45 protein-coding genes (2 of these 45 running past the window's edge) are annotated in these 57,671 nt (G+C 66.2%); 28 read left to right on the forward strand and 17 right to left on the reverse strand.

The features are described 5' to 3' along the window. Nucleotides 1–170, forward strand: partial view of an EamA family transporter gene (locus tag J2X58_RS17800; protein ID WP_310050009.1) — the 3' end only. 709 nt of this gene lie to the left of the window's left edge; only the last 170 of its 879 coding nucleotides appear in the window; its start codon lies off the left edge, out of view; it ends in the stop codon at nt 168–170. A 31-nt stretch (nt 171–201) separates the two neighbouring features. Here the strand turns inward: J2X58_RS17800 and J2X58_RS17805 are convergent, their stop codons facing one another. Then, nucleotides 202–3,132, reverse strand: a complete 2,931-nt coding sequence (locus J2X58_RS17805; protein WP_310050011.1) for an autotransporter outer membrane beta-barrel domain-containing protein — start codon at nt 3,130–3,132, stop codon at nt 202–204. 320 nt (nt 3,133–3,452) lie between these two features. Between J2X58_RS17805 and J2X58_RS17810 the strand changes: the two genes are divergently transcribed. The 4 genes from J2X58_RS17810 to ligD all read left to right on the forward strand — a co-directional run bounded on the left by J2X58_RS17810 (nt 3,453) and on the right by ligD (nt 7,703). After that, nucleotides 3,453–3,704, forward strand: a complete 252-nt coding sequence (locus J2X58_RS17810; RefSeq protein WP_310050015.1) for a hypothetical protein — start codon at nt 3,453–3,455, stop codon at nt 3,702–3,704. A 177-nt stretch (nt 3,705–3,881) separates the two neighbouring features. Next, nucleotides 3,882–5,786, forward strand: coding sequence for a CocE/NonD family hydrolase (locus J2X58_RS17815; RefSeq protein ID WP_310050016.1), 1,905 nt, complete (start codon nt 3,882–3,884; stop codon nt 5,784–5,786). A gap of 106 nt (nt 5,787–5,892) precedes the next feature. Beyond that, nucleotides 5,893–6,828, forward strand: a complete 936-nt coding sequence (locus J2X58_RS17820) for a Ku protein (protein WP_310050018.1) — start codon at nt 5,893–5,895, stop codon at nt 6,826–6,828. A 2-nt stretch (nt 6,829–6,830) separates the two neighbouring features. Then, the gene (ligD, locus tag J2X58_RS17825) at nt 6,831–7,703 is read left to right on the forward strand and encodes a non-homologous end-joining DNA ligase (protein WP_310050020.1); all 873 of its coding nucleotides are present in this window, start codon (nt 6,831–6,833) and stop codon (nt 7,701–7,703) included. A 232-nt stretch (nt 7,704–7,935) separates the two neighbouring features. Here the strand turns inward: ligD and J2X58_RS17830 are convergent, their stop codons facing one another. The 4 genes from J2X58_RS17830 to J2X58_RS17845 all read right to left on the reverse strand — a co-directional run bounded on the left by J2X58_RS17830 (nt 7,936) and on the right by J2X58_RS17845 (nt 12,598). Then, nucleotides 7,936–9,156: an AGE family epimerase/isomerase gene (locus J2X58_RS17830; protein ID WP_310050022.1), complete on the reverse strand. Its 1,221-nt coding sequence runs from the start codon at nt 9,154–9,156 to the stop codon at nt 7,936–7,938. Beyond that, nucleotides 9,153–10,133 (reverse strand): carbohydrate kinase, encoded by a 981-nt coding sequence (locus J2X58_RS17835; RefSeq protein ID WP_310050024.1) that lies wholly within the window; start codon nt 10,131–10,133, stop codon nt 9,153–9,155. The genes J2X58_RS17830 and J2X58_RS17835 overlap by 4 nt, the downstream gene beginning before the upstream one ends. 78 nt (nt 10,134–10,211) lie before the next feature. After that, nucleotides 10,212–11,438, reverse strand: a complete 1,227-nt coding sequence (gene fucP, locus J2X58_RS17840) for an L-fucose:H+ symporter permease (protein WP_310050109.1) — start codon at nt 11,436–11,438, stop codon at nt 10,212–10,214. A 110-nt stretch (nt 11,439–11,548) separates the two neighbouring features. Further along, nucleotides 11,549–12,598 carry a LacI family DNA-binding transcriptional regulator gene (locus J2X58_RS17845; protein ID WP_090055256.1) on the reverse strand — a complete coding sequence of 350 codons (1,050 nt, stop codon included), beginning with the start codon at nt 12,596–12,598 and terminating at the stop codon, nt 11,549–11,551. 169 nt (nt 12,599–12,767) lie between these two features. Between J2X58_RS17845 and J2X58_RS17850 the strand changes: the two genes are divergently transcribed. The 5 genes from J2X58_RS17850 to J2X58_RS17870 all read left to right on the forward strand — a co-directional run bounded on the left by J2X58_RS17850 (nt 12,768) and on the right by J2X58_RS17870 (nt 19,644). Further along, on the forward strand, nt 12,768–15,113 hold the full coding sequence (locus J2X58_RS17850) for a GH92 family glycosyl hydrolase (protein ID WP_310050026.1): 2,346 nt from the start codon (nt 12,768–12,770) through the stop codon (nt 15,111–15,113). A 219-nt stretch (nt 15,114–15,332) separates the two neighbouring features. Further along, on the forward strand, nt 15,333–17,129 hold the full coding sequence (locus J2X58_RS17855; protein ID WP_310050031.1) for an ATP-binding protein: 1,797 nt from the start codon (nt 15,333–15,335) through the stop codon (nt 17,127–17,129). After that, the gene (locus J2X58_RS17860; protein ID WP_090055250.1) at nt 17,126–17,572 is read left to right on the forward strand and encodes a response regulator; all 447 of its coding nucleotides are present in this window, start codon (nt 17,126–17,128) and stop codon (nt 17,570–17,572) included. The genes J2X58_RS17855 and J2X58_RS17860 overlap by 4 nt, the downstream gene beginning before the upstream one ends. A gap of 19 nt (nt 17,573–17,591) precedes the next feature. Then, nucleotides 17,592–19,157, forward strand: coding sequence for a response regulator (locus tag J2X58_RS17865; RefSeq protein WP_310050033.1), 1,566 nt, complete (start codon nt 17,592–17,594; stop codon nt 19,155–19,157). 115 nt (nt 19,158–19,272) lie between these two features. After that, nucleotides 19,273–19,644, forward strand: coding sequence for a hypothetical protein (locus J2X58_RS17870; protein ID WP_310050036.1), 372 nt, complete (start codon nt 19,273–19,275; stop codon nt 19,642–19,644). On the opposite strand, the gene J2X58_RS17875 is transcribed toward J2X58_RS17870, so the two are convergent. After that, nucleotides 19,607–20,101, reverse strand: coding sequence for a hypothetical protein (locus J2X58_RS17875; protein WP_310050038.1), 495 nt, complete (start codon nt 20,099–20,101; stop codon nt 19,607–19,609). The two genes, J2X58_RS17870 and J2X58_RS17875, sit on opposite strands and share 38 nt — an antisense overlap. Before the next feature lie 319 nt (nt 20,102–20,420). Here J2X58_RS17875 and J2X58_RS17880 point away from each other — a divergent pair, with 319 nt between their 5' ends. The 7 genes from J2X58_RS17880 to J2X58_RS17910 all read left to right on the forward strand — a co-directional run bounded on the left by J2X58_RS17880 (nt 20,421) and on the right by J2X58_RS17910 (nt 26,048). Then, entirely contained in the window at nt 20,421–20,924 is a 504-nt protein-coding gene (locus tag J2X58_RS17880; protein ID WP_310050040.1) for a hypothetical protein, read from the forward strand. 178 nt (nt 20,925–21,102) lie between these two features. Further along, nucleotides 21,103–21,735, forward strand: a complete 633-nt coding sequence (locus J2X58_RS17885; protein WP_310050043.1) for a hypothetical protein — start codon at nt 21,103–21,105, stop codon at nt 21,733–21,735. A gap of 412 nt (nt 21,736–22,147) precedes the next feature. Then, complete coding sequence (locus tag J2X58_RS17890) at nt 22,148–22,507, forward strand: hypothetical protein (protein ID WP_310050045.1); 360 nt, start codon at nt 22,148–22,150, stop codon at nt 22,505–22,507. 819 nt (nt 22,508–23,326) lie between these two features. Beyond that, nucleotides 23,327–23,575 (forward strand): hypothetical protein, encoded by a 249-nt coding sequence (locus tag J2X58_RS17895; protein ID WP_310050047.1) that lies wholly within the window; start codon nt 23,327–23,329, stop codon nt 23,573–23,575. A 9-nt stretch (nt 23,576–23,584) separates the two neighbouring features. Then, on the forward strand, nt 23,585–23,959 hold the full coding sequence (locus J2X58_RS17900) for a hypothetical protein (RefSeq protein WP_310050049.1): 375 nt from the start codon (nt 23,585–23,587) through the stop codon (nt 23,957–23,959). A gap of 89 nt (nt 23,960–24,048) precedes the next feature. Then, a complete protein-coding gene (locus J2X58_RS17905) occupies nt 24,049–24,384 on the forward strand; it encodes a hypothetical protein (protein ID WP_310050050.1) in 336 nt (111 codons plus the stop codon). Between the two features lie 323 nt (nt 24,385–24,707). Next, nucleotides 24,708–26,048 carry a hypothetical protein gene (locus J2X58_RS17910; protein ID WP_310050052.1) on the forward strand — a complete coding sequence of 447 codons (1,341 nt, stop codon included), beginning with the start codon at nt 24,708–24,710 and terminating at the stop codon, nt 26,046–26,048. Between the two features lie 164 nt (nt 26,049–26,212). Here the strand turns inward: J2X58_RS17910 and J2X58_RS17915 are convergent, their stop codons facing one another. Together J2X58_RS17915 and J2X58_RS17920 are read right to left on the reverse strand one after the other, a co-directional pair. Continuing rightward, complete coding sequence (locus J2X58_RS17915; RefSeq protein WP_310050055.1) at nt 26,213–27,613, reverse strand: sigma-54 dependent transcriptional regulator; 1,401 nt, start codon at nt 27,611–27,613, stop codon at nt 26,213–26,215. Nucleotides 27,614–27,680: 67 nt separating this feature from the next. Further along, nucleotides 27,681–29,303, reverse strand: coding sequence for a HAMP domain-containing sensor histidine kinase (locus tag J2X58_RS17920; RefSeq protein ID WP_310050115.1), 1,623 nt, complete (start codon nt 29,301–29,303; stop codon nt 27,681–27,683). A 290-nt stretch (nt 29,304–29,593) separates the two neighbouring features. Between J2X58_RS17920 and sucC the strand changes: the two genes are divergently transcribed. The 5 genes from sucC (at nt 29,594) to J2X58_RS17945 (ending at nt 37,155) form a co-directional block, all read left to right on the forward strand. Then, nucleotides 29,594–30,754, forward strand: a complete 1,161-nt coding sequence (sucC, locus tag J2X58_RS17925) for an ADP-forming succinate--CoA ligase subunit beta (RefSeq protein ID WP_090055239.1) — start codon at nt 29,594–29,596, stop codon at nt 30,752–30,754. Nucleotides 30,755–30,767: 13 nt separating this feature from the next. Next, nucleotides 30,768–31,640 (forward strand): succinate--CoA ligase subunit alpha, encoded by an 873-nt coding sequence (gene sucD / locus J2X58_RS17930; RefSeq protein ID WP_090055237.1) that lies wholly within the window; start codon nt 30,768–30,770, stop codon nt 31,638–31,640. Between the two features lie 147 nt (nt 31,641–31,787). Beyond that, the gene (locus tag J2X58_RS17935) at nt 31,788–32,231 is read left to right on the forward strand and encodes an SRPBCC family protein (RefSeq protein WP_310050058.1); all 444 of its coding nucleotides are present in this window, start codon (nt 31,788–31,790) and stop codon (nt 32,229–32,231) included. Between the two features lie 199 nt (nt 32,232–32,430). Beyond that, on the forward strand, nt 32,431–33,609 hold the full coding sequence (locus tag J2X58_RS17940; protein WP_310050060.1) for a M35 family metallo-endopeptidase: 1,179 nt from the start codon (nt 32,431–32,433) through the stop codon (nt 33,607–33,609). A gap of 537 nt (nt 33,610–34,146) precedes the next feature. Then, nucleotides 34,147–37,155, forward strand: coding sequence for a TonB-dependent receptor (locus J2X58_RS17945; RefSeq protein ID WP_310050063.1), 3,009 nt, complete (start codon nt 34,147–34,149; stop codon nt 37,153–37,155). A gap of 149 nt (nt 37,156–37,304) precedes the next feature. Here the strand turns inward: J2X58_RS17945 and J2X58_RS17950 are convergent, their stop codons facing one another. From J2X58_RS17950 to J2X58_RS17975, 6 genes are all read right to left on the reverse strand, one after another. After that, complete coding sequence (locus J2X58_RS17950; RefSeq protein WP_310050064.1) at nt 37,305–38,429, reverse strand: FAD-dependent oxidoreductase; 1,125 nt, start codon at nt 38,427–38,429, stop codon at nt 37,305–37,307. A gap of 28 nt (nt 38,430–38,457) precedes the next feature. Continuing rightward, complete coding sequence (locus J2X58_RS17955) at nt 38,458–39,111, reverse strand: L,D-transpeptidase family protein (RefSeq protein ID WP_310050118.1); 654 nt, start codon at nt 39,109–39,111, stop codon at nt 38,458–38,460. Nucleotides 39,112–39,224: 113 nt separating this feature from the next. Beyond that, nucleotides 39,225–40,067, reverse strand: a complete 843-nt coding sequence (locus J2X58_RS17960; RefSeq protein ID WP_310050066.1) for a MurR/RpiR family transcriptional regulator — start codon at nt 40,065–40,067, stop codon at nt 39,225–39,227. Nucleotides 40,068–40,079: 12 nt separating this feature from the next. Next, nucleotides 40,080–41,171, reverse strand: a complete 1,092-nt coding sequence (locus J2X58_RS17965) for a dipeptide epimerase (protein WP_090055224.1) — start codon at nt 41,169–41,171, stop codon at nt 40,080–40,082. A gap of 18 nt (nt 41,172–41,189) precedes the next feature. Further along, a complete protein-coding gene (locus J2X58_RS17970; protein WP_310050069.1) occupies nt 41,190–42,581 on the reverse strand; it encodes an SH3 domain-containing protein in 1,392 nt (463 codons plus the stop codon). A gap of 12 nt (nt 42,582–42,593) precedes the next feature. Continuing rightward, complete coding sequence (locus tag J2X58_RS17975; RefSeq protein ID WP_310050072.1) at nt 42,594–43,742, reverse strand: DUF819 family protein; 1,149 nt, start codon at nt 43,740–43,742, stop codon at nt 42,594–42,596. A gap of 277 nt (nt 43,743–44,019) precedes the next feature. Here J2X58_RS17975 and J2X58_RS17980 point away from each other — a divergent pair, with 277 nt between their 5' ends. From J2X58_RS17980 to J2X58_RS17995, 4 genes are all read left to right on the forward strand, one after another. Further along, the gene (locus tag J2X58_RS17980; RefSeq protein WP_310050075.1) at nt 44,020–45,438 is read left to right on the forward strand and encodes a transglutaminase domain-containing protein; all 1,419 of its coding nucleotides are present in this window, start codon (nt 44,020–44,022) and stop codon (nt 45,436–45,438) included. A gap of 48 nt (nt 45,439–45,486) precedes the next feature. Then, entirely contained in the window at nt 45,487–48,480 is a 2,994-nt protein-coding gene (locus tag J2X58_RS17985; RefSeq protein WP_310050078.1) for a TonB-dependent receptor, read from the forward strand. Nucleotides 48,481–48,514: 34 nt separating this feature from the next. Beyond that, nucleotides 48,515–50,326 carry a membrane dipeptidase gene (locus J2X58_RS17990; RefSeq protein WP_310050081.1) on the forward strand — a complete coding sequence of 604 codons (1,812 nt, stop codon included), beginning with the start codon at nt 48,515–48,517 and terminating at the stop codon, nt 50,324–50,326. 96 nt (nt 50,327–50,422) lie between these two features. Then, nucleotides 50,423–52,039, forward strand: a complete 1,617-nt coding sequence (locus J2X58_RS17995) for an NAD+ synthase (protein WP_310050083.1) — start codon at nt 50,423–50,425, stop codon at nt 52,037–52,039. A 449-nt stretch (nt 52,040–52,488) separates the two neighbouring features. Here the strand turns inward: J2X58_RS17995 and J2X58_RS18000 are convergent, their stop codons facing one another. Then, nucleotides 52,489–53,316, reverse strand: coding sequence for an outer membrane protein assembly factor BamD (locus J2X58_RS18000; RefSeq protein ID WP_090180725.1), 828 nt, complete (start codon nt 53,314–53,316; stop codon nt 52,489–52,491). Nucleotides 53,317–53,385: 69 nt separating this feature from the next. Here J2X58_RS18000 and rluD point away from each other — a divergent pair, with 69 nt between their 5' ends. Further along, nucleotides 53,386–54,360: a 23S rRNA pseudouridine(1911/1915/1917) synthase RluD gene (rluD, locus tag J2X58_RS18005; RefSeq protein WP_310050085.1), complete on the forward strand. Its 975-nt coding sequence runs from the start codon at nt 53,386–53,388 to the stop codon at nt 54,358–54,360. A 1-nt stretch (nt 54,361) separates the two neighbouring features. Further along, a complete protein-coding gene (pgeF, locus tag J2X58_RS18010; protein ID WP_310050087.1) occupies nt 54,362–55,102 on the forward strand; it encodes a peptidoglycan editing factor PgeF in 741 nt (246 codons plus the stop codon). Between the two features lie 529 nt (nt 55,103–55,631). Here the strand turns inward: pgeF and otsA are convergent. Then, nucleotides 55,632–57,047 (reverse strand): alpha,alpha-trehalose-phosphate synthase (UDP-forming), encoded by a 1,416-nt coding sequence (gene otsA / locus J2X58_RS18015; RefSeq protein WP_090055210.1) that lies wholly within the window; start codon nt 57,045–57,047, stop codon nt 55,632–55,634. Then, nucleotides 57,044–57,671, reverse strand: partial view of a trehalose-phosphatase gene (otsB, locus tag J2X58_RS18020; RefSeq protein WP_310050090.1) — the 3' portion only. 158 nt of this gene lie beyond the right edge of the window; 628 of the gene's 786 nt are visible here — the last part of the coding sequence; its start codon lies beyond the right edge, outside the window — the gene reads right to left on this strand; it ends in the stop codon at nt 57,044–57,046. Before otsB ends, otsA begins: the two co-directional genes overlap by 4 nt.

Below are 57,671 nucleotides of genomic sequence, written 5' to 3' on the forward strand. Positions count from 1 at the left end.
TCATGGTCAGCCTGGAACCGGCCGTGGCCTCGTTCCTCGCCATGCTGCTCCTGGGCGAGCGCCTCACCGCTTACCAGTGGCTGGCCATCGGTTTCATCGTTCTGGCATCGATCGGCAGCACGGTGACGGCGCGGAGGTCGTCCGCGCCGTCGGTGGAACTCGCCGGTTGAAACGCGGCTCGCATGTAGCGAGCCGGTACGGTTACCAGGTGCGACGGATACCGAAGGTGCCGGCGACACGGCGGTAGTTCCGCGCGCCGAAACGTGTTTCGACATCGCCCCAGAAGCGCCAGCCGCTGTGGCGGAGGAACGTGACGCCGAGCTTCAGCGCGTACGCGTTGCGCGGGACGCCGCCGGTGAACGCTTCGCCACCAAGCTGCGTCGCATCGAGGCGGCCCAGTCGACGCAGCCAGTTCGCTGTGAGGTACGGCGAGGCCACATGTCCGCCGGGCGTTTGCCAGCGAGCGGCGCTGCGCAATCCGATGCGGCCGGTGACGCCGCTGGCGTGTCTCGGACTCACGCGCGCCCCATTGGCTTCGGTATGGACTCCGCCGTTGAGGCGTGTCGCGACGATCTGCGCCTGCGGCTCGATGTACGCGTCGGTGTCCTTCGTCAGCGTCGCGCGCCACCGGTGACCGCCTTCGATGCTGCCACTCACGGTGTTGCTGTCGTAGTTCTCAACCGGAAGCCCGCTGCCTTCGACCCGTTCGTTGAAGCGCGCGAACCGGGTCCAGCCGCGAATGTAGCTGCCGGCCTCGGTACGCAGGCCACCGTAGAAGCCGCCGGCGGCGCCGCGCACACGGCCCTTGGCGGTGTAGCCGGTCACGAGCGAGGTGCCGCTGGTGTTCGCCTGACCGACAGCTCCCATGACGCCGACGTACGCCTGAGTGGACTCGCCGCCGCGCCATACGTCGGCGCCGAGCGTCAGTTCGTTCGACGCCGTGGTCGTGGTGATCTGATCGCGGAAATCGAAGGTGGTGTGGTTGCGCTCGAAGCGCGCCCACGCCGCGCCACGTGACACATCGGGCTCATCGTCTTCGCCCGCGCCGGGGCCTGCCTGGAACATTTCGAGCACCGCGGTTTGGTTCGCTCGATAGGTGCCCGTCTCGGGGCGGAGGAGGGGGCCACTGGGCGGCACGACCGGCGGCGCGATCGGGTCGTCGTCATCGCCTTCTTCAGGGTCGACGACCTGCTCCGGGACGGCGGAACGCAGGTACCAGTTACCGTCATCCGGCTGGCTCACCGAGCCCTTGTGCAGGAAGTATTCGTTCGAGCCGCCCACGACGCGCCCGGCGAGGGTGAAGGTGCCATCGGATGCGCCATCGACGCGCACGACGGGGATCCCTTCGGCGTTGTAAGCGCCGTTACCGCCGAGGGGCGCGATCGCGAGGCGCGTCGTTCCCGATGTGTTGCCCTGGACGTGGACGAGATCCGATGAGGAAGTGTCGTCGCCGAGCCACGTGCGCAGATGGATCAGGCCGTTGCGTCCTTCGTAGTTGCCTGTGATGGTCAGCGTGGAAACGCTGGCCGCGCCGGGCGACGCGAACGCCACCACGCCGTTGTCGTTGCGGAGCGCGCCGATCACGCTGTCCCCGGTGACGCGCCAGGTGCCGCCGTTTTCGACATCGACGTTACGGACGATGGCGGTCGCGCCGGACCAGACCGCGCCGTGGCGAATGGTGACGGACGCCTTCGTCTCATCGGAGGGCGGCCTCGGGTCGTCGGAGAAGCGGATGTCGCCGAAGGCCTGTGCGGTATCGTCGAGCACGATGGTGAACGGCTTGGTCGACGTGGGATCGATGTCGGCGAAGGCACCGTTGCCGCCCTTCAATACGGCATCGCCGCCGATGCGGACGAGGCTCGGGTCGAGCAGGCCGAGCGCCGCGAACTGTCCGCTCGCGATGCTGCCGCCCTTGACCGTGAGCTTGCCGCCGGTGAGGACGAGTGCACCGTAGGCGTCTTTGCCGGTCGCATGCACGCGGGTGTCGGAGACGCTGACCTCGCCGGCCGCGCTGTACAGTCCATGCCCGTTGGCGCCCGTCGTCTCGATGGACGAGCCCGCGAGAACGATGCGGCCACCCGTTTCCGCCCGGGCACCGTGGGCAAACGAGCCCGCGGTGGTGATGTCGACGGCGGTCGCCTGGAACATCGGAGACATGCCGGGCGCCGCGGCGCCCTTGGCAAGCATGCCGTACGACGAGGCTCCGGTGGTCTTGATCGTGACCCGGTCGACTTCGGCGAAGGCGCCCCGGTTGTCGATCCCGGGCGCCGATTTGCCGGAGGTCTCGATGGTGGTCTGGGCGAGGCGGACCGGCCCGGAGCCATCGTAGATGCCGACCGCGGAGGCCCGCTCGCCGAGGGTGGAGAGGTGGCTGCCCTCGACGGTGACGAGGCCCGCGCCGGAATTGACGTTGATGGCGTGGGCGTCCGCTCCTTCGGTGCCGATGGTCGTATCGATGGAGACGGCCTGGGCGCCACTTTCGACGTAGATACCGTGGCTCTCGTCGCCCTTGGTCATGATGGTGGCGGCATTGGCGCGCAGACCCGTGCCGTCGCCGCTGCCGACCATGCCCGATGCGTTACCTCCGGACGTGGCGATCGCCGTGCCGTCGATCGTCGCGGTGGCTCCGTCCGTGGCGTCGATGCCGTGTGCGGCATAGCCGGCGGTGACGATGCTTCCTTTCGCGAATCCCGCGATGGCGTCGGAGAGCCGGGCGCCCGTGGCGCCGCCTTCCCGGGTCACGATGTCGACATGATCGAAGAGCGAGGGCCGGTTGCTCCCGGTGTTGGCGAGCTTCACCGCGTAGGCGCCGACGCCCTCGGTGGTCAGCGTGGCGTTCGAGAGCGAGAGGTAGCTACCGGCACCCGTGATGTTGATGGCATAGGCGTCCTTGCCGGACGTGGTGAAGCGGACATCGTCCGCCGAGGCCGTGCCGCCGCCCCGGATGATGAGGACGGACTCGGAATCGCCGGACGTCGTGTAGTCGCCGGGATCGATGAGGAGATCGTCGCCGGCGTCGACGATGAAGGGCGGCAGCGCCGCGGTGTCGTCGCCGGCGACGCCGGCGGGTGCAAAAAAAGCCGCCATGCAGGCGGCGAGGAAACGGCGGGGAAGGGGGGTGGGGGTATTCAAAAGACAGTCGCTCCATGGCTGGCGGCAGGGGGCGGGGTGCCCGACTGCAACTTCCGGCTGACAGGGTAGGGACTGGCTTCGGAGAGGGGAACGCGATTATTCTGAAAATGTCTGCGAACGCTGTCTGCGCTGCGCCGTCGGACACCGATGTTCCACCCTGCACGTCGCAGCCTTGGGGAATGGCCCGTCCACGGAGGGGTCTTTCAGAGGGGGTGCGTGTTCTTTCTGTCGGCAAGTGCGCCGATTGTCGTGGAAGCTGCGTCGTTTCGGCGCTATGCTCCGCTGCGCTTGCCCAATACATAACAATGAGGAGCCTTACCATGAAGATTGTTTCGATCACTGCCCTGGCTTTCGTCGCTGCCGCCCTGCTGTCGGGCTGCAACAAGTCGGAAGACGCCGCTCCGGCGCCGGCCGCCGCTTCGACCGCCGCCGCTCCGGCTGCCACTGCCGCTGCTCCGGCCGCGACCGCCGCCGCTCCGGCCGCCACCGCTCCGGCTCCGGCCACGACCGCTCCGGCCGCTGCCGGCACGGCTGCTCCGGCTCCGGCTTCGACCGCCGCTTCGGGTCAGTAAGTCGTTCGACGGCCGCCTCCGGGCGGCCGCCGGATGCGAAGGACACCGCTGCCTCGGCAGCGGTGTTTTTTTTGGCCGTCCGAAAGCGCGTGCGCCGGAAGGCATGGGCCATGGCCCTTCCGGCGGGGATGCGGCACGCTAGGGTGGTTCCTTCGTCCCACTGCCACAGGAATCTCCATGCCGCACCGTCCGCTGTTGCCCCTGCTCGCGCTGTCCCTTGCCATCGGCTCCGCCGTCGCCGTCGCCCAGACGGCACCGATGACGCCCGACATCCCCGCGAAGTTCGACGCCCCGACCACCGCCAACGACTACGTCAAGCGCGTGGTCGAGATCCCCATGCGCGACGGGGTGAAACTGCATACGGTGATCGTCATTCCGAAGAACGCGAAGCACGCGCCGATCCTGCTGACGCGCACGCCGTACAACGCGGATGGCCGCGCGGCCCGCAGCGACTCCCCCACGATGCGCGACCTCCTGCCCCAGGGCGACGAGGTGTTCGTCGACGCCGGCTACATCCGCGTGTTCCAGGACGTGCGCGGCAAATACGGTTCCGAGGGCGACTACGTCATGACCCGGCCGCTGCGCGGGCCGCTCAACGACACGGCGACCGACCACTCCACCGACGCGTGGGACACGATCGACTGGCTGACGAAGAACCTGCCCGAATCCAACGGCAAGGTCGGCATGATCGGCTCCTCGTACGAGGGTTTCACCGTCGTCATGGCGCTGATCGACCCGCATCCAGCCCTCAAGGTCGCCGCACCGGAGAGCCCGATGGTCGACGGCTGGATGGGCGACGACTGGTTCCATTACGGCGCCTTCCGCCAGACCAACTTCGATTACATCGCCGGCCAGAACGCCAAGCGAGGCAAGGGGGCGGCCATTCCGCGCGCAGGTTACGACGACTACGCGAACTTCCTGCAGGCCGGCTCCGCGGGCGACTATGCCCGGGCCGCGGGCCTCGACCAGCTGCCGTACTGGCGCAAGCTGAGCGAGCACCCGGCTTACGACGCTTACTGGGAGGAGCAGGCGCTCGACCGCGAGATGGCGAAACATCCCCTGAAGGTACCCACGATGTGGCTGCAGGGTCTGTGGGACCAGGAAGACATGTGGGGCGCCATCCACAGCTACGCGGCGGTGGAACCGAAGGACAAGGGTAACGACAAGAACTACCTGGTCATGGGCCCGTGGCGCCACAGCCAGGTGAATTACGGCGCGGCCTCGCTCGGTGCCCTGAACTTCGATGGCGACACCGCGCTGCAGTTCCGCCGCGACGTGCTTCTGCCGTTCTTCAATCAATACCTGGTGGACGGCGCGCCGAAGGCGAACACGCCGCCCGTGCTGATCTACGACACCGGCGGCAATCATTGGGACCGCTACAAGTCTTGGCCGCAGGCCAAGGGAAGCCGCCCGCTGTACCTCGGCGCCAACGGAAAGTTGTCGTTTGAGGCCCCCACCGAGGGGGCCGCCCGATTCGACGAGTACGTCTCGGACCCGGCGAAGCCGGTGCCGTATGTGCCCCGCCCGGTGCATTTCGGCGACCGCCAGTCGTGGACGACCTGGCTGGTCCAGGACCAGCGCTTCGTCGACGGCCGTCCGGACGTCCTTACCTACGTCTCCGAGCCGCTCACGGCGCCGCTGAAGCTGGCGGGCGCGCCGCAGGTGAATCTGTACGCTTCGACGAGCGGCACGGACAGCGACTGGGTGGTGAAGCTGATCGACGTCTATCCGCCTTCGGATGCCTCGGAGCCGACGATGGGCGGCTACGAACTCTCGATCTCGATGGACATCTTCCGCGGCCGCTATCGCGAGAGTTTCTCGGCGCCGAAGGCCCTGACGCCGAACACCCCGCTGCAGTACCGTTTCGGCCTGCCCACCGTGAACCACACCTTCGAGCCCGGCCATCGGGTGATGGTGCAGGTGCAGTCGTCGTGGTTCCCGCTGTACGACCGCAACCCGCAGACCTACGTGCCGAACATCTTCTTCGCGAAGCCCGAGGACTACCGGAAGGCGACGCAGCAGGTGTGGCACGCGCCGGGCACGGCCAGCAGCATCGAACTGCCGGTGGTGGAAGCGAAGTAGCGGGCACTGCGTTTGCTCCTGTGGGAGCGGCCAAGGCCGCTCCCACACAAGCTCTCCACGCCGCCGCCCCTATCCTCGCGACACACCCCGCGTCGAGGACCACCCCATGGCTCGCCCGATCTGGACCGGAACGCTGTCGTTCGGTCTGCTCAACGTCCCCATTCGCCTGATGTCCGGCGAGCGCCGCAACGACATCCATTTCCGCATGCTCGACCAGCGGAGCAACACGCCCGTGCGCTACGAGCGCGTCAACGCGGAGACAGGCGAAGAGGTGCCCTGGAAGGACATCGTCAAGGCGTTCGAATACCAGAAGGGCAGCTACGTGGTGCTCGAGGAAGAGGACATCAAGAACGCCGCGAGCGACGCGCACGAGACCGTCGAGATCGACAGCTTCGTCGATGGGGCGGACATCTCGCCGCAGTATTTCGAAAAGCCGTACGTGCTGCTTCCGTCGAAGAAGGCGGAGAAGGGCTACGTGCTGCTGCGCGAGACGCTGAAGAAGACCGGCAAGGTCGGCATCGCTCGCGTGGTGATCCGCACGAAGGAATACCTCGCGGCCGTGATGCCGCAGGGCAACGCGCTGCTGCTGAACATCCTGCGTTACCAATCCGAGGTGGTCGACGCCTCCGATTACGAGTTGCCCGACAAGGCGGCGTCCGACTACCGCATCACGTCACGCGAGATGGAGATGGCGACGGAACTCATCGAATCGATGTCGGGCAAGTGGAAGCCCGAGAGCTACCATGACGAATTCCGCGCGAAGCTTCGCGCCGCGATCGAGAAGCGGCTCAAGAGCAAGGGCGTCACCACCACGGTGGAGGAAGACGAGCGGACGCCGGAGAACGCGACGACCAACGTCGTCGACTTCATGGCGCTGTTGAAGAAGAGCCTCGGCGCGAAGACGCGTACACCCGCGGCGAAGGCCGCCCCCGCGAAGAAAACGGCGACGAAGAAGACGGCGACGAAGAAAGCCGCCGCCAAGAAGGCGCCGGCGAAGAAGACGGCGTCACGCAAGGCGCCCGCGAAGCGCCGGGCGGGCTGAGCGTGGCGGGCCTCATCGTCGGCGGTGTCACCATTACCCATCCCGAAAGGGAGGTGTTCGGCGACGGCGGCCCGACCAAGGGCGATGTGGCCGCCTATTACGAGGCGGTCGCCGCATGGATGCTTCCGGAGCTGCGCGACAGGCCACTCTCGGTGGTGCGCTGTCCGCAGGGTTCGACCGGGCAGTGCTTCTTCCAGAAGCACCATGCGGACTCGCTCGGGCCGGACGTCAAGGCCGTCACGCTCGACGAGAAGGACGGCGAATCGGCGCAGTACATCTACGTCGACGACGTGCGCGGCGTGCTCGAACTCGTGCAGATGAACACGCTCGAGTTCCACCCCTGGGGCGCGCGCGTCGACGATCCCGATAAGCCGGATCGCCTGATCTTCGACCTCGATCCGGCGCAGGGCGTGGCCTGGAAGGCGGTGGTCGCCGGTGCGCGCGAGATTCGCGAGCGGCTATCCGCCGCGGGGCTGGAGAGTTTCGTGCGCAGCTCGGGCGGCAAGGGTCTGCACGTCGTCGCGCCCTTCCGGCGCGGACCGTCGTGGGCGGCGGTGAAAGCGTTCTGCGAGTCGCTGGCGGACGATCTCGTGGCGGAGTCGCCCACGCGCTACATCGCGGAGGCGAGCAAGGCGAAGCGCGAGGGCATGATCTTCATCGACTGGCTGCGCAACACGCGAGGTGCGACGAGCGTGACGGGGTGGTCGCTACGCGCGCGCCCCGGCGCGCCCGTGGCTATGCCGCTGCGTTGGGAGGAGATCGCACGACTGAAGACGGGCGGCGCGTTCGACCTGAAGAAGGCGCTGAAGCGCGCGAAGACGCTGGAGGCGGATCCGTGGGAGGGGATCGCTTCATTGAAGCAAGCGCTGCCGTAGCCCACCGTCGAGCCTCACGTCATACCGGCGTACGCCGGTATCCACCGCGGTGCGATCGGCCCATGCGTGGGATCGGCATCGGCTTTATGCGCACGAGGCCGCTGCACCCTCGGGGACCGACGCCGTGGATCCCGGCGTGCGCCGGGATGACGGTGAGGGCGCAGGGACCGTGAAGGCAAAAAAAAGCCTCCGCCCCTTTCCGGGAGCGGAGGCTTTCTTCGTCTGGCGTTCCTTACTTCTTCTGCATGCGGCGCAGTGACGCCATCACTTCGTAGCACGCGCCCATGGTGTGGTAGTCCGTCTTGCCGGCGGGGCTCTTCTCGTCGTCGTACTTCGTGTTGTCGCGGTGCAGGATGCGATACCACGCGCCGTACTTATGGTCGACGAAGTGTTCCCAGCTGTACGCCCAGATCTTCTCGTACCACTCGTCGTACTTGGTCTCGCCAGTGGATTCGAACAGCAGCTGCGCGGCGCCGAGCGATTCGGCCTGCACCCAGAAATACTTGTCGTCGTCGCACACGTCGCCCTCAGGCGAGAAGCCGTACGCGATGCCGCCGTATTCCTTGTCCCAGGCCTTGTCGAGGGCCTCGTCGAAGAGGTGCTTCGCCGTCGGCACGAGCCACGCCTTATGCTTCGGCGTGCCCTTGGTGTAGCGCTCGAGCATCATGAGCAGCTTCGCCCATTCGGTCTGGTGGCCGGGCTGGAAGCCCCACGGGCGGAACAGGTGCTTCGGGTTGTCGAGGTTGTATTCCCAGTCGATCGTCCAGTTCTCGTGGTAGTGCTCCCACACGAGCTTCTGCGGCGTCAGGCCGGCCTGGCGCTGCGTCATGTTCTCGGCGAGCACGAGCGCGCGGTCGAGGAAGCGGTCGTCCTTCGTGGCTTCCCACGCGGCGATCATCGCCTCGGTCATGTGCATGTTCGCGTTCTGGCCGCGATAACCGGTGAAGTTCCAGTCCTTGTCGGCCTCGTCGCGGTACAGGCCGTACGACGGCTCCCAGTAGCGCTTCTCGAGCAGATCCCAGATCTCGTTCTGCCAGCCCTTGGCTTCGTCGAAACCGACCTTCACGCCGCACGAGTAGGCGAGCAGCATGAACGCCAAGCCGTAGCAGTGGTTCATCTGGTCGTCGCGCTTGCCGTCGGCGATCGTCCACGCATAGCCGCCCGTTTCGGGGTTCAGGTGAACCTCGCGCAGGTACTTGATGCCGTGCATGGTGAGTTCCTTGTCTTCGGGCTTGCCGAACTCGAGGAACGCCATGGCGTGGTTGAACACGAAGCGCGTGCTGGACACGAGGTGACGGTGGGTGCGGTCGTAGACCGAGCCATCGTCCTTGTAGTACTGGAAGAAGCCGCCGGCCGGATCGACCTCGTTGGGCTTGTAGAACGCCATGGTCTTCGCGACGTGGTCGCGCAGGACGTTCACGTCGTGGAAATCGGGGAGGGGAACGGTCGTCATGCGTGCGTCTCCATGAAGGCCTTGACTTCGGCCTGGTCGGGGATGGCGGTGAACGAGCCCTTGCGCGTGGCCGTGATGGCGCCACAGGCGGCGGCGAAGCGGATCAGGTCGACGAGGCGACCTTCGTCCGCGATGAGGGTGTCGAAGCGTGCGGGCGTGACGCCCTCGGCGGAGAGACGCGCGAGCAGGCCTCCCACGAAGGCGTCGCCGGCGGCGGTCGTGTCGACGGCGTCGACGCGATAACCCGCGAGCGTGCCGCGCGCGCCGCGCGAGAACCAGCGCATCGGCTCGGCACCGTCGGTGACGAGCAGAAGGCGGGCGTTGCCCTTCCAGAGGCGGTCGAGCACGGCGTCATCGGAACCCGCGCCCGCGTGGATGAACGCGAATTCCTCGGCGCTCAGCTTGATGACGTCGGCCTCGTGCAGTGTTTCCCACAGGCGCGGCAGCGGTGCCTCGTCCTTCGGCCACAGCGCGGGGCGCAGGTTCATGTCGAAGCTGACCAGCGCGCCGGCGGCGCGCGCGCGGCGCATGCCCTCGACCGTGGTGTGCGCGATGGCGGCTTCGGTCAGCGAATTGGAGCAGACGTGGAAGATCGCCAGATCGTCGAACGCGGACGCGCGGAAGTGTTCCGGACGGAACAGCAGGTCGGCCGCGGGCGGACGGTAGAAGCTGAAGCTGCGATCGCCCTTGTCGTCGTGCGCGACGAACGCGAGCGCGGTACGCGCCTCGTCCGTGCGGGCCACGTCGTCCGTGCCGACGCCGAGGTCGGTCAGGCTCTTCAGCAGGAAGTCGCCGAACATGTCGCGGGCGAGCATGCCGGCGAAACGGGCGTTACCACCCAGGCGGGCCGCGGCGACCGCGACGTTGGCCGGCGCGCCGCCGGCGAAAGGAACGAAGGCGGGAGGCTGACCGGCGCCGCCCTGGGGCTGTGCGTGGAAATCGATCAGCGCCTCGCCGAAGCAGAGGATGGAAGACATGCGTACGGCCTGTCCTTGGGGGCGAGGTGGATGGGAAAACGCGACGGCCGGCCCTGGCGGCCGGCCGTCGAGAGGGCTTTAGTGATTGACCGGAGCGCTGCGGATCTTCGAGCCCGAGAGGCCATAGAAGACGATATACGCGTAGCCGATCAGCGGCACGAGGAACGCCAGCTGCAGGCCGATGTGGTCGGCAAAGAAGCCCTGGATCGGCGGGAACAGTGCGCCGCCGACAATTGCCATGATGAGCAGGCTCGACGCCTTACCCGTGAGCGGGCCCATGCGCTCGATGCCCAGCGAGAAGATCGTCGGGAACATGATCGAGTTGAACAGGCCGATGGCAACAACGCTGTAGATGGCGATGGAGCCACTGGCGAAGATCGTGGACAGGAGCAGCAGCATGTTGATCGAAGCGAACACGGCGAGCAGCTTGCGCGGAGGGAACTTGACCAGCAGGAACGAGCCGATGAAGCGGCCGACCATCGCGCAGGTCCAGTACGCCGTCACGTAGTGCGAGGCATCCTGCTGCGACATGTTGCCGATGTTCGGCAGCTGAAGGAAATTGATCAGGAAGCTGCCGATCGTGACCTCGGAACCCACGTAGAAGAAGATCGCGAGGACGCCGAAGAAAACGTGCGCATAGCGCAGCGCTTCGCGAAGGGTGTGGTGGGTCGAGTCCGACTTTTCCGTGCTTTCGTCCAGAGACGGCATGCGGAAGAGGAACACGAGTACCGCGAGCACGAAAAGCACGATCGCGAGGAACAGGTAAGGACCCTGTACGACGCTGGCTTCGTGTGCGCGGTAAGTGATCTGTTCCGCCGCGGAAAGCTTCGCCACTTCGTCGCCGGTCTTCGGCGTGTCGGCGAGGATGAGCAGGCCACCGAAGATCGGCGCGATCGCGGTACCGGCGGAGTTCAGCGCCTGGGCAAGGGTCAGTCGGCTCGAAGCGGTACGCTCCGGGCCCAGGAGAGCAACGTACGGATTGGCGGCCACCTGGAGGATCGTAATTCCGGTGGCGAGCACGAAGAGGGCGCCGAGGAAGGCGTAGTACAGGTGGGACGCGGCGGCGGGCCAGAACCCGAGCGCGCCGATGCCTGCGACAGCCAGACCGGCGACGATGCTCTTCTTGTAGCCGAGGCTCTTCACCAGAGCACCCGCCGGCAGCGACATGATGAAGTAGGTGCCAAAGAAGGTGAACTGAATCAGCGACGCGCGAAAATAATTCAGCTCGTACACGGCTTTCAGGTGCGGAATCAGGATGTCGTTCAGGCAGGTAAGGAAACCCCACATGAAGAAGATCGTGGTCATCACACCGAGCGCGAGGGGAAAGTAGGTGTAGCGATTGTCGCCCGCGTTCGTCGAGGACGAGCTGGGCGATGGCGTATATCCGGTGGCCATGGGTTGCTCCAAGTGTCGGTTCAGGGGGAGGACGGCGGGCAGCTGCTTTCGCGGACGACGAGCCGAACCGGCGCGATCGTATAAGCAGTGTCCGTGTCGGGATTGGAAAGTCTGTCGAGGATCAGTTCGGCGCTGCGCCGTCCGAGTCCACGCGGATCCACCGCGATGGTGGTCAGGGGCGGCACGCACACCGAGGCTTCGGCGACGTCGTCGAAGCCGGTCAGGGCGAAATCCTCACCCGGGCGGCGGCCCCGCTTGGTCAGGCCAAGCATAAGCCCGAGCGCCACCGCGTCGTTGTAACAAACCGCCGCCGTGGGGGCCGGGTCGCGGGCGAACAGCGCGCCGGTCTGGCGCGCGGCCTCCAGGCGTGTCGGCGCGCTCTCGACGAGCCAGGCGGGATCCACCGGCAGGCCGGCGTCGCGCATCGCGCCCGCGTAACCGCGGCGGCGCTGCTCCACCGAACTGGACTCCCGGTGGCCGCCAAAGAACGCGATGCGCTGGTGGCCGAGCGCGATGAGATGTTCCGTAGCCAGCCTGGCGCCGTGCTCGTTGTCCATCTCGAGGGTGTCCCAGCGATGGGTGCCGTCGTCGTCGGGCAGCTCGCGGTTGAACACGAGCAGGGGCGTGTGCATGCCGACCGCGGTCAGCACCTGCTCGCCTTCGCTGCCCTCGGCGGGGGAGAGGATGATGCCGGCGGGGCCGTGCTCGATCAGGGAATTGAGCACCGCCTGCTGGCGGGCCGGGGATTCGCCCGTATTGCCCAGCAGGGTGACGTAGCCGGCCCGGGCCAGGGCCTCGTCGGCGCCGGCCGCGAATTCCGCGAAGAAGGGGTTGCCCAGGTCGTTGATGACCAGGCCGATGCTGGAGGACGTCCGCCGGCGCAAATTCGCGGCCGCGCGGTTATAAACGTAGCCCTGGCGCTTCAGTTCGGCCTCCACCCGGGCACGGGTGGCGGAGTTCACCAGCGGGCTGCCTCGCAGCACCAGCGAGACCGTCGCCCGCGATACGTCGCAACCCTGGGCGATATCGGCCAGGGTCACCTTGCGGCGCTGCGGGGTAGTCCTCGGCATCTGAACTCCTTCAAACGATCTAAACCGGGCGATCATCGCGCGGCGGGCTTTGGGATGCATCACGCACTGCAACATGCGCGATGGCGCTATCTTTGCTACGTTCGACCTGTTTGTCACGATCCAAATGCTCGTGACCGCCCGAAACGTGCTGACCTGAGGGGATCCACCGATGTCGAGAACCACCCGCCTCCGTCGCGGCCTGCTGGCCACCGCCCTGACCCTCGCCCTGCCGGCCCTGGCCCTGGCGGCCTCCAGCGACAAGGGCAGCGCCTACGCGGCGGTCGACCCGATGATCGGCACGGGCGGTGATGGCCATACCTTCCCCGGTGCGACGGTGCCCTTCGGCATGGTGCAGCTGTCGCCGGACACGGCCATGCCGGACGTCAAGCACGGGTACAAGTGGGCCGCCGGCTACCAGTACGGCGACTCGAGCCTGCTCGGTTTCTCCCATACGCACTTCTCCGGCAGTGGCCATTCCGACCTGGGCGACGTGCTCGTCATGCCGATCGCCGGCGACGTGAAGCTGGACCCCGGTTCCCCCGACCAGCCCGGTAGCGGCTATCGCTCGCGGTTCGACCACAAGACCGAGAAGGCCGAGGCAGGTTACTACGCCGTCACGCTGGCCGACTACGACGTGCGGGCGGAGCTGACCGCGGGTACCCGCGTGGGCTGGCATCGTTACACCTTCCCGAAGGGCAAGCCGGCGCACCTCCTGCTCGACCTGCGCCCCAGCATCTACGACTACGACGGCAAGGTGCTGTGGTCCACGCTGCGCGTGCGCGAGGACGGCACCGTGACCGGCGGCCGCACCACGCGCGGCTGGGCGCCTGGCCGCCAGCTGTACTTCGCCATGCGCTTCAACCAGCCGCTGGCCTCGCGCAGCCTGAAGAACCGCGAGGAGAAGATCCCTTATCGCGGCTTCTCCGGCCCGGGCAACCGCGCCGAGGACACCGACGGCATCAGCGGCCGCGCGCTGGAAGGCGTGTTCGACTTCGGCGACCTCGCCAAGCCGCTCGTGGTCAAGGTCGCGATCTCGACCGTGAGCGAGGACAACGCGATCGCCAACCTCGACAAGGACGGCGCAGGCTTCGATTTCGATGCCCGCCGCGCCGAGGCCCGCCAGGCCTGGGAGAAGAACCTCTCGGTGGTCGACGTGCAGGCCCCCGCGCAGACGCGCAAGACCTTCTACACCGCGCTCTACCACGCGATGCTCTCGCCGACCCTGTCGATGGACGTCAACGGCCAGTACCGCGGCCCGGACAACCAGGTGCACACGGCCAAGGGCTTCGATTTCTATTCCACGTGGTCGCTGTGGGACGTCTACCGCGCCCAGCAGCCGCTCATGACCCTGCTCGAGCCGCAGAAGAGCAACGACTTCGTCAGCTCGCTGATCGCCGCCCAGCAGGCCAGCCCGTTCGGCATCCTGCCGATCTGGGCCTATGGCGGCATGGAAACCTGGTGCATGGTCGGCTACCACGCCGTGCCGGTGATCGCCGATGCCTATATGAAGGGCATTCGCGGCTACGACGCCGACGCCGCGCTGAACGCGATGGTCAAGAGCGCCACCTATGGGCCGTACGGCGGCCTCGACGACTACATGAAGCTCGGCTACGTCGCGATCGACCGCACGCCGGAAGCGGCCTCCAAGACCGTCGAATACGCCTTCGACGACTGGTCGCTGGCGCAGATGGCCAAGGCCATGGGCAAGGACGATGTGGCCGCCACCTTCATGAAGCGCGCGGGCTACTGGAAGAACAGCTTCGACACGAAGACCGGCTTCCTCCGTGCCCGCAAGAGCGACGGCAGCTACCGCGAACCGTTCGATCCGTCGTCGGCCGCGTACGGCAGCGATTACACCGAAGGCAACGCGTGGCAGTACTCCTGGTACGTGCCGCAGGACGTCGCCGGCCTGATCGAGGCGCTGGGCGGCAAGGACGCCTTCGTGAAGAAGCTCGATTCCGTGTTCGACGCCAAAGTCGATCCGAAGTCGTTCGCGCACGTGGAGGACATTACCGGCCTGATCGGCTGGTACGCGCACGGCAACGAGCCGAGCCACCAGGTGGCCTACATGTACGACTACGCCGGCCAGCCGTGGAAGGCGCAGGAGCGCCTCAAGCACATCATGGAGACCCAGTACACGCCGACGCCGACGGGCCTGGTGGGCAACGACGATCTCGGCCAGATGTCGGCCTGGTACATCTTCACCTCCCTGGGCTTCTACCCGGTGGCGCCAGGCAGCAACCAGTACGTGATCGGCCGGCCGTTCGTGGAGAAGGCCACTTTGAACCTCGCCGGCGGCAAGCGTTTCACGGTCTCGGCCGACCACCTCGACGCTAAGCACCCGTACGTCGGCAAGGTCACCCTCAACGGCAAGCCGCTGGACCGCACCTTCATCCGCCACGAGGAAATCGTCGCCGGCGGCGAACTGCATTTCTCTATGCAGGAGGCGCCGAACAAGGAGTGGGGCGCCGGCAACGGTGCGGCGCCGTACTCGATGAGCGACAAGGCGAACTGAGGCGCTCCTTGCCGTCACGGGTCCTTCACGCCCGTTTCGGCATTAAGCACGCCTCCAATCGGACGGGTACGCCGCTCATCTACCTGGAAACAGGTGGAAAAGCGGCGTACCCGTCGTCGTGTCCGAGGTACGTGCCATGAAATTCCAGCGCTGTGCGGCGCTTCACGTTTACAATGAATGTCCTTACAGGGCAGGAATCGTCGCGGGGATGGCCAGGGCATGATCGAACGCATCGGATTGCGCTGGCGACTCGTCGGCCTGCTGGCCGCCGTGCTCGTGATCGTGGCCCTGCCGTACATCGTCACCCGTTCGGCGGCCGAGGATGCCCTCGACTCGCGCGACTGGGTGACCCACACCTCCGAGGTGAAGGCGAGCGTGTATCGCGTGGCGGCTTCCCTCCGCAGCAGCGAGGCGGCGGTCTACGCGCGCATCGCGGGCGCGTCCGACGATCCCGATCTCGACCAGCGTGCACACGCGCCGCGACAGGTCGTTCCCGGGCTGGTGGCGTCGCTCCGCGAGATGACGCGCGACAACCCCGAGCAGATCGCGCGTATCGGTGCGCTCGAATCCATCGCCAGCGGCCGCATGGCGCTGACCGACCAGGCGCTGCAGCGGCTGAAGGCCGGCGACAAGAACGGCGCCTTCGCGTCCATGGAGGACGCGCGCCAGCTGTTCCCGGTGCGCGAGCAGATCAAGGAGATCGTGGACGAGGAGACCGGGCTGCTCGCGGCCCGCCGCGCCAAGGCGTCGAGCCTCGCCACGAACAACCGGCTGGTGCTGCTGGTGTCGGCGCTCGCGCAGATCGCGCTGCTCGGCATCGTGGTGGTGGTCTCCGAACGACAGATCGCGATCCGCCTGCGCGCCGAGTCGCGCGTGGCGGATGCGGTGCAGCGATCCCAGCTGATCGTGCAGGCGGTGCGCGAGCCGATCGCGATGCTGGACAAGAACCTGCGCACGCTGCTCGCCAATGCCGCGTTCGCGGAGCTCTACGGCTTCGACCAGGAGCGCGACCAGCGCGTGCCGCTCGACCAGATCGGCGACGGCGCGTGGAAGGATTCGGCGCTGCTCCAGCGACTGGTCGACGTGGTGGCGCGCGATCGCGAGCTATGGGACTACGAGCTCACGCAGCGCACCATGGATGGCGTGGACCGCTTCGTGGTCATCAACGCCCGGCGCATCGAGCAGCCGGATAGCGACGATCCAGCGTTGCTGCTCACGGTGAGCGACATCACCGCGCGCGCGCTCGTCGAGCAGAAGGTCAACGAGCTCAACCGCCAGCTCGAAGGGAAGGTCGAGCAGATCTCCGACGTGAACCGCGAGCTGGAAGCCTTCAGCTATTCCGTCTCGCACGATCTTCGCGCTCCGCTGCGCCACATCTCCGGTTTCGCCGGCAAGCTGGAGTCGCAGCTCGGCGACAAGGCCGACGACCGCGTGCGCCACTACATCGACGTGATCAGCAGCTCGTCGCGCCGCATGGCGCAGCTGATCGACGACCTTCTCGTGTTCTCGCGCCTCGGCCGCGGCGCGCTGCGCCTGCAGCCGGTCGACATGCAGTCGCTGGTGGAGGAGGCCCGGGCCCTGGTTGAGTCCGACACCGGTGGCCGCCATATCGAGTGGAAGGTCTCGCCGCTGCCCATCGTGATCGGCGACGAGAACATGCTGCGCACCGTGTGGCAGAACCTGCTGGGCAACGCGGTGAAGTACACCTCCAGCCGCGATCGCGCGCTGATCGAGGTGGAGCTCGCGCGTACCCCGGCGGGCGATTACGAGTTCTCCGTCCGCGACAACGGCGCGGGCTTCGACATGCAGTACGCGGGCAAGCTGTTCGGCGTGTTCCAGCGGCTGCACCGTGCCTCCGAGTTCCCCGGCAACGGCATCGGCCTTGCCAACGTAAGACGTATCATCGCTCGCCATGGAGGGCGTACCTGGGCCGAAGGCGAAACCGGCGTCGGCGCCACCTTCCACTTTTCATTACCGGCCTCGGACGTTCCGGGCGCCAGATTGGGTGATTCATGAACCAGCGCGACCTGCGCACGATCCTCCTCGTCGAAGACTCGATGGCCGACGCCGAAATGGCCATCGACGCGCTGCGCGAGGCCAACCTGGCCAACCCGGTGGTACACGTCGAAGACGGTGTCGACTGCCTCGACTGGCTGCACCGCCGCGGTGCCTACGCGGACCGCACCGAGGGCGACCCGGCCGTGATCCTGCTCGACATCAAGATGCCGCGCATGGACGGCCTCGAGGTGCTCAAGCAACTGCGCTCCGAGGACAAGTGGAAGCGCCTTCCGGTGGTCATCCTGTCGTCCTCGCGCGAGGAGAGCGACCTGGCACGCAGCTGGGACCTCGGCGTCAACGCCTATGTGCTGAAGCCCGTCGACGTGCAGCAGTTCTTCACCGCGGTGCAGACCCTCGGTCATTTCTGGGCGGTGCTCAACCAGCGCCCGGACGGCGAATAACCCGGAGCGACGTCGGAACATGGCTGGGATGGGCGGGCAAGGCCAGAAAGTCAGGATCCTGCAGGTCGAGGACAATCCGCTCGACGCCGAGCTCGTGCTCGGCGAGCTGGAAGACGACGGCATCGACTTCGAGGTGAGGCTCGTGGAAGACGAGGCGGCCTACGCCGCCGCGCTCGACGACTTCGAACCCGACATCGTGCTGTCCGACCTCAGCCTGCCGGCCTTCAGCGGCGAGCGTGCGCTGCAGGTGCTGCGCGAGCGCCGGTCCGACATACCCTTCATCTTCATCTCGGCCACGCTGGGCGAAGAGGCCGCGATCGAAGCGCTGCGCAACGGCGCCACCGATTACATCCTCAAGCAGAACACCGCGCGCCTCGCGAGCGCGGTGCGCCGCGCGCTCCGCGAAGCGGACGAGCAACGTGCCCGTCAGCGCGCCGAGCAGGAACTGATCCGCGCCCAGCGTTTCGAGAGCCTCGCGTTGCTTGCCGGTGGACTCAGCCACGATCTGCGCAACCTGCTGCAACCGTTGTTGCTCGCGGGCGACACGCTCGAAGACTACGCGGACGATCCGCGCCTCTCGCGCCTGGGCGCGCTCGTGCGCGACTGCGGCCGGCGCGGCCTGGAAATGGTCTCGTCGATGCTCTCGTTCGCGCGTGGCGCTCGCCGCGCGGAGCAGGTGAAACTGGGCGCGCTGCTCGAGGCGCTCAACCTGCTTCTGCAGGGCAGCGTTCCGCGCACGGTGCGCATGGAAGTAGACATCATCGATCCCGACGTGGCGTTCGAAGGCAACCACACCGAGCTGCAGCAGTGCCTGCTGAACCTCAGCCTCAATGCCATGCAGGCGATGCCGGACGGCGGCGTGCTGCGCATCGAGACGGATGTCGTCACGCTCGCCGACGATTTCTTCGCCGACGGCGAGGCCTCGGCGGCTGGCCGCTACATTCGCCTGTCGGTCATCGACACGGGGCAGGGCATGCCGCCGGACGTGCTGCAGCGCCTGTTCGAACCGTTCTTCACCACCAAGGAGGCTGGCACCGGCCTCGGCCTGCTCTCGTGCAAGCGCATCGTCGCCAGCCATGGCGGACTCATGCGCGTGCGCAGCGCGGTGGGCGAGGGCACGGCGTTCCACCTCTTCCTCCCGTTGAAGGCGGAGGAAGGCGAGCACCTCGATCCGCAGGTGATGGATGCGAGCCTGCAGGGCGAGGCCGAGCGCGTGCTCGTCGTCGTCGAGGAGGCGGTGCAGCTGTCGCTGCTGGTCGACACGCTCGACGCGTACGGCTACCAGGCCGGCGCGAGCCAGAGCGGCACGGCCGCGCTGCAATGGATCGAAGCGCACGGCGTGCCCGACCTCGTCGTCATGGACGCCGACATGAATCTGTTCACCGGCGTGCGCACGCTGGCCGCGCTGCTCGAGCATGGTTACAGCCGCGCGGTGCTGCTGCTGGCGCGCCCGGACGCGCCGCCGAACTTCGACGAACTGCCGCAGCTGGATCACCTCTACGTGATCGACAAGCCCGTGCAGTCGCGCGTGCTGCTGCGCAAGGTGCGCGAGGCCCTGGAAGCGAGCGACGTTCCGAAAGCCTGAGGCGTCCCGAGGGCCGCGCCTCGCACGGCCACAGAAAGTCGCGATTTTCCGATTTCTTCCATAGCCCGCTGGACGATGCCCATTTAGCGTTGCGTTTTCGCAATGGAGCATCGTCATGGATCTCGACATCACCGAGCGCTGGCATCGCCGCCTCGTCTTCGCCTGCCTGTTCGTGCTCGCCACGCTCATGCACCTCCTCGTCGCGCTGCTCACGCTCGGCGCCCGCACGTCGTGCGCGTGGCCACCCTGTCACGACTCATGGGTGTTCCGCGCCTGGTCGTGGTTGTGGAGCGCGCCGATCTTCGTCACACCGTGGGCGCGCCTGCCGATCGAGGAGATAGAGTTCGCGTGGACGCCGGGGCTGGTGGCTCTGATGGTTCTCAATTCGGTAACGGCAGTCGCGCTGTTGCTCGCGAGTGCGTGCCTGGCCCGGCGTGCCGTTACGACCGTCAGGCGTCGACGCCTCGCAAAGCTCCATGCGGCGTAGCGTTGAATGTCAGATGCGAGGCGAATGGCCGAAATACATCCAGCCTTCGAACGTGAGGCTGGCGCACCAGGTGGCATGGGGGTGGGGAAATACGTATGCTGTGCTGCGGAAAGTCCACGATGTGCGGCATGTGACGCATGACATCGCGAAGCGTTCCGGTGACGGCGAACGCGATCGGGCCATCGCCTACGACGGCCACAACTTCGTCCATGTCCGAAGGAGGCACCGAGCTGCCGATGAACTTCGTGAACACGTTCGCCGCGTCTGGTAGTCCTAATTCGCCACCCTCGATCACATCCCGGACCCGTCTCCAGTCGAGACGATTCGAAACAAACGGGAATGCGGCCTCGAGGTCGAGAAGATAGGGGCTGGCATCGTCGACGATGCGAAGGGCCTGGGTGTTGATCGCCGCGTCGAGGCTAACGATGAGCTCTTTTTCAAGCGCGTTATACGACATCAGCGATTCAAACCATCGGTCAGCGATTCCACAGAGCCTGCGTCTCCTTCAAAGAGAAAGTGTTCCTTCTCCTTGCCAGCAAAGGTATTGATATGGGCGACGCTTTGATCATCGTACTCGATGTAGCCACTTAGTGCGCACTTCGGAGGGTAGAGTTATTGCAGTAGAGGCGAAGGCCGGAAATGCAACTCGGTCAGCTCTTCAGTGTTTGAAGGACTCGCCGGGCATCTGAAGGAGGGCGAATCGTTGGCGAAAATGCTCCTGTTGACCTGCGTGTCCAGCTCGTCAGAATTGAGGAAATTGAAAGGAAATACCCATCGTGATGACAAATCGCGCCGTACAACGCACCCTGTTGCAGCTGATGGCTGAAGGTCTGCGGCCCTTCGGCTTCAAGCGGGTGCTCTCGCAGCAAGTCTTCCGGCGAAAAACAGCTCGCGGATGGATTGGCCTGCACTTGGCGTTTATCAATCACGACTCGGATTTCGATGTCACGCTCGATGCGGGCGTGAGATTCGACGCCGTGCAGGATGCCCTGCTCGGAATCGATCGCGAGAGCAAGCAGTCGGCGACGGTAGGTTGTGAGTATGGTCGGTTTACGGGGCAAGGGCAGTTTCGCTGGTCGGTAAGGCAAGTCGGTGATCTCGATGGCGTCGTCGAAGGCCTTCTCGTCGCCAGCGCAACGACGATGATCCCGTTTCTCGGGCGTTATTCCGATATGCCTCGCACGTTGGAAGCGCTGGCGCGGGATGACGAAACGAGTCGTTTGCTCTCGCCGATTGATGAGCACCGAAAGCGCATCATTGAGTTCATGCGAACTTGTTGACGGAACTCTGAAGTGGCATGTCCGTGGTGGCCGTAGGGCTTCGCCGGAGGCCTTTGGCGCTCTCAAGGGTTGACGTAGTCAGCTGGGTCCGAGCGGCGGGTTACATGGATGGGCGAGTGCGCACGCCCTGGCGAACTATGAGCGTATTCAAGGATTCCTCGAAGAAGGATATTGAGAAGTGACATCGACGTACGTACCCCGGAGTGACCTCGAGGCTAGTTTGCTGCGTGGAGACGGCGAGCCCTTGGTCGAAAAGCTCGAACAACTTGTTTCTTGCGGAAAAGCCAGTCTGAACGAGCAACTCTTGCTCGGAATACTTTTGCTTTTCCCGCCGTACGTCGATCCCGAAGGGGCTGTGTCGGTTCTGCGCAATCTGCTTGACGGAGAGCGGGGCTTTGACGCGGCTATATGGATCGCTTTGACCTGGAGCAGCCAGATGCCGGTGGGCGACAGAGCGTTCGTTGGAATACTGGAAGCCCACGAACGATCACCGGTTGCTCACCATCTGCTTAGTGCGGTCGCATGGTCCGACGGTAATACTGAGTTGGCGCTGCACCATAATCGTATCTCGCGAAAGATCGAACTCTTTCCTTTCAATATCATGCGAGCTCTCAAAATCGACCCCTCGATCAATGCCGAGGAGCAAGCGTATCTGCACAAGGTATTCAAGGATCTGGTGGTTACCCGACATGCGGAACTCGACAAGCCAGTGTCCACGGTCGAGGGTATGATCTCCCGGTACAAGGACAACCAGATCTTCGGATATCGCCTGACATCCATGTTCTGGGAGTATGCATTTCCAGATTCCTGAAAGGTCGCGCTGACCGTTGACGCTATATGGCAAGTTCGGGCCTGATGCCTGCGACTGACGAAAGATGGATTCGCGGACGGAGAGCGGAGATGACTAGCGACGTCGGAGGTCTAAGCGAGCTGCGCCAGGTGCTGCAGGCCATTGGTGCTTCGGAAGGGCATCGTTGTCAGCCAGCGCACCTACAAGACTTATAGCGTCGGAGAGACTCCTCCCGGCGAAGCCGGCCCCGGCTACACGGGACACGTCTGGGATCCTGCAAGCCAACTGATCTACATGCAGCAACGCTACCATGATCTGAAGATTGGGCAGTTCTTGAGCCGTGACTCGATCGGAGTTGCTCGCGATCCGATGAAGCATCGACCGATATCGCTATGCAGACAATAGTCCGCTCTCAAATATTGATCCAGATGGCATGCAGACGTGGTGCACGCATGGGAACTGCGGTGTTAGCGGCTATGTTCAACTAAGTAAGGACTACTCTTGCGTTAAGGAAAACTTTGATCTTGTCGACGGCGGAAAGATTGCGAATGGCATCGGCGTAGAGGTGACGTACAACGTTTCGCAGCTGAAGGGAGGGATCAACTTTTTCTCCGCAGCTACCGGCGCGGAATTTGGTATGCATGTTCAGCCGAGACGGCCTGTGCAGTTCAACGTTACGGATCATCCGGTCGATGGAAAACTACCTCTGTCAGGCGGACCGTCTTTAGATGTGGCTGCTATCGTCAAGGTGCGTTTCGATGCAAAATTTGATCCAGGCATGAAACTTGAGTGACTTCTAAGGTATGCGGTGGTGCTTGGGCATTTGTTCAATTCCTGCCGTCTATTACTATGGTCTAGTGGAGCAATACTCCGCGGCCGAACACCGTTCAACCATCGGCGCAACAACAGTAGGGGGCGGCCATGGCTATTGAGGCAAGTGAGGGCGCATTCATTGGTGTCGCGTACGGATTCCTGTATTACTATGTGGCACGCGGACTGCTGGCTCGTGTAACGTCAGTTGATCCCGAATACGGTCTACGAATAGCTGAGTCGCCTAGCTCCGAATACCGGAAGTCACTCGCTATCGTCAAGGTTCTGCTCGACTCAGGCTTGCCACGGCCGCACTATCCAGATGCACTGAAATGGAGGTTCCGCGTCTCGCGGTGCATGCTTGCGCTCTGGCCACTTGTTCTGGCTGCAATCGTGTTCTATCCGAATTATGGAAAGCATTGATTTTCGGGATCGAGGGCTTGCGCTCTCGTCTCCACCATGAAGAATTCGCGCCTTTTGGGGGCAAGGCAGCCCAGTGCCTTCGTCGTTGCTAGCGGCCGCCTTCCCGCCGCATGTACAGCGAACGATGGTCTACGCATCGGGACTCATTAGATCGAGAATGCAGCTACGGGTGAGAAAGCTGGGTTCAAGGCCATCTTGCAGAAAGTCCTATCAGATCGCTCGATATCCCGGCGAGCTGATTATCGACAACATCAACGGGTGTTTGTTCTGGCTGGAGAAGGGTTCGGCCCTGTTCTTCCGGCAATGTATCTACGGCATTCCAGGATGTAACGCGGTTCAGTCGATGAACGTCTTAAGGGCAACCTCAAGGGCATAAAGAATGCCATCGATCTACGCACCGCGGAATGATCTCGTGGCCAGCTTGAGGGCTGCAGACCGCGAACCCATAGTCGAAGAACTTGAACGTCTTGTTTCTCGAGGGAAAGCCAGTCTGAACGAGCAACTCTTGCTCGGAATACTTTTGCTTTTCCCGCCGTACGTCGATCCCGAAGGGGCTGTGTCGGTTCTGCGCAATCTGCTTGACGGAGAGCGGGGCTTTGACGCGGCTATCTGGATCGCTTTGACCTGAAGCAGCCAGATGCCGGTGGGCGACAGAGCGTTCGTTGGAATACTGGAAGCCCACGAACGATCACCGGTTGCTCACCACCTGCTTAGTGCGGTCGCATGGTCCGACGGTAATACTGAGTTGGCGCTTCACCATAATCGTATCTCGCGAAAGATCGAACTCTTTCCTTTCAATATCATGCGAGCTCTCAAAATCGACCCCTCGATCAATGCCGAGGAGCAAGCGTATCTGCACAAGGTATTCAAGGATCTGGTGGTTACCCGACATGCGGAACTCGACAAGCCAGTGTCCACGGTCGAGGGTATGATCTCCCGGTACAAGGACAACCAGATCTTCGGATATCGCCTGACATCCATGTTCTGGGAATATGCATTTCCAGATTCCTGAAAGGTCGCGCTGGCCGTTGACGCTACATGGCAAGTTCCGGCCTGAAGCATGCGACTCACGAACGATGGATCCGCGGAAGGAAAACGGAGATGACTAGCGACCTCGGGACCCTGGGCGAACTGCGCAAGGCGCTACAGGCGATTTGCGGTTCGGATATGCCGTCGCTGGCCGATGTTCGTCGAATCGTCAATCTTCGACATCGGTCTGCCCGCCCGGACGATCCGGCGTTCTTTGCGTTCCGGGCGGCCGCGTCGGAGCTGGATACCGTTCCGGAGAACGCAGTTCGGCACCGCTTCCATGAAGCGATGCTGGCGCGGGAAGATCGTAAGTGCGAGACGTATATGCGTGCTGCGTCCGACGAGTTGAGGCGCAGTGCAGCGACGTTGCTTTCGTGCGACTGGCTCGGTGCCTCATCGGGGCGTTGAACCGCCAGATTGCTGCGCGGCTCCATGGGGATGTTTCGCGAGCACCCTTCGCGCGCCAGCGCGCTTCCTACAACCGCCGGGTCTCGATGAAGGTTGCGGCGATGTGGCCGCTTGCGCGGATCGCCGATGCGATCGGCTCCCACCCTTCGGTGGGGAGCCGTCGACGTGCGAACCTCGCACCGGTCAGCAGCGATCGTTATGCGCTTCCATTCGCTTGTGGCGTATCCGGTTGAACGGTCGGCCGAATCGCCGCGGTGCACGCTCGACCATGGCGCCCGATCCGGCGCTACCATCGGTGCATCGTCGGTCGCAAGGAAGCGAACATGAAGAAGGGCAAGTCTTTCCGCTCCGGGGCGGCGTCGGAAGCTCGCGCCGCCGGCCATATCGAACAACAGTTCGTCATGCCGGTTCCCAACTCCAGGGCCATGAGGAATGCTCCGGTCGTGTGCTCGTCGGCCGACGGTCGGCTGTACGTGGCCGACGCCGAGGCGTCCGAGCGAACGGCGGTCTACGTCGCACGCATGAAGACCGATGGATCACTGGATCCGCCGTTTGGATCGTTCGATGGGCTGGCGATCGTGTCTCTCGACATCTCCGGGGGCGGAGTGACGGCGCTCTTGCCAACGAGCGATGGTGGGGTCATCGCCGTGGTGCGGGCAGGCACGAATATCGATCTGAGTATCGGGTTGGTCCGCTTCCGGTCGGACGGCACGCTCGATCCGACCTTCGGGCAGGGCGGGAAGATCGTTCATCGTATCCCTCCGCCCGCCGCGCGGGATGGCGAGAAGGTGGCGGCTGGCCCGGTTTCTGCCAAAGTCGCGTCATACGACCAGGGGTTTTATTGTCTGATCGCTTCGGACGGGCCCTTCTACGCCGTGATCCGCTGCACGGCCGACGGCCAGCTGGATACGGCCTTCGCCGGAATGGGTTACCTGACGAACGGTGCATTCTTCAGTGACGAATGGGGTGCGTACGACATGGTGGTCGCTCCCGATGGAAGGGTAACGCTGGTCGGTCAGCACAACGATCACGCCGCACCGGTCCGCATCGTTTTCTGGCGCCTCCTGCCGGATGGCCAGCCAGACATCACCTTCGGTGAGGCCGGATACGCGTATTTCGGCGCCGCCGATATCGATATCGGTGGCGACGCGCTGGAGAGGGCGGTACTCGTGAGCCTCGAACGGCTTGGCGATGGCGGTCTTCTGGCTGGAGGGTATGTGCGACGGACGCGGGGCGGGAGCGCGTCCTACAGATCCGGGCTTCTGCTTCGTCTGGATTCGGACGGTCGTCCTTCGCCCGACTTCAACAACGGGCGATGGAAGGTCGTGACGGACCGGAACGACGCCACCGCCGATCTCGCGTTCGGACGCGTGGCCGTCGATCCGGATGGGAGGTTGTATGCGGGTGGTGCCGTTGCCCGACCGGCTTCAGGCAGCGAGTTATGGTTGGGCCGTTTTCAGGAGGATGGGGCTCTGGATCCAGGGTTCGCCAACGACGGCATCGCGACGTTCAAGGGCGGCGAGTCGCACGTGAACTACATGACGCATCTTTCCGTCGATGGCGCAGGGAAGATCCTTTGCGGATCCGCGGGCGGCCCGGACCATCAGGTCAATTCGATGAAGGCGTTCGTGTCCGTGATCGGTAGCCGAGGACGTCGCTCTTGATGCTCGTGGGCGTCGCACAAGAGCACCCACGAGCCATCGATAGCCATATCTGCGGAGAATCCTGTGGCAGGCCGCGTGCTCGTCGGGCGATCCGTCGCGAGCACCCTTCGCGCGCTAGCGCGCTTCCCACAGTGGCGTGGCTTCGATCACTGCACAGGCGTCGATCAATCGATGCCGAGCTTCTTCAGCTTGTAGCGCAGCGCGCGGAAGGTGATGCCGAGTTTCTTGGCGGTCGCGGTCTTGTTGTAGCGGGACTCTTCGAGGGCCTTGATGATCGTGTCGCGTTCGATGTTGGAGATGTAATCCTCCAGCGAGCCGTCGGTGGCGGCGACGCGCGCGGCTTGCGGCGCCTGCGCCATGGCTTCGGCGAGAACCGGCTGTGCCGGTGCGCTCGTGGTGGCCGGCGCGCGCTGCGGCAGCATCAGGTCGTCGGCTTCGATGGTGTCGCCTTCGCACATCGCCATCGCGCGTTCGAGGATGTTCTCCAGTTCGCGCACGTTGCCCGGGAAGTGGTAGGCCTCGAGCGCCGCGAGGGCTTCGGGCTTGAGCTTCCCCGGCGCACCGCCGGATTCGGTCGCGAGCTGGCGCAGCACGAATTCCGCCAGGCGTGGCACGTCGCCACGACGCTCGCGCAGCGGCGGCACGCGCAGTTCGATGACGTTGATGCGGTAGAAGAGATCCTGGCGGAAGAGGCCCTGCTCGACGAGCGCGGCGAGGTTCTTGTGCGTGGCGGACAGGATGCGTACGTCGACCGGGATTTCGTCGCGGCCGCCGATGGGGCGCACGGCCTTTTCCTGGATGGCGCGCAGCAGCTTCACCTGCATGTGCAGGGGAAGCTCGGCGACTTCGTCGAGGAAGAGCGTGCCGCCCTGCGCCGCCTGGAAGAGGCCTTCCTTGTCGGCGTGGGCGCCGGTGAAGCTGCCCTTGCGGTGGCCGAAGAACTCGCTTTCCATCAACTCGGACGGGATGGCGCCGCAGTTGACCGGCACGAAGGCACCGGCCGAACGGGGACCCAGTTCGTGGATCAGGCGCGCGACCAGTTCCTTGCCCACGCCGGATTCGCCGGCGATGTAGACCGGCGCCTGGTTGCGGGCGAGCTTGGCGATCTTGCCGCGGACTTCGGTCATCGCCGGGGAGTCGCCAATGAGCCGGTCCGCGCCGGGCGAGGCCTTGGCTCCGGCATCGGCCTTGCGTTCCTCGGACAGACGCAGCGCCGTGCGCACGAGGCGGCGCAGCAGGTGGATGTCCACCGGCTTGGAGACGAAGTCGAAGGCGCCGGCCTTCAGCGCGTTCACCGCCGCGTCGACGTTGCCGTACGCGGTGATCATCGCCACGGGCATGTCCGGGAAATTCGACGCGATGAGCTCGATGATCTCGTGGCCGCTGCCATCGGGCAGGCGCATGTCGGTGAAGCACAGGTCGTATCGCCGTGCCGCCAGTGCGCTCCGCGCTTCGTTGACGCTCCCCACGGCGTCGACGTCGAGTTCCATTCGACCGAGTGTGATGGTCAGCAACTCGCGGATGTCCCGCTCGTCGTCGATGACCAGAACGGTCTGCTTGCTCATTGGGTCCGAGAGGTTCGGTGAAGGGTCCAAATGTACCCGCCCGGGGGGCGGACGCATAGGGCGGCCGTCACGCGCTGGCCGCCACGGGTGCCGACGCGGCGGTGCGCGCGGGCGGTGTCAGGCTGATGCGGAAGCAGCTGCCGCCGCCCGCCACGCGCACGTATTCGAGCGCGGCCTGGTTCGCCTCGGCCATCTGGCGGGCGAGGTAAAGGCCCAGTCCCGTGCCGTATTCGTGCGTGGTGAAGAAGGGCTCGAAGATCTGCGCGGCCACCTTCGGCGGGATGCCGGGGCCGCGATCGATCACTTCGAGGATGGGAATGCCGGCATCCGAATGCCGCGCCACCAGCATCACGCGGGCCGGCTCGCCGGGCAGGCGGCCGTAGCGGAGGGCGTTCTGCACGAGGTTCCAGATCACCTGCTGCAGGTGTTGAGGATCGGCGACGGCGGCCACCGGCTCGCTGCCGGACACGGCCCGGAGGATGTCCGCGCCGAGGTCGTTGCCCTGGCGGTATTCGGTGACGAAGTGATGCACCCAGCGGCCGAGGTCGAGGGTCTCCGGTCGCGAGCGTTCGCGGCGCGAGAGCTGCAGGATGTTCTCGATGATCTCGTTGAGGCGCGAGCAGTGGTTGTTGATGATCTCGACCATGCGCAGGTCGGCGTCGTTGAGGTCGGTCGACTCCGCCAGCAGCTGCGCCGAGTAATGGATCGCCGCCAGCGGATTGCGGATTTCGTGGGCGATCGAGGCGGAAAGCCGGCCGAGCGAACTCAGCGTGAGCTCCTCGGCGCGTCGCGAGACCAGCGACGTGTCGTCGAGGAAGATCAGTACGTGGGAGTCGTCGTTCGGCGCGAGGCGTGAGAAGCGCGGCACCACTTCCGGCGTGCCGTCGGCCAGCATCGTGGCGCTCTCGTCGAGCTTGCCCGAGGTGCGCCAGTGGTACAGGCGCCGCGACAGCTCGGGCGCGAGCGTGCCGAGGTCGCGCTGGTCGGCGGACGGGTTGCCCATCAGCATCCACGCGGACTCGTTGAGCTGGTGGATGCGGTTGCCTTCGTCCACCAGCAGCACGCCGGTCTTCATGCGGCGGATGATCAGTTCGTTGACCTGCGACAGGTTGGCCAGGTCGATGCCGCGCTGCTCCGCCAGGGCCTCCGAGGCGCGGATGTTGCGCCCCAGGACGTAGCAGAGCGAGGCGCAGGCGAAGTACGCCGCGCCGAAGAGGCCGTACTCGGCGTACTCGCGATCGGAGGTGCCCGAGTCCACGAAATCGAAGACGGAATGGCCGAGCATGCCCAGCGTGGCGAGCGCGGCGAAGAACATCGACAGCCGGAGGGGCAGCAGCAGGGCGCCCGTGGCGATGTTGACGGCGAGCATCATCGCCACGCCCATCCGCACGTCGTGCATGAGGACCAGCGCGCAGAGCGCGGCGACGACGTCGAGGGTCAGGCCCACCGACACCGTGAGCACGGGCCGTTGCAGGGCGTGCCGGGTGCGGGCGACCATCACCAGGGCCGCCAGCAGGTAGGCCATCGCGAAGAGGCGGGCGATCAGCGGCTCGGGGAGAGAGGGCCACTCCATATGGCCGGGGCGGAAGGCCAGCGCGGTGTAGACGGCGGCCTGGCCCAGCCGGAAGTAATTGAAAAAGAAGAGTTCGTGGCGGGGCGCCCCCTGGCGCACGCTGGCTCGTGCCGTCATCGTCGTCGCGGGCGTGGACACCTTGCTGCTTCTCCGCCGATGGCCCCCGAGGGCCGTGGATGACCGCCAGTATAGGGGGCGCTGGCACCCCGGCAAGCCGTCCCGGGAACGCTCCGGGCCCGTCCGTCCGCGGCCCGATGCGGCACCGCCCCTTTCCATCCGGGGCGCCTTCCGGGAAAATACGCGGCCGTATTGCGTGAATCGCGCGCATTCGACCGTTTCCCCCTCCCCGTGCAGGCCTCACGGCCGGCACGCTTTCACACGCTTCTCCCGTTCGCTCGAGGTATCGAATGAATTTCCACGAGTACCAGGCTAAAGAACTGTTCGCGAAGTACGGCATCGCCGTGCCGCCGGGCAAGGTTGCCAACTCTCCCGACGCCGCCGTCGACGCCGCCAAGCACCTGGGCGGTACGCAGTGGATGGTCAAGGCCCAGATCCATGCCGGTGGCCGCGGCAAGGCCGGTGGCGTCAAGTTCTGCCGCAGCCTCGACGACGTCCGCGCCGCCGCCAAGGGCATGCTCGGCACGAACATGGAAACCTACCAGTCGGCCGGCCGCGCGCTGCCCGTGAACCTGGTCCTGGTCACCGACGCGACCGACATCGCGAAGGAACTGTATCTCTCGATCCTCACCGATCGCGACACCAAATCGATCTCGTTCATCGCCTCGAAGCACGGCGGCGTCGACATCGAGCAGGTCGCGCACGACACGCCGGAAGACATCCACACGATCGTCGTGGATTACGTCGAAGGCCTGCAGCCGTACCAGTGCCGCGACCTCGGGTTCAAGATGGACCTGAATCCGAAGCAGGTCGGCCAGCTCGTCAAGATCATGCTGGGCCTGTACAAGCTCTTCAACGAGAAGGACCTCTCGCTGGTCGAGCTGAACCCGCTCGCGATCCTCGAAGACGGCAACCTCGCCGCCCTCGACGGCAAGGTGAACTCCGACGACAACGCCGAGTTCCGCCACGCCGACCTGGCCGCCATGCGCGACCTCACGCAGGAAGACGCCGCCGAAGCGGCCGCCGTCCAGCACAACCTCAACTACGTCACGATGGACGGCACGATCGGCTGCATGGTCAACGGCGCCGGTCTCGCGATGGCGACGATGGACGTGATCAAGCTGGCGGGCGGCGAGCCGGCCAACTTCCTCGACGTCGGCGGCGGCGCCACGAAGGAGCGCGTCACCGAGGCGTTCAAGCTCATCCTCTCGTCCGACAAGGTCAAGGCCATCCTGGTCAACATCTTCGGCGGCATCGTGCGTTGCGACCTGATCGCCGAAGGCATCATCGCGGCCGTGAAGGAAGTGGGCCTGAAGATTCCGGTGGTGGTGCGCCTGCAGGGCACCAATGTCGAGAAGGGCCGCGAACTGCTGGCCAACTCGGGCCTGGCGATCACGCCGGCCGACGATCTCAACGACGCGGCCCAGAAAGCCGTGGCTGCCGCGGGCTGAGGAGCGAAGCAACATGAGCGTCCTGATCAACAAGAATACCAAGGTCCTCGTCCAGGGCTTCACCGGACAGCAGGGTACCTTCCACGCCGAACAGGCGATCGACTACGGCACCCAGATCGTCGGTGGCGTGACCCCGGGCAAGGGCGGCACCGAGCACATCGGCAAGCCGGTCTTCAACACGGTGCGTGACGCGGTCGACCAGACCGGCGCCGACGCCTCGGTCATCTTCGTGCCGCCGCCGTTCGCGGCCGACTCGATCCTCGAAGCCATCGACGGTGGCATCAAGGTCATCGTCGCGATCACGGAAGGCATCCCCGTGCTCGACATGATGCGCGTGAAGAACGTGCTGAAGTCGCATCCGGACGTCGTCCTGGTCGGTCCGAACTGCCCCGGCGTCATCACCCCGGGCGAGTGCAAGATCGGCATCATGCCGGGCCACATCCACAAGCCGGGCAAGGTCGGCATCGTTTCGCGCTCGGGCACGCTCACGTATGAAGCGGTGTTCCAGACCACGAACGAAGGCCTCGGCCAGTCCACCTGCATCGGCATCGGTGGCGACCCGATCAACGGCCTGAACTTCATCGACTGCCTGAAGCTCTTCCAGGACGATCCGCAGACCGAGGGCATCATCATGGTCGGCGAGATCGGCGGCAGCGCCGAGGAAGACGCGGCCGAGTTCATCTCGCAGTACGTCAAGAAGCCGGTCGTGTCGTTCATCGCCGGTGCGTCGGCCCCTCCGGGCAAGCGCATGGGCCATGCCGGCGCCATCATCTCGGGCGGCAAGGGCACGGCGGAAGCCAAGTTCGCCGCGCTGGAGAAGGCGGGCGTGACCACGGTCAAGTCCCCGGCCGACCTCGGCAAGACCCTCGCCGGTCTGATGAAGTAATCGCGTTTCCCGCCACGGCGGGGCGTGTGCGACACGAAAAAAGCCGCGGCCTCCGGGTCGCGGCTTTTTCTTTTCCGCGCATGTCGATTCGGGGCGAGCTCGTTCGTCGTGGACAATGAGGGCTCCTCCTCGCCGAAGGAACATCCCATGTCTGGCACCGTCCGCCTGCTCCGCGTCTTCACCGCCCCCGCCGAGCGCGTCTACCGCGCCTTCCTCGATCCGGCCGCGAACGCCAAGTGGCTGCCGCCGGATGGCTTCACCTGCACCGTGCACGAACTGGACGCGAAGGTCGGCGGCAGGTACCGCATGACCTTCACCAACTTCTCGACGGGCGGCGGCCACAGCTTCGGCGGCACGTACCTCGAACTCGTGCCCAACGAGCGCATCGTGCACGACGACCGCTTCGACGATCCGAACCTGCCGGGCACGATGAAGACGACCATCACGTTGCGCGCGGTGTCGTGCGGCACGGAAATCGACATCGTGCAGGAAGGCATCCCCGAGATGATCCCGCCCGAGCAGTGCTATCTCGGCTGGCAGGAATCGCTCACCCTGCTGGAGCGGTTGGTGGAGGTGACGATTCCGGAGTAGGGCACAGTCGCGGCACGGTTCGGAGAGCGTCGCCAAGAACCGCGGCCCGGGCCGCGGTTCTTCCTACACACCGAAACCGTGCCTTTTCAGAATCGTCGTGTTCTCACGTGGCGATGCGCCACCCACACTCCTTTGTGCGGCAACCGTCGAGGCGAACGTCGTCCGACGCAATCGGCCGCCGACGCATAAGGAGATGGACATGCATCAGGTAGTTTCCACACGTCACCCGAGCATAAGCCTTCGCGGCATAGCCCTCGGTCTGCTCACGCTTTGCGCGCTTCCCGCGACGGCCCACGCCGCGGGTCGAGTCGTGCTCGAACTGCGACCCGCGACGCGCACCTCCGCCGACGGCTGGATCACCGTCGTGGCGAGGAACGTCGGCGACGAGTCGGTTCCGATCATGCGCCTCGACACACCTTTCGCTCGCAAGACCGGGATGTTGCCGGGCGCGGCCCTCGATGTGGTCGACGCGGATGGTAACGCGGTGCGCTATCGAGGAGGGTGGGACTACTTTGGCCGGCTTACCATGGATCACTTCACCGAACTAAGACCGGGCGAACAGTGGGAGAACGATATCGATGTCGGGCATGAGTACGAAGTGCGGCCGGGCGGCACGTATCGCGTTCGTTACCGCCTGCGCCTGGACCATGAACCGGACGTCGACGTTGTGCCCGCGGCACTTCGCGAAACCTTCCGTCGTCCTGCGCAGGCGCTGGCGGAATCCAACGAGCTCACGCTTCACATCGTGGGGGACCCGACCGCACGTTTGAAGAAAGACGCCGACGACGGACCGTGCGATCCGCACCAGAGTTTGACGATTCTCAACGCGAGGGCGGCAGCTCAGAAAAAGCTGATCGAGGCCGAAGATTTCGTATGGGACCGATACAAGTCCGTCGCCGGAAGCGATGGCGATTACCACATCGAGTTCAGTCCCCACCCAAGGTATACGCGGTGGTTCGGTGCCCACGACGACAATGGCCCCGAGTTCGGGAGCGCCGGGTGGGGGCTGGACGATAATGCAAGGGTGTACGAAACCCTCGTCGCCTCGAGGAAGCGTGTCGCCGAGGATACCGACATGCGTTGTGGATGCGAAGGGTTCGATCCTAACGTAGCAGCGCACGCGCTGACCAATTCGACATACACGGTCTATTTCTGTCCGAAGTTTTTCGGTATGCCGGAAGACGGCCCTTATTCCTCGAAGACGGGAACGATCGTTCACGAGTACACGCACTTCAATGCGCTTTACCCTGGTACCGGAGATTACGTCTACGGCTGGCAGAAAGCGGAGGAGCTCGCGAGGAAGGACCGATCGAAGGCGGTGCGCAATGCCGACAACTTCGAGTACTTCGTCATGGATACCCGCCCATACGATCCGTGACATTCGCCATGCGTGGGACCGCCGCCGACCGTCGTGGCCGGCGGCGTATCGCGGAAGTGCGGTGGATCGCAAGCACCCATTCGCCCGCGAGCGGGCTCCCGCCGCAGCTTGCCATGCCGGTGCGGGCACCCGTTTGCTCGAGCGCTCCCATCGGAAGGACAGCGGTGTTGCACTGATGAGACATCTAGACGTCCAAATGCTTGACATGGCCATATTGGGTCGTGTTACGGTGACGCATCGCAGCAAAACGAGGGGTCGTCCATGCGTCACCTTCACGTAGCCGGTTCTCTTCACGCGCGCGCCGCTGGCGCCGCGCCGCGATGTTGTTGTCGCCGCTGATCCGGCGGCCGACGCGTTCGGCCGGTCGCTTCCGGCCCTGAACGCCTCTTCCTGAATTCCTTCGGCTTTTCGACGCCTCGCAGGCGTGACGGGCGGTCGCGTCCGTGTTCCGGCAAAGCCACTGCGGTCGATCCACCGCCCACATGGGGAGGGCGGTGCGGTCGGGGCTTGCCTTCCTTTTCGATTTCAAGGGTTTCCATGCGCAAGACGTCGTTGCAGCGGTCGCTGTTGGCCACCGCTTTGTTTTCTGCCCTGTCCGGCGGCGCCATCGCGCAGTCCACCACGGGTTCCATCTATGGTCAGGTGCAGGCGGGGGAAGGGGATGTCATCCGCGTCGTGAACGATACGGGCCTCACGCGCGAGGTGCCGGTCGATGCACGCGGCCGCTACTCGGCGTCGCAGCTGCCGCTCGGTACCTACACGGTCTCGGTGATCCGTGGCGGGGCGGCGGTGCGGAGCCGGGAGAACGTGGCGCTCAGGGTCGGCTCGGGCGTGGAGGTATCGTTCGCGCCGGAGGCGGCCCAGGATCTCGGCGCGGTGAGTGTCTCGGCCAACGCGTTGCCCACGATCGACGTTTCGACCGTGGATTCGCGCACGGTGGTGACGGCGCAGCAGCTCGCCAAGCTACCTCTGGGGCGCAACTCGGAAGCCATCGCCTTGCTGGCGCCGGGCGCGGTGGACAACAGCGGCAGCTACAAGAGCGCGACGGGCAATTCGCTCGTCTCGTTCGGCGGATCCGCCGCCAGCGAGAACGCGTACTACGTCAACGGTTTCAACACGACTGATCCGTTGCGCGGGTTCGGTGGCGTTTCGCTGCCCTATGGCGCGATCGAACAGCAGGAGGTCTACACCGGCGGCTACAGCGCGCAGTACGGTCGCTCGGACGGCGGCGTGATCAACGTCGTCGGAAAGCGCGGCACGAACGAGTGGCACGCGGGCGCGCAGATCATCTGGGAACCGAACGGACTGCGCGCGCGGGAGAAGGACAGCCACTACACCAACGGACTGCCGCCGCAGCCGAAGGCCGGTGACCTCTACGCAGCGAACCGCGGCAACACGGTGACCTCGACGACGGCGAGCCTCTACGCGGGCGGTCCGCTGATCAAGGACAAGCTGTTCCTGTTCGCGGCGGCGGAAGTCGAGCGACAGACCGGCGACGTGATCAGCAACGTCACCCTGCCGCAGTCGCCGGACCGCTCGTATCGTTACCAGCTGCCGCGTTGGTACGGCAAGCTCGACTGGAACATCACCGACAGCAACATCATCGAGGTGACCGGGGCATCGGACAAGACGGAGCGCTCGGGCACGATCTACGATTACGACTACGCCAATCACCGGCGTGGCGCGCGGATCGCCGGCGCCAACAACGAGAAGTTCGGTGGCGACGTCTACACCGCGAAGTACACCGGCTACATCACCGACAATCTGACGATCAGCGCGCAGTACGGCAAGATGAAGACGGTGAACTACGTGTCGCCGTCGGGCTACAACCCCGATGCCGTGTACATCGCCGGTCAGGATTTCCAGAATCCCGCGTACACCGGTGGCGTGGCTTTGCAGAACGGGCAGACGGTGTCCACGCTGGCGAATCCGAACCGCGGCAACGAGACGACGAACACGCGCTTCGACATCCATTACACGCTGGGCGACCACACCATCACGGCGGGTATCGACAACCAGCAGGCGCGCGCGCGGGATCAGGGCACATCGAGCTCCGGCCCTGGCTACATCTGGACGTACAACCAGTCATCCCCCGATCTGCCCATCTCGACGGGCCTCGGCGTCGACGCGCCCGGCAACTACCCGGGCGGCGAGGAAGGCTACTACGTGGTGCGCGGCGTCTCGTCGAGCCTGGCGACGGTGCGCTCCAGCCAGCGTGCGCAGTACATCGAGGACGCCTGGCAGGTCACCGATCGCTGGCTCGTGACGCTCGGCCTTCGCAACGACCAGTTCACCAACTACAACGCGAACAGCCAGGCGTTCATCAAGCAGACGCGTCCGCAATGGGCGCCGCGCATCGGCGCGGCGTGGGACGTGTTCGGCGATGCGACGTTCAAGGTCTACGGCAACGCGGGTCGCTACTACCTCGGCCTGCCGCTCAATCCCGCGCTCAATGCCGCCGGCGGCGCGCTGGGCACCTCACAGTACTTCACCTATACGGGCATCGCGCCGGATGGCCAGCCCACCGGGCTGACCGCGATCGCGCCGGGCGTGCCGGTGTCCGCCAACAACAACTTCGGCCAGCTGCCCGATCCAAAGACGGTCGCGGCGCGTGGCATGAAGGCGGAGAACCAGGACGAGTACATCCTCGGCTTCACGAAGACGCTCGGCAGCGACTGGGTCTATGGCGCGAAGGTCACCGTGCGCAAGCTGCGGGACGCCATCGACGACTACTGCGACATCGACCGCATCGTGGAGAAGGGGCAGTCGCTGGGCCTGGACATCGATACGAACCAGGTGAACAGTTGCTACCTCTTCAATCCGGGTCGCGCGAACACGTTCACGCTGCTCGACACCGCGGGCAACCACGTCCAGGTGCCGATCACGAACAAGGAGCTCGGCTTCCAGGGGCTGAAGCGCAAGTATTACGCCCTCGAGTTGCTCATGGAGCACCCGTTCGACGGCACATGGTATGCGCGCGCGACGTACGTTTTCTCGCGCAGCTACGGCAACACCGAGGGCCAGCTGCGCTCCGACCTCAACCAGACCGCGGCGTCGACCAGCGAGGACTGGGACAACGCGGCGATCATGGAACACACCAACGGTCCGCAGAGCAACGATCACAAGCACCAGTTCAAGGTCTTCGGTTACTGGCAGATCGCGCCGGAGTGGCTGGCGTCGGCGAACGTCAGCCTCGTTTCCGGTACGCCGCGCCATTGCCTGGGCTACTACGGTCCGGATCGCGAGGATCCCGCCGGTTATCAGGGCGACTACCACTTCTGCGACGGTGAGCCGTCGCCGCCGGGTGCGCAGGGACGTCTGCCGTGGATCCGCCAGATCGACCTCGGCGTGACGTGGCGGCCGGGCTTCGGGGAAGGCAAGCTCGCGTTCAGCGCCAACGTGTTCAACGCGCTCAACGAGCGCCGCGCGCTGCAGAAGTATCCGTACTCGGAAGCGGGCCCGGGCCTTCCGGAACCGGCGTATGGCGTGATCACCGCGCGGCAGGAGCCGCGGTACGGGCGGCTGAGCGTGTCGTACGATCTTTGAGGGACGGTAGGCCTCGCGTCGGGCATGCGCTCTCGCGAGGTCGAATCGCCGATACGATCGGCTCCCACCCTTCGGTAGGAAGGTGAGGTGGGAGCCGATCGCATCGGCGATCCCGCGGCAGCGGGCATCGTGCGCGCGTAGCGGCGCGCTCAGCGGGCGAGGCGCGCCGGGCTGAGCATCGCCGCCGTGATGCCTTCGTCCGCGAGGTGCGAGGGTATCGGCTTGCCGAGGATGAGCGCCGCGCAGGCTTCGGCCATCGCGGCGCTGGTCTGGATGCCGTAGCCCCCTTGCGCCGCGAGCCAGAAGAACCCGGGCGCATCTTGAGCGAAGCCGCCGACGAGATCGCCGTCCGCCACGAAGCTGCGCAGCCCCGCCCATGTGCGCGTCGGGCGGCGGATCGTCATCGTCGTCGCTTCTTCGATGCGGTGGATGCCGAGGGCGATGTCGTATTCCTCGGGCTGCACGTCGTGCGGATGCGTGGGGTCGGCGTTGGCGGCCGAGCCGAGCATGAGCCCGGCATCCGGCTTGAAGTAGAACGTTTCGTCGATGTCGACCACGAACGGGAACGCGCTCGCGTCGAGCCCTTGCGGTGCCTCGAACAGGAAGGCCGAGCGGCGGCGCGGTTCGAGGCCGATCGGCGCGACGCCGGCCGTCGACGCGATCGTGTCGGCCCACGCGCCGGCGGCATTCACGACCACCGGCGCGCGCCATTGTCCGTTGACGACCCAGTCGTCGCCGTCGCGGCGGATCGACTGCACCGGCGTGTCGACGTGCAGCGCGACGCCAGCGGCCTTGGCGCCGCGCAGGAAGCCCTGGTGCAGTTCGTTGACGTCGATGTCCGCCGAGTCGGGTTCGAGGAACGCGATGGCGGCGGCTTCGCGCCGGAGCACGGGCACGCGCGCCGCGATGGCCTCGGCGTTGAGCAGGGTGAGCGACGGCGTGAACGTGCGCACGGCTTCGTATTCGGCGAGCACGCGTGCCGCCTGAGCGGCGCTGCCGATGATCATCGCGCCGCGCGGCTGCAGGATCGGGTGACCGGCGAATCCCGGCGGCGGACGCTCGAGGAAGGGGCGCGTGGCGCGGCTGAGCGCGCGCACCTGGGGCGAGCCGTAGCTCTCGCTGAAATGCGCGGCGGAACGCCCGGTGGTGTGGAATCCGGCGAACGGCTCGCGCTCGAGCACGGCGACCCGCGCCTCCGGCGCGAGGAACCATGCCACCGAGGCGCCGGCGATACCCGCGCCGATGACGATCACGTCGAGCTGCTTCTGCTTCATGCCTCGTCCTTGGTCGATCGCGCCGCGTTCATGGGCTCGGCAGGTTCCAGGCGTCACGCAGGCGTGCGTATTCGGTCTTCGGCAGCAGCACGAAGACGGGCTTCTTCGACGGATCGAGCCAGGCGAGCAGCCGCTCCATCGTCGCGTCCGTCATCGCGGTGCAGCCCGCGGTGGGGGAGGTCGGCGACTTCCACAGGTGGGCGAAGATGCAGCTGCCGGCGCCCTTGCGTCCGTCGGGGTTGTGCTCGATCACGAAGCCGATGCGATAGGCGCGGTCGCCATCGAAATGCAGGTCGCGGCGCATCGCCTCGGTCGCGCCGCCGACCGCCGCGGCACCGACCTTCTTCTCGTCGACGAGCTGGTTGTAGTACGGCGAGCCGTCGACGTCGACGCAGTAATCGGACGCGGTCAGCCCGCGGTACGGGAGCGCCGTTGGATTCGTTTCGGCATAACCGAACGCTTCACCGATGCGGAACACGCCCGCCGGGCTGCGGCCGTCGCCTTCCTTCTTCACCGGACCGTCGTGCTGCGGGGGACTGAGGCCGACGCCCCAGGCGCTGCCGTGGCGGCCGATCGTCACGTCCGATGCCTGTCCTTGCTCCTTCCACTGCGTGCCGTCGCGCACATAGGTGCGCAACGTGCCGTGGTCGACGTCCCAGCCGTCGGTCGTGACCACGATCATCTGCCGCGACACGGACCACGCGGCGGGGGCCTCGAACGCGCCGGGCGACGAGGCGAACAGGGTGGCGACGAGGCCGAGCAGGCGAAGGAGACGAAGTGGCGGCATGGGCGTTCCTAGGGCTCCAGCATCTGCTGGATGCGGTCGAGGTTCTGCACGAGCCGCGCGTGACGCGCCTCGTCGTGCTCGCACAGGTGCACGAACACGGTATCCAGAAGCTGCTGCACGGTGGACTGGTAGATCAGCGACTGCACGTACGAGGCGTCGTCGTAGGCGGCCACGGCGAGCCCTACGTCGGCCAGCGCGCGCACGGGATTGGAGGTATGCCGCGTCACGGTGATCACACGGCCGCGCTGCTCGCGGAAATAGCGCGCGATCTTGACCAGCGCGGGATGCTTGCCATGTTCGGTGAACACGACCAGCGCGTCGCCCGGCTGGCACAGGGCGACCTGCGCCGCCATGCGGCCCACGTCGGCGTGTCGTATCGCCGTGATGCCGAGCAACGACAGCCGCATCGCGAAGCCGCGCGCATGCAGGTCGTCCTCGCCGAGGCCGATGAGGTACACCTTGCCGGCCGCGGCGATCGTGTTCGACAGCTCCTGCATCGTGTCGCGGCCATTGAGGAGCCGGGTGGCCTCCTCGGCCTGCGCCTTGCGTTCCCAGAGCATGGCGCCGAGCAGGTCGTCCTCGGGGCGCTCGCCCGACGGGGCGGCGGTCGCGGTGTCCTCGCTGCGGGCGATGGTCTCGCCGACGGAGTACTTGAGGTCGGGGTAACCCCGGAAGCCCAGTTTCTGCGTGAACTTGACCACGCTCGACTGGCTGATGCCGAGGGCGTTGGCGAGCTGCTGGGACGAGTAGTCGCGCAGGAGGTGCGCGTTCTCGAGGATGAAATCGGCGATACGCCGCTCCACCGCGGACATGCGGTCGCGTTCGGAGCGGATCTTCACCAGGGGCGACATGGACGCTCCTCGTTACAGGGGTTCGAGGCCGCGGATCTCGCGGATGCCGAGGCCGGGTGCGTCGCTGACCGAGATCTCCGATTCGTTGAAGTGGACGCCTCCGTCGACCGGATCGTACGCGCACAGCGACGGACCATCGAGGTCGACCTTGGTGATGACGTCGGACTTGGCGACCGCCACGTGCACCGCCGCCGCCACGCTGATGCTGGATTCCAGCATGCAGCCGATCATGCAGTCGATGCCGTAGAGGCCGGCGATGTCCGCGATGCGGATGGCGTTCGAGATGCCGCCGGTCTTCATCAGCTTGATGTTGATGATGTCGGCGGCGCGCATGCGGATGAGGTCCATCACTTCCGCGGGACCGAACACGCTCTCGTCCGCCATGATTGGGGTATGCACGCGCTCGGTGACGTAACGCATGCCTTCCAGGTCGCGCGCCTTGACGGGCTGCTCCACCAGCTCCAGGCGCACCCCGGCGTCTTCCAGCGTGTTCAGCGCGTACACGGCTTCCTTGGCCGTCCAGCCCTGGTTGGCGTCGAGCCGGAGCAGGGCGCGGTTCTCGACGGCGGCGTAGATGGCGCGCACGCGCTCGATGTCCACGCCGATGTCCTTGCCGACCTTGATCTTCAGCGATTCGAAGCCGCGTTCGACGGCGGCGATCGAGTCGGCCACCATCTTGTCGATGTAGTCGACGCTGATCGTGATGTCCGTGGTGATGACCGGATCGCCGCCGCCGAGCAGCTTGTAGAGCGGCGCGTCGTAGAGCTGGCCCCACAGGTCGTAGAGCGCGATTTCCACGGCGGCCTTCGCGCTCGTGTTCTTTTCGAGCGCGCCCTGGACGAGCCGCGTGAGGCGGTTCAGGTCGGCCACGTCCTGCCCGATCAGGCGTGGAGCGATGTAGTGGCGGATGGCGTCGACGATCGAACCATGCGTGTCGCCGGTGATCACCGCCGTGGCGGGGGCCTCGCCGTAGCCGATGCGGCCGTCGTCGGTATGCACCATGACGACGATGTCCTCGACGGTTTCGACGGTGCGCAGGGCGGTCTTGAACGGCGTCTTCAGCGGTACGCGCAGCATGCCGAAGCGGATGTCGGTGATCTTCATGGAGTCTCGCCTGGCGGTTTAGCGGATGCGCACGATGCTGGTCATACGGTCGACGAAGGTGGCGTCGTCGCTGAACATCATGGGCAGGAGCGGCGTCACCGACACCTCGTTGAGCACGACGCGTCGCAGGCTGCCGTCCGGCTGCTTCCAGCTCATGCCGCCGACGTCGTGGATCACGTAGGGCTGACCGTCGACCTTGCCGATTACCATCATGACGTGCCCGGGAATGTAGACGAGGTCGCCGACCTCGAGCGCCATGGCGGCCTTCAGGCGCGCCTCGTGGCTGTCCTTGTCCGTATACAGCGTATGCGTGAGGCCGGGGCTGATGCTCTGGTCGCGCGTGTTGCGCGGCATCTGCACGCCCATGCTGCGGTAGACGTCGGAGACGAAGCCGCTGCAGTCGCGGCCGTTGTACGCATGGCCCCAGCCATAGCGCTCGCCGAGGAACCGGAACGCCTGGCGCACGACGTTCGCGCGGGTGAGCGGGAGGTAGTCGGGGGCCGAATCCTGGTTGCGTTGGAGGAGGGCCGGGTGGAACGACAGCGCACCCTGCGCGTCGCGCACCGGCAGGCTCAGCACCCACGAGGTGTACGGGCTCTGGCCGTTCACCGGCTGGTCCGGCGGCGCCGTCGTATCCAGCGGCACGCGCGTGCCCATGTCGAGCTGTAGTTCCGACACCGCGGGCGCTTCGGGCGTGTAGACGGTCTTCGGCTTCGCGCCGGTGATGACGCGGTAGGGCGTGGCATCCGCATGGGCGAAGATCGCGGCGGCGTCGCCGTAAGCGATGCCGTCGCTGCGAACCCACGCCGCATAGCGCGCGCTCACCACGAACGTCCATTGGCCGTCCTTACTGGTGTGCACGGCGACGACCGGATCGCCCGGAAAAAGCGTGCTTTCCTGGAAGCGATCGATGTCGGTGTCGCCGGCACGGCTGAAGACGCGACGGTCGGTCGGATAGCCGCGCAGGGCCGCCCGACGGACCGCCATGCCGTAACGTGGCGTCACCTGCGCCGGCACGGCGTCGAGCGCGGCGTTGCCGAGAATCGCGTCGATGGTCGACGCATCCACCGGCTTGCCCTCGGCGTCGAACAGCGGCTTCGTCGGCCGCGTGGTGAGCTTGCCGATCCAGCCGGTGACCTGCGTGCGCGGCAGCGTCGCGGGAAGGTGGCGGATGTCGTGCATCGAGGGATCGAGCCGTGCGACGCGTTCGTTGAGCGCGGCGATGGCGGCGCGATCGAGAACCGGCTTGTCCGCATCGGCCAGCCGCGCCACCCAGTAGTCGGGCGAGAGCTGCGCGTCGCTGACGCCGGGGATGCCCGACGCCGGCACCGGCATGTCGACGGCCGCGGCAGGCGTGCCGATGGCCAGTGCGAGCAGCGCGGCGAGCAGGGTTTGGCGAAGCAGGGTCATGATTGTTCCTGATCAGGTGGCCAGCTGCGAAAGCACCGCGGCCACGACGAGACCGAATCCGGTTCCGAGGATATAACCGAGCAGCGCGAGCAGGATGCCCACCGGCACCAGCGAGCGCGAGTACGTGGCGGCCAGCACCGGTGTCGCGGCTACCCCGCCGATGTGCGCGAGCGACGAGATGCCGCACAGGTACAGATCGAAGTGGAACACCCGCGCGGCGAGGCAGAGCAGCACCGCATGGACCCCGATCACCGTCACGCCCGCCAGCAGGTACAGCGGGGCGGCGGCGATTCCAGCGAAGCTGCTCTGCGAGGCGAGCACCGCCACCACCGAGATCAGCAACGCGCTGGAAACGGCCTGCGCGCCGGGCAGGCGGGCAAGCGGCGTGTGCGCGGCGACGAGGCCCGCGACGGTGGCGATCAGGATCGTCCAGGTGGTCGGCGAGATCATGCTGCCCACGGGCAGCCGGCTGCCAAGCGCGGCGGATAGCACGGACACCAGCACCGCGAGGCCGAGCCAGAGCAGGACGCTGTCGCCGGTGGCGGGTGCGCGTGGCGCCGTCTCGGCGACCGCCATGTCCGCGCTCGACGTCGCGCGGGTCCAGCGGTTGAAGGCCGGCGCGAGGCGCGCGACCGCGAAGAGCACCACCACCCACATCGAGTAACAGAGCGCGTCGGTGAGCAGGGTGGTGGCGAGCGACGTGTCGGACATGCCGATCGCCTGCTTCACCGCGATCATGTTCGCGGTGCCGCCCATCCAGCTTCCCGACAGCGAGGCCAGCGGCTTCCAGCCGTCGCCCGGCATCCAGTGCCGGTAGAGGAGGAAGGTGAGGACGAAGGCGGCGAACAGACTGATCGACGTGCAGACGAAGACGCCAAGCACGCGCGGTCCCAGCGCGAGGATGGCGCGCAGGTCGCAATTGATCATCAGCAGGAACAGCAGCGCGGGCACCATGCGCGACACCAGGGTGTCCTGCGCGAGGTGGATGTCGGGACTGGCCGTCCAGAGCCCCGCGACGGACAGCGCCGTGACGGTCAGGTAGGTGAGGACGATGGGCGGAAGCACATCGAACACCTTCCAGCCGAAACGCCGTTCGATCGCTGGCCAGAAACCGGCGGCAAGCAGCATGACGGCCAGGTAAGGCCACACCGACTGGATCACGCGTCCCTCCCCGGGGTTGTGTCGCGACTGCCGCCAGGAATAGCTATTCCTGAAGATTTGGCCTGAAGCATAAATTATTGACCGTCGTTTGCAAGCATGTTACACAGCCCTGACGCACGTCCACCCACCACGGTCGCATCGGGGATACCGAACGGTGAAAGCGGCTCCTGCAACGATCGCAATCCGTGCCGCCGCGACGGCGGCCGCAGCGCTTTGGCTGTGCTCCGTAGGAGCGCGCCCAGCGCGCGACATGTTTGTGCCGGAAGGCTCGGGTCCTGTGGCGCCATCGCGAGAAGATGTCGCGCGCAGGGCGCGCTCCTACGTCGATGCGGGTGACTTCAGGGCCGCCGGAGCGAGCATCGCGGCGGCCCTCGCGGATCCCGCCCTCACCCCCACGCAGCGCACCGTCCTCGAGTTCCAGCGCGAGCGCATGCGCCGCATCCTGATCGACTTCACGCTGGACGCCGAGGCAGTGAAGGCGCGCCTCCGAAAACAGATTCCCGACCTGACCGACGCGGAATTCGCGACATGGGACGCCGCGGGCCTGCTCGAGAAGCAGGTGATCGATGGGCGCATGCTGTACTTCAAGCGCGCGCCGGCGAACCTGTTCCGCCTGAGCGCGGATGCCCGTGCGCGCCGCAAGGACCAGACGCCTTTCAACGACGGTCCGAACGAGGTCCTCAACGACCACCACCGCGCGGTGCGCGCGGCGGCCCTCGCGGAACACTCGACGAGCGTGCTCCCGCGTCGCGAGGAAGTGACCCAGATCCTCACAGTGAAAGCCGACGCTGTTCCCGCGGGCGAGACGATCCGCGCATGGATTCCGTATCCCCGCGCGATTCCCGGACAGCAGGAAGACATCCGGCTCGTCGGCAGCGAACCGGCGAAGGCGACCATCGCGCCCGAGTCGGCGTGGCAGCGCACGGTCTACCTCGAGAAGCAGGCGGTCGCCGGCAAGCCGACCGAATTCTCGATCACCTACGACGTGACGCTCTACGCGCGCTACGTGGACATCGACCCCGCGAAGGTGACGCGCGCCGCGATCACGCCGGCGCTCGCGCCTTACGTGGCCGAGCGCGCGCCGCACGTCGTGTTCACCGACGCGATGCGCGCGTACTCGAAGCGCGTGGTCGGCGACGAGACCGATCCGTACCGCATCGTGCGGAAGCTGTTCGCCGCCGTCGACACGATCCCCTGGGCCGGCGCGCGCGAATACTCGACGATCCCGAACATCGGCGACTACACGCTGCATGCCGGTCACGGCGACTGCGGCGAGCAGACGCTCCTGCTCATCACGCTGCTTCGCCTCAACGGCATCCCGGCCCGCTGGCAGTCGGGCTGGATTTTCTCCGACGGCACGTACAACAACATCCATGACTGGGGGCAGGTCTATCTCGCCCCGTACGGCTGGGTGCCGATGGACGTGACCTTCGGGCGTCTCACCGGTACGAAGCCGGGCGACGACAAGCTCGAGGGCTTCTATCTCGGTGGCCTCGACGCCTACCGCATCGCGTTCAACGACGACTGGTCGCAGCCGTTCGCGCCGGCCAAGACGTCGTTCCGTTCCGACACCGTCGACTCGCAACGTGGCGAGGTCGAGTGGAAGGGCGGAAACCTCTACTTCGATCAGTGGGACTACGACTTCCGGTGGCACCGCGTCGACACACCGCGTGGGGGCGGTGACCCGACCCGCTAGCCGGTCAACGCACGACAACCCGAAACGTCATCTTATGGGAGTGGGGAGATGGGGGAGATCAAGACGAACCGGCGCGCATGGCGTCACGGCGCCTTGTGCATGGCCATCGGCATGGGCCTCGCGATGTCCGGCACGGCCGTCGCCGCCAATACCGACGGTTCGATCGTGGGCCGCACGAAGGCCGGGGCCACCGTCACCGTCCGCGACCCGTCGACGGGCCTGACGCGCACGGTCACCGCCGGCGACGACGGCACCTACCGCTTTCCTTTCCTGCCGGTCGGACACTATCGGCTGGAGAGCAGCAAGGACGGCCAGGCCGTGGCCGAACCCGCCGAGGTCAACGTGAGCCTCGGTACCGCCACCACGGTGAACCTCGTGGAGCGCGGCTCGGCGACCACCAACCTCGAAGGCGTGCAGGTCAGCGCGCCGGTGGTGATCTCCGCCGTCGACGTCAGCTCGACCGAGACCGCCACGAACATCAGCCGCGAGGAGATCCGCCGCCTGCCGGTGGATCAGAACGTGGCGTCCGTCGCGCTGCTGGCGCCGGGCGTGAACAAGGGCAACGCCAGCTTCGGCGGCATCTCGTTCGGCGGCTCGTCCGTGGCCGAGAACTCGTTCTACGTGAACGGACTGAACGTCACCGACTTCTACAACCGCAACGGGTTCTCGGAGGCGCCGTTCGCGTTCTACCAGGAGTTCCAGGTGAAGACCGGCGGTTACTCGGTCGAGTTCGGCCGCACGACCGGTGGCGTGGTCAACGCGGTCACGCGCTCGGGCACGAACGAATTCAAGACCGGCGCGGAGATGACGTTCGAGCCGAGCGCCTGGCAGGCGACCACGAAGAACCGCTACTGGAACGGCGAGCGTTACATCACCTCGTCGGAGGACAACTACTCGCGCACGAAGATGAACGTGTACGCGTCCGGTCCGATCGTGAAGGACAAGCTGTTCTTCTTCGCGATGTACGAGGCCCGTGGCTACACGCCGCAGAACACGGACAACCTGGGCACGGTGCTGACGCAGAACGACACGGACTCCGGGTTCTGGGGTGCGAAGGTCGACTGGCACATCGACGACAAGAACCTGCTCGAGTTCATGGCCTTCTCGGACAAGAACAAGAACCTCGGTTCCGTCTACAACTACGACTACGACACGCACACCAAGAGCGCACGCAAGGACGTGATCACCAGCGACACCGGTGGGCGCAACTGGAACGGCACCTTCACCAGCTACCTCGTCGACGACCTGTCGATGAAGCTCATGTACGGGCGGAACGAGCGCGAGGATTTCACGCGCGCCCAGTCCGACATCGACTGCAACCCGGTGGCGAGGGCATCGGCCGTGCCGGGTCCGGGCGTGCCGCTCGGATGCAGCACCAGCACCGCGGTGGAGAAACGCAACGACACGCGCAAGCAGGGGCGCGCCGATTTCGAGTGGACGCTCGGCGACCACGTCGTGCGCTTCGGCTACGACCACGAGGTGGACACGTCGATCTATTCGCGCCGGTATCCGGGTCCGGGTTCGTACTACTACAACATCTACGCCACCACACCCGGCGCGACGATCGAGAACGGCGGCGTGGTGCCCGCCGGATACAACGCCTACGTCCGCGCGCGGCGCTACGAGATCGCCGGCACCTTCGAGACGACGAACAACGCGTATTACGTCGAGGACAACTGGAACATCACGCCGGACTTCCTGCTCAACGCGGGCCTGCGCCGGGACGCCTTCGACAACAAGACGGGCGAAGGCGCCTCGTACATCAAGATGGACGACATGATCGCGCCGCGCCTTGGCTTCTCCTGGGACCTCAAGGGCGACGGCACGATGAAGGTGTTCGGCAACCTGGGCCGCTATTACCTCCCCGTCGCCAACGTGATCAACATCAAGCAGGCCGGCGGCCTGCTCGATCAGCGCACCTATTACGCGTTCGACGGGTACCAGGTGCTGGACCGCAACGGCTCGCCGTACGCGATGCCGATCCTCGGCCCACAGATCGGACCCGTCGACGACTCGCAAGGCGACGGCACCGTCGGCGACCTGCGCGCCGAGGTCGACCGGCACATGGATTCGGTCTACCAGGACGAGGCCATCCTCGGTTTCCAGCAGGCGATCACGGATACCTGGTCGTGGGGCGTCAGCGGCACGTATCGCAAGCTGCACAACGCCATCGACGACATGGAGATCAGCGCGACGCCGCAGTGTGGCGGCGACGGCTACATCGGCTACGTGATGGGCAACCCGGGACGCAAGCTCACCGTCTACGGCGACACGAACTGCGACGGCACGCCCGACGGCTACATCGACATCGACACGTCGAAGGCCGGCTGGGCCCTTTACGACGCCGACGGCAACTACCTCGGGCAGCGTGGCTGGAAGAAGCCGCGCCGCACGTTCGGGTCGCTGGAGTTCCAGGTCGACCGCGCGTGGGACGAGAAGTGGATGTTCAACGCGTCGTACGTGCTCTCGTGGAGCCGCGGCAACGCCGAAGGTCCAGTCAATTCCGACACCAACTTCGACGACACCGGCCGTACCGAGAACTTCGACGATCCGTGGGTGAACCTGTCGGGCGGCTACCTGCCGAACGATCACCGCCACCAGTTCAAGCTGCGCGGCACGTACGCGATCACGCCGCAGTGGCAGGTGGGCGCGGATCTCACGGCGCTTTCCGGTAGCCCGATCACCGGCTATGGCGTCGGCAATCCGTTCGATGCGACGGTGTACCACAGCTACTTCATCTGCGTGGACAACTGCGCCGACCCGGTCTCGGAGAATCGCGTGTACGAGCGCTCGCCGCGTGGCGACAAGCGCACGCCGTGGACGTTCAACCTCAACGCGAGCATCACGTACCTGTTGCCGATAGACGAGAAGAACAACCTGCGCGTGAAGTTCGCGGTGTATAACCTCCTCAACCAACAGCGCACGCTGGGCGTCGACCAGGACCTGCAGACGTCGGTGGGCGGACTCAATCCGACCTACCTGCAGCCGCAGCGCTTCCAGTCGCCGCGCTTCGGGCAGCTGACGGTGTCGATCGATTTCTGACGGTGGCCCCGGTCACCGTCCCGAAGGGAGGATCATGAAGACGCTTCTCGCCACGATGCTTCTCCTGGCACCGGCCGTCCATGCCCAGGACCATCCGCTCACGCTCGACACCCACGTCGACATCCCGCTGTCGTACATGGAGGATCCGAAGTTCGACGCGGGCAAGGACGGTCCGCTCAAGGTCGACCTGCCGAAGATGCGTCGCGGCGGCCTCGATGCGGCCTTCTTCGTGATCTACGTGGAGCAGGGGCCGCTCACGCCCGCCGGTTACGCGAAGGCTGTCGCCCAGGCGGCCCGCAAGTACGACGCGATCGACCGGATGCTGAAGACGTATCCGGACCAGATCCGGCTGGCGCTCACGCCGGACGACGTGCGAGCCGACAAGGCGGCGGGTCGATTGTCGGCGATGATCGGCATCGAGAACGGGTATTCGCTGGGTCACGACATCCGGCGGCTGGATGCCGCCTATGCGCGCGGCGCCCGCTACATCGGACTCGCGCATGTGGGCAACAACGATCTGTGCGGGAGCTCGCTGCCGAAGAAGGAGCTCGGCGACCGGCCGGACAGCAATGTCGGTTTGACTGGATTCGGGCGCGAGGTCGTCCGCCGCGCGAACGCGCTGGGCATGATGGTCGACGTCTCGCACTCGTCGGACGCCTGCGTCCGCGACGTGCTCGCGCTGTCGACCGCGCCGGTGATCGCCTCGCACTCATCGGCCCGTGCCGTGACGAATCATCCGCGCAATCTTCCGGACGACCTCCTGCGTGCCATCGCGGCGAAGGGCGGTGTCGTCCAGGCGGTCGCGTACAAGGAGTTCCTGAAGAAGGACCCGTCGCGCGAGCAGGCCGAGAGGATCCTCCAGGCGAGTGTCGCGAAGGCGGCGGGCGACACCGAATACGACAGCGAGAAGCACGATTACCTGCCCGCGTACGCCGAGGGCATGAAGGCGATCCAGCGCGAGCATCCGCTCGCCACGCTGGACGATTTCCTCGATCACATCGAGCACATGGTCAAGGTCGCCGGTATCGACCACGTGGGCATCGCGTCGGACTTCGACGGTGGGGGCGAGGTGACCGGGTGGATGGACGCTTCGCAGACCGCCAACGTCACGGCGGGGCTCAGACGCCGCGGCTTCTCCGACGCGGACATCGCGAAACTGTGGTCGGGAAACCTGCTTCGCGTCTGGGCGGCCGACGCCGCGGCGCCACCGCCCAAACTGTCGCCTGCGCGGACCGCTGCGGAGGCGGGGCTGACGGACATCCGCAGTCTCGTACCGGGCATCGACGAAGACATGCGCTATGCCGGGTTCGACAATTTCACGGGCGGCGTGGTCGACGGGTACCGCGCACCGAAGTGCCTCCTGCGCACCGGCGCGGCCGAAGCGCTCGCCCGCGTGGAGCGCTCGTTGCGCGAAGAGGGCTACGGTCTTCGTGTATGGGACTGCTACCGGCCCGCGCGCGCCGTCGCGGCGTTCGTCCGCTGGGCGGGGAACCTGGCCGATACGGCGACGAAGGCCGCGCACTATCCGAACCTCGGCAAGGAGGCCTTGCTGGGCGAGTACATCGCACCGGTCTCCGGTCACAGCCGCGGCGCGACGGTAGACCTCACGCTGATGCGCTGCCACGCCGCCGCGTGCACGCCGCTCGACATGGGAACCCCGTTCGACTTCTTCGATCCGCGCGCCCACACCGACGCCCCGGGCATCGACGCGTCGCAGCGCGCGAACCGTCAGCGACTGCTCCGCGCGATGGCCGCGCAGGGATTCGTGAACTACCCGCAGGAATGGTGGCACTTCTCGTTGCCCTCGGCTGCCGGCGACGCGTTGTACGACGTGCCGGTGCAGTAGGGGAGGCCTGATCGCCGATCGTTCGGCGATCGGGGAGCCGCCCCGATCCACCCAGGGCGTTATCATGGGCGATCCCCCGCGACCGCACGGCTTCCCATGTCCATCTTCCGCTTCGCCCTGGCCCAGTTCGACTTTCCCGTAGGCGCCACCGCGGACAACGCGAAGCGCGTCAAGGCGCTGGCCGATGATGCCCGCGATCGCCTTGGCGCCTCGCTGATCGCCTTCCCCGAGCTGACGATCTCCGGTTATCCACCGGAAGACCTGCTCCAGCGTCCGAGCTTCCTCGAGGCCTGCGGCAGGGAACTGACCGACCTGGCGCCGCAGGTGACGGGCATCGCCGCGGTGGTGGGGCATCCGGCGTCGAAGGGCGTGGTGTACAACGCCGCGTCGCTCTTGCGCGAGGGGCGCGTGGAGTGGACGTACCACAAGCAGGCGCTGCCCAATTACACCGTCTTCGACGAGAAGCGTTATTTCGAGCACGGCGAGGCGACGCGCGTGTTCACGATCGAGGGCGTGCGCGTCGGCATGCTGATCTGCGAGGACATCTGGGAGGCCGAGCCGGCCGCCCACGCCGCCGACGCGGGCGCGGAGCTGATCCTCGTGATCAACGCGTCGCCGTACGACCGCCGGCAGGCCGCGACGCGCGAGGAACTCCTGCGCCGGCGCGCCACCGAGAACGGCGTGCCGATCGCCTATGTGAACCTCGTCGGCGGGCAGGACGACCTGCTCTTCGACGGCCATTCGCTGCTGGTGCAGGCCGACGGCGAGATCGCCGCCCGCGCGCCGTCGTTCGAAGACATGCTGCTGGCCGTGGAATTCGACACGGTGTCGAAGCGTCTGAAGGCCGTCGACTGGCCGGCTGCCGATACGCGTTCGCCGGAAGCGATCATGTACGCGGGCATCGTGCGCGGCATCCGCGATTACATCGGCAAGAATCGGTTTTCCGGCGTGCTGCTGGGCCTCTCGGGCGGCATCGATTCCGCGCTCACGCTGGCGCTGGCCGTCGACGCGCTGGGCAAGGACAAGGTCACCGCGGTGATGATGCCCACCGAGTACACCTCGGACCTCTCGCTGCGCGAAGCGAAGGCGCAGGCCGAGCACCTCGGCGTGGAGTACCACGTGCTGCCGATCGAGGGCATCTACGAGGCGTTCACCGGTGCGCTCGCGCCGGTGTTCCAGGGTCGCGAGCCGGACATCACCGAAGAGAACCTCCAGTCCCGCACGCGCGGCGTGCTCCTGATGGCGATGTCGAACAAGACAGGCAGGCTGCTGCTGTCGACGGGTAACAAGAGCGAGATGGCGGTGGGCTACGCCACGCTCTACGGCGACATGTGCGGTGCGTACGCGCCGCTGAAGGACGTCTACAAGACCACCGTCTACGCCCTGTCGCGCTGGCGCGCCGCGATCGACGGCGCGATCCCGGTCGCCGTGATCGACCGCCCGCCGTCCGCCGAGCTCCGCCACGAGCAGACCGACCAGGATTCCCTGCCGCCCTACGACGAGCTGGATGCGATCCTCGAGCACTTCATCGAGGGCGAGGCGTCCGCGGAAGACATCATCGCCGCGGGACACGACGACGCGACCGTGCGCCGCGTCATCCGGATGGTCTTCGTCAACGAGTTCAAGCGCCGCCAGTCCGCGCCGGGCCCGCGCGTCACCACGAAGGCCTTCGGCCGCGAGCGTCGCTATCCGATCACGTCCGGGTGGCGGTGAGGGGCTAGCGACGCCGTCATCCCGGCGAACGCCGGGGTCCCTCGCGAAGACCGACCGCATCGCCGTGGGCCCCGGCGTGCGCCGGGGCGACGGTGAGGGGTGCTCGCGACGTCGTCATCCCGGCGAACGCCGGGATCCACGTCCTCGGTCTACGGGCGGGCCTTTCCGCGAAAACCGATCGCCTCGCCGTGGGCCCCGGCGTGCGCCGGGGCGACGGTGAGGGGTGCTTGCGACGGCGTCATCCCGGCGAACGCCGGGATCCACGTCCTCGGTCTACGGGCGGACCTCTCCGCGAAAACCGATCGCATCGCCGTGGGCCCCGGCGTGCGGTGCTCGCGACGTCGTCATCCCGGCGAACGCCGGGATCCACGGCCTCGGTCCATGGGCAGGGCGGTGCGCAGGAAAAAGCCGGCTCTCGCCGGCTTTTTCGTCAAACGTGTCGCAGGGGCTCAATGGTGACCCGAGAACGGGATCGCCTTGCGCCAGACCGACGGGTGGTGCGGCCAGTTGGCGTCGGTCAGGTACGGGTGGTCCGGGTAGTTCAGGGCCAGCACCTGGCGGGTCTGGTCGGCCAGCGGCTGGCGGTCGAGGGCGATGTAGCTGCGCGTCAGGATCGCCAGGGCGTCGGCCGTGGCCGGCGACTGCTGGTAGTGCTCGATGACGTACTGGGCGCGGTTGGCCGAGGCGATGTACGCCTTGGTGCGCAGGTAGTACTCGGCGACGTTGATCTCGAAGCGGGCCAGCTGGTTGCGCAGGAAGATCATGCGCTGGCGGGCGTCCGTGGCGTAGGCGCTGTTCGGATAGCGGCGCGTCAGCTGGCTGAAATCGTCGAACGCGGTCAGGTTGAAGCCCTGGTCGCGGCGGGTCGAGGCGCCGTCGCCACGCTGCAGGTAGCGCTCGATGATGCCGCCCGTACGGTCGAAATTGATCAGACCGCGCAGGTAATAGGCATAATCTGCATGCTTGTGGGTCGGAAACGTCTTGATGAAGCGGTTGATCGTCGAGTAAGCGTCGTCCGGCTTGTTGTCTTTGTACTGCGCGTAAGCCAGTTCGATCTGGGCCTGCTCGTTGATGTCACCCGACGGGAAGCGCGCGATCAGTCGCTCGTAGGCCTTCTCGGCCGCGGCGTAGTCGGAATGCTCCAGCGATTCATGGGCGTTGGCATAGAGCCGTTCGACCGGCATCGTGTCGATCGTCTCCTTCTTGCTGCGGAACATCGAGCAGGCGCTCATCGACAGGGCGAGGACGAGCAGAATGGTGATCTTGGTTGCACGCATTGAGAGAGTTCGGATGCTTGAGCGAAACGGCATGATAGCCGAAACCGGCCGCGGGCCGGGCGAGGCGGTATGACGACGGTACGACATGAGGCCACCGTGCCGGTAGCGGCGGCGGGTCGGCGTTTCGACCAGTCGCTGGCCGAGATGTTCCCCGATTACTCCCGATCCCGCCTCACGGGCTGGATCAAGGAGGGCAAGGTGTTGCTGGACGGCGCTCCGGCGGCCCCTCGGCACCTGCTGCGCGGGGGCGAGCGCGTGGAGCTGGAGGCCGAACTGGCCACCGAGGTGGACGCCCAGCCCGAGGACATCGCCCTCGACATCCGTTACGAGGACGACGACCTGATGGTGATCGACAAGCCCGTGGGGCTGGTCGTGCACCCCGGGGCCGGCAATCCGGCGGGGACCATGCTGAACGCGTTGCTGCACCACAGCCCGGCGCTGGCGGAACTGCCCCGCGGTGGCATCGTCCACCGCCTGGACAAGGACACCGCGGGCCTGATGGTGGTGGCCAAGAGCATCGCGGCCCATACGGCCCTGGTGGCCATGCTGGCGCGTCACGACGTCCACCGGCAGTACGAGGCCGTGGTGCTGGGCACCATGGTGGCGGGCGGCACGGTGGACCAGCCGATCGGCCGCCACCAGCACGACCGCCTGAAACAGGGCGTCCGCGACGTGGAGGATGGCGGCAAGGAGGCGGTGACCCATTACCGCGTCCGCGAGCGCTTCCGCGCGCACAGCGTCATCCAGTGCAACCTGGAGACGGGCCGGACCCACCAGATTCGCGTGCACATGGCGCACCTGGGCCACCCGCTCGTGGGCGACCAGCTCTACGGCAACGGCCTGCGGCTACCGCGCGGCGCGAGCCAGGAGCTGATCGACGCCCTGCGCGGCTTCCGTCGCCAGGCGCTGCATGCCGAGAACCTGGCCTTCGAGCACCCGATCACGGGCGAGCACCTCAGCTTCGACTCGCCGCGCCCGGCGGATCAGGAAGCGCTGATCGAGGCGCTCCGGGCCGATACGGCGCTCCATCCCATCGAGGACTGACGTGACCGAGCCCTGGATCGTTCCCGACTGGAGCGCGCCCGAGAACATCGGGTCGGCGGTGTCGACGCGGCTCGGTCCGGGAGTTTCCGTCGCGCCGTACGACCGGCTGAACCTCGGCCTGCGTTCCGGGGACGATCTCGGGGCGGTGATCGCCAATCGCGAAGCGCTGGCCCTGGCCCTGCACCTCCCGGAGCGGCCCCTCTGGCTGAGACAGGTCCACGGGACCGTCGTGGCGGATGCCATGACGCCCGGCGACGACGAGCCGGAGGCCGATGCGGCCGTGGCGCGCGGGCCCGGCAAGGCGCTGGCGATCCTCACGGCCGATTGCCTGCCCGTGCTTTTCGCCTCGGACGACGGCGGGACCATCGGCGCGGCCCATGCGGGCTGGCGCGGTCTCGCGGGCGGCGTGCTGGAGAACACGGTGGCGCGGATGGACGTGCCGCCGTCGACGATCCAGGCGTGGCTCGGTCCGGCCATCGGCGGCCCGTCGTACGAGGTGGGCGCCGAAGTGCGCGCCGCCTTCGTCGAGGCGGATCCCGGCGCGGAGGCCGCCTTCACCCCGACGCGGCCGGGCCACTGGCTGTGCGATCTGTACGCACTGGCGCGCCGCAGGCTGGCGGCGGCCGGCGTCGGACGGGTGTCGGGCGGCGGATTCGACACGTTCCGCGATGCCCGGCTCTACTCGTATCGCCGGGACGGCGCGGCGAGCGGGCGGTTCGCGTCGGTGATCTGGACGAAGTAGCCGGACGCAACCGCATCCGTAGGAGCGGACCTGGCCGCGATGGGCGCTCGCGGCAAGCATCCATCGCGCCCAGGTGCGCTCCCACAGGGGGCATAAGCGAAGTAGCCGGACGCGACCGCATCCGTAGGAGCGGACCTGGCCGCGATGGGCGCTCGCGGCAAGCATCCATCGCGCCCAGGTGCGCTCCCACAGGGGGCATAAGCGAAGCAGCCGGACGCGACCGCATCCGTAGGAGCGGACCTGGCCGCGATGGGTTCTCGCGGCAAGCATCCATCGCGCCCAGGTGCGCTCCCACAGGGGGCATAAGCGAAGTAGCCGGACGCGACCGCGTCCGTAGGAGCGGACCTGGCCGCGATGGGCGCTTGCGACAAGCATCCATCGCGCCCAGGTGCGCTCCCACAGGGGGCATAAGCGAAGTAGCCGGACGCAACCGCATCCGTAGGAGCGGACCTGGCCGCGATGGGTGCTCGCGGCAAACATCCATCGCGCCCAGGTGCGCTCCCACAGGGGGCATCAGGCATGCCGGGTGTCAGGGCGCCGTCATCGGCGTCGGCACGTAGATTTCCGGTTTGACTCGTGGTGGCTCGGTGAGCGCATGCAGGAACGCGTTGCGCCACGTGGTGATGTCGTTGCGTTCGAGCACGTCCATCATCGACTGCCAGCGCATGCGGCGCTCCTTCAGCGGCATCTCCAGCGCGCGCTTCAGCGCCTCGGAAACCTCGTCGAGGTCCGACGGGTTCACCAGCAGGGCGGCGTCCAGTTCCTGCGCCGCGCCGGCGAAGCGCGACAGGACGAGCACGCCCGGATCCTGGGGGTCCTGACAGGCGACGTATTCCTTCGCCACGAGGTTCATGCCGTCGCGCAGCGGCGTGACCAGGCCCACCTTCGCCACCCGGAAGTAACCCGCCAGCACCTTGTGCCCGAAGGACTTGTTGACGTAGCGGATGGGCACCCAGTCCGGCTCGGCGTACTGGCCGTTGATGTGACCGGCGCTGCGCTCGAGCTCACGACGCAACGAGCGGTATTCCGGCACGTCGGAGCGCGAGGGCGGGGCGATCTGCAGCAGCGAGACGCGGCCGCGCATGTCCTTGTGGTCGCGCAGGAGGCGCGCGAAACCCTCGAAGCGCTCCGGGAGGCCCTTGGAGTAGTCGAGGCGGTCCACGCCGATGATCAGCGAGCGGTCGTCGATCGAGGCCTTGAGCCGCGCCACGGCGCCACTGTCTTCCGCCCGGTGCGCCAGCTCCACCGCTTCCGCGGTGTCGATGCTGATCGGGAACACGCCGGCGCGGAAGATGCGTCCGTTGGCGGCGCGAATGCGGCCGCCGGTGCGCATCGCCGCGCCCAGCTCGTGCAGGAAATAGTCCTCGAGCGCGCGCAGGTCGCGCTGCGTGTGCAAGCCGACGAGATCGTACGAGGCCAGCGGCTCCAGCAGTTCGCGGTGCCGGGGCAGGGTGATCAGCAGGCCCGCGGCGGGCAGGGGCGTGTGCAGGAAGAAACCGATCCGGTTCTCGACGCCCAGCTCGCGCAGCATCGCGGCCAGCGGGATCAGGTGGTAATCGTGCACCCAGATGATGTCGTCCTTGCGGAGCAGCTTCGCCACCCGCTTGGCGAAGATCCGGTTGACCCGCAGGTAGCCTTCGAGGTGGTCGCGGCGGTAATCGACCAGGTCGGCCCGATAATGGAACAGCGGCCAGAGGGCCCGGTTCGCGAAGCCGCTGTAATAGTCGTCATGGTCCGCCTTGGACATGTCGATCGTGGCGTAGCTGATGTGGCCGTCCTCGACCTCGTGCAACTCCTTGCCCGTTTCGGCGGCGATGTTCCCGCTCCAGCCGAACCACAGCCCACCCATTTCCTGCAGCGCCGCGTTCATCGCGGACGCCAGTCCACCGGTCTGCGTCTGCTTCGGCAGCGCGACACGGTTAGATATGACGACTAGTCGGCTCATTTTTCGCTCGCGGCTCCTTGCGTCAACAGGGCTTTCACGGAATCCAGCCAAGCATGGACATCGGCCGGGCTAGACAATGTGAACGCCGCTTGTGACGGCTCCCTTTCACCGACGCGGATCGACACGCCGCCGCGCTCGTTGACGACCGCGAAGGCGTGCTCGTCGGTGAGGTCGTCGCCGAGGTAGATGGGCGTGCGGCCGCGGAACGGCGGCGCGTCGAGGAAGGCCGCGACCGCCGCGCCCTTGTCCATCCCGCGTGGCTTGAACTCGTAGACGAAGTTGCCCGGCTGGAGCTCGAACCCGGGGAAGCGCCGGACGACCGCAGGTGCGATCCGGCCGAGCTCGTCGGCACGCTCGGGGTGCTCGCGGCAATGCAGGGCGACCGACCAGCTCTTGTCCTCCACGCGCACGCCCGGCAGCAGGGCCGCGAGATCGTGGACGGCGGCGCGCAAGGCCTTCAGTTCAGCCTCGTCGATCCGGACGGCGGTACGGTGGCCGTCGCCGTCACGCCGTTCGAGCCCGTGCTGGCCGGCGGCCGCCCACTCGCAGCGGGCGAAGATGCGGTCGAGGCCCGAGATGGCGCGGCCGCTGACGAGGGCCATCGCACCGCCGAGGGCGTCGTGA

It is taken from the genome of Luteibacter sp. 3190, assembly GCF_031456385.1.
Classification (GTDB): domain Bacteria; phylum Pseudomonadota; class Gammaproteobacteria; order Xanthomonadales; family Rhodanobacteraceae; genus Luteibacter.

Bases quoted from the DNA above. Each gene is read 5' to 3' on its own strand.
- J2X58_RS17810 (WP_310050015.1), top strand. From the start codon at position 3,453: ATGAAGATTGTTTCGATCACTGCCCTGGCTTTCGTCGCTGCCGCCCTG.
- J2X58_RS17815 (WP_310050016.1), top strand. From the start codon at position 3,882: ATGCCGCACCGTCCGCTGTTGCCCCTGCTCGCGCTGTCCCTTGCCATC.
- J2X58_RS17820 (WP_310050018.1), top strand. From the start codon at position 5,893: ATGGCTCGCCCGATCTGGACCGGAACGCTGTCGTTCGGTCTGCTCAAC.
- J2X58_RS17830 (WP_310050022.1), bottom strand. From the start codon at position 9,156: ATGACGACCGTTCCCCTCCCCGATTTCCACGACGTGAACGTCCTGCGC.
- J2X58_RS17835 (WP_310050024.1), bottom strand. From the start codon at position 10,133: ATGTCTTCCATCCTCTGCTTCGGCGAGGCGCTGATCGATTTCCACGCA.
- fucP (WP_310050109.1), bottom strand. From the start codon at position 11,438: ATGACCACGATCTTCTTCATGTGGGGTTTCCTTACCTGCCTGAACGAC.
- J2X58_RS17845 (WP_090055256.1), bottom strand. From the start codon at position 12,598: ATGCCGAGGACTACCCCGCAGCGCCGCAAGGTGACCCTGGCCGATATC.
- J2X58_RS17850 (WP_310050026.1), top strand. From the start codon at position 12,768: ATGTCGAGAACCACCCGCCTCCGTCGCGGCCTGCTGGCCACCGCCCTG.
- J2X58_RS17855 (WP_310050031.1), top strand. From the start codon at position 15,333: ATGATCGAACGCATCGGATTGCGCTGGCGACTCGTCGGCCTGCTGGCC.
- J2X58_RS17860 (WP_090055250.1), top strand. From the start codon at position 17,126: ATGAACCAGCGCGACCTGCGCACGATCCTCCTCGTCGAAGACTCGATG.
- J2X58_RS17865 (WP_310050033.1), top strand. From the start codon at position 17,592: ATGGCTGGGATGGGCGGGCAAGGCCAGAAAGTCAGGATCCTGCAGGTC.
- J2X58_RS17870 (WP_310050036.1), top strand. From the start codon at position 19,273: ATGGATCTCGACATCACCGAGCGCTGGCATCGCCGCCTCGTCTTCGCC.
- J2X58_RS17875 (WP_310050038.1), bottom strand. From the start codon at position 20,101: ATGTCGTATAACGCGCTTGAAAAAGAGCTCATCGTTAGCCTCGACGCG.
- J2X58_RS17890 (WP_310050045.1), top strand. From the start codon at position 22,148: ATGCAGACGTGGTGCACGCATGGGAACTGCGGTGTTAGCGGCTATGTT.
- J2X58_RS17895 (WP_310050047.1), top strand. From the start codon at position 23,327: ATGCCATCGATCTACGCACCGCGGAATGATCTCGTGGCCAGCTTGAGG.
- J2X58_RS17900 (WP_310050049.1), top strand. From the start codon at position 23,585: ATGCCGGTGGGCGACAGAGCGTTCGTTGGAATACTGGAAGCCCACGAA.
- J2X58_RS17905 (WP_310050050.1), top strand. From the start codon at position 24,049: ATGACTAGCGACCTCGGGACCCTGGGCGAACTGCGCAAGGCGCTACAG.
- J2X58_RS17910 (WP_310050052.1), top strand. From the start codon at position 24,708: ATGAAGAAGGGCAAGTCTTTCCGCTCCGGGGCGGCGTCGGAAGCTCGC.
- J2X58_RS17915 (WP_310050055.1), bottom strand. From the start codon at position 27,613: ATGAGCAAGCAGACCGTTCTGGTCATCGACGACGAGCGGGACATCCGC.
- J2X58_RS17920 (WP_310050115.1), bottom strand. From the start codon at position 29,303: ATGACGGCACGAGCCAGCGTGCGCCAGGGGGCGCCCCGCCACGAACTC.
- sucC (WP_090055239.1), top strand. From the start codon at position 29,594: ATGAATTTCCACGAGTACCAGGCTAAAGAACTGTTCGCGAAGTACGGC.
- sucD (WP_090055237.1), top strand. From the start codon at position 30,768: ATGAGCGTCCTGATCAACAAGAATACCAAGGTCCTCGTCCAGGGCTTC.
- J2X58_RS17935 (WP_310050058.1), top strand. From the start codon at position 31,788: ATGTCTGGCACCGTCCGCCTGCTCCGCGTCTTCACCGCCCCCGCCGAG.
- J2X58_RS17940 (WP_310050060.1), top strand. From the start codon at position 32,431: ATGCATCAGGTAGTTTCCACACGTCACCCGAGCATAAGCCTTCGCGGC.
- J2X58_RS17945 (WP_310050063.1), top strand. From the start codon at position 34,147: ATGCGCAAGACGTCGTTGCAGCGGTCGCTGTTGGCCACCGCTTTGTTT.
- J2X58_RS17950 (WP_310050064.1), bottom strand. From the start codon at position 38,429: ATGAAGCAGAAGCAGCTCGACGTGATCGTCATCGGCGCGGGTATCGCC.
- J2X58_RS17955 (WP_310050118.1), bottom strand. From the start codon at position 39,111: ATGATCGTGGTCACGACCGACGGCTGGGACGTCGACCACGGCACGTTG.
- J2X58_RS17960 (WP_310050066.1), bottom strand. From the start codon at position 40,067: ATGTCGCCCCTGGTGAAGATCCGCTCCGAACGCGACCGCATGTCCGCG.
- J2X58_RS17965 (WP_090055224.1), bottom strand. From the start codon at position 41,171: ATGAAGATCACCGACATCCGCTTCGGCATGCTGCGCGTACCGCTGAAG.
- J2X58_RS17970 (WP_310050069.1), bottom strand. From the start codon at position 42,581: ATGACCCTGCTTCGCCAAACCCTGCTCGCCGCGCTGCTCGCACTGGCC.
- J2X58_RS17985 (WP_310050078.1), top strand. From the start codon at position 45,487: ATGGGGGAGATCAAGACGAACCGGCGCGCATGGCGTCACGGCGCCTTG.
- J2X58_RS17990 (WP_310050081.1), top strand. From the start codon at position 48,515: ATGAAGACGCTTCTCGCCACGATGCTTCTCCTGGCACCGGCCGTCCAT.
- J2X58_RS17995 (WP_310050083.1), top strand. From the start codon at position 50,423: ATGTCCATCTTCCGCTTCGCCCTGGCCCAGTTCGACTTTCCCGTAGGC.
- J2X58_RS18000 (WP_090180725.1), bottom strand. From the start codon at position 53,316: ATGCGTGCAACCAAGATCACCATTCTGCTCGTCCTCGCCCTGTCGATG.
- rluD (WP_310050085.1), top strand. From the start codon at position 53,386: ATGACGACGGTACGACATGAGGCCACCGTGCCGGTAGCGGCGGCGGGT.
- otsA (WP_090055210.1), bottom strand. From the start codon at position 57,047: ATGAGCCGACTAGTCGTCATATCTAACCGTGTCGCGCTGCCGAAGCAG.